Origin of the sequence: Microbacterium daqui, from assembly GCF_050408675.1 — a bacterium.
Lineage (GTDB): Bacteria > Actinomycetota > Actinomycetes > Actinomycetales > Microbacteriaceae > Microbacterium.
In genome coordinates, this window is the sequence record NZ_JBNTKF010000009.1 from 56,348 (window position 1) to 97,915 (window position 41,568).

Genomic DNA, 41,568 nt, shown 5'->3' on the forward strand with positions numbered 1-41,568 from the left:
TTCAGGGCCGCCGCTACGACTACGACGGCAGCGAGTTCTACTGGCAGTACCGTGTCTCCCCGTCAATGGGTATTCCGATCCCCTTCGCTCCCGCCGCTTTTGATGGTTCCGGCTATAAAGAAATGAACTCGGGCTGTTTCGAGGGCATGTTCATTCACCGCGACATCGTGCAGCAGATCGGTCTGCCCGACCCGCGCTTCTTCATCTACTGGGATGACACTGTGTACGGCTGGCTCGCGTCGCTGAAGACGACCGCCGTTATCGTTAATGACTTCGTGCTGCGCCGTACGCGTGAGATCAAGCAGTGGGACATGGGCCTGCGCCACCTCAACGCGTCGAGCGACGCGTACCGCTACTACATCATGCGCAACCGTGCGTTTATGCGTCACTACTACAAGCAGCACGGCACGTACCGGCCGGTGGCCTTTGCTTTCGGTTCTTTCCTGACGTTTGCGAAGGAGCTGATCCGCCTCACGGTTGTGGAGCGCAAGGTACGCGGAACCAGCAACCTGTGGCGCGGAGTTCGTGACGGTCGCAAGATTTCTCGCGACTCCAGCTGGACGCCGATGCCCCCGCTCGCCCCGCTCACCGCAGACGCTAAGTAAGGAGCCTCGTGTCACCTCGCGCAGGAAATTCTGGTCGCATCGGCCTGTTGGTCGCCATTGGCGTTATCGCGCTGCTGATCGCTAGCGGTGCGGTTGTGCTTGCCATGAACCCGCCCTTCCAGGGTGAGGGCAAGCCAGAACCCAACACGAGCGCGTCGGCCACCTCGACGGCGACCCCGTCGCCCTCCGCGACGCCAACGGCGATGGCTACGCCGAGCGCCACCCTTGAGCCCACCCCGACGGCTACGCCCACCGGTGACCCGGTACCGGATGACACTGACTTCCGTGCTGCGGTCTCCCCCTACCTGACTGACGCCGCGACGGGTCTCGACATCATCTCCGAGAGTGTCGCCGGTGGTTCGTTTGACGGCACGCAGGATGTCATCACGCAGCTGCAGCACGACGTGCAGCGCCTGTTCGACAACGCAAAGCCGAGCGACCCGGAGACGTGGAATGGCGCGGTACAGACGTACGCGGGCGCTATCGACAACCTGAGCCAGGCACTCGGTAACTCCGATCTTGACCGCACCACGACCGCGCTTGATTCGGCACGGCGCGACCTGGAGTCACTCGTCAGTCTTGCGAGCTAAGTGTACTGACCTCGACCGTTGTTGATTCGGTCGATGGGGGTCTTGCCTCCGATGCCGAGGTGGGCTCTGTCTAGGTTGTAGTAATCGAGCCAGGCTGGCAAGGCGGCTGCGCGGTCGTTGTTCGAGGCGAACGGGCGGGAGTAGGCCCATTCGGTAGCGAGGGTGCGGTTTAGTCTTTCGATCTTCCCGTTGGTCCAGGGGCAGTGCGGTTTGATGAACTTCTGCGAGATGCCGTGGTCGGTGAACACTTTCCGGAAGGCCGCTGATTTCCGGTATGCGAATGCGTTGTCGGTGATGACGCGCTCGACGCGGACGCCCAAGCCCGCGTAGAACGCGATTGCGCGCTCGAGGAATCCCGCGCATGTCGTTCCGCGTTCGTCCGCATGGATCTCCAGGAAGGCGACGCGGGAATGATCATCGATCGCGGCGTGCACATAGTCGTAGCCGATGCCGCGGCCACGAACCTTCTCGCTGCGGCCATGAGCGCGCCAGCCGCCGCCGTCAGGGACACGACCGAGCTTCTTGACGTCGACGTGGATCAGCGACCCGGGGTGGGCGTGCTCGTAGCGGTTCGCGGACCGACGCGATGCCTTGATCACCGCGCCGGTGACCGGGTCGAGATCCCGCAACAGCGGAACACAATGGCGACGTAACACCCGCCCGACCACGGACGCGTGCATCCCGAGACGGGCGCCAATGAAGACCGGGCCGCGGCGGGTCAGCTCCCGCATGATCCGCACCCTCGTCTCATTGCATGGGCCGGTGCGCTGCGGGTGCGCGTGAGCGACACTGGATCGGTCCTGCAGCCCCGCGACGCCCGATTCTCGGAACCGACGCCACCACCGCCATGCCGTTGTGCGCGAGATCCCCATCTCTGCGGCTACGTGCGCGACCGCACGCCCCGACTGGATGCGCTGGATCATGATCAACCTGCCGGCCGGAGCCAGCCGGGCATTAGCGTGGGACACGAGAGACCTCCGTGGACTCGAGCTGAAGAACTAGACAGCTCCAACTCGACTACGGAGGTCTCTCCTACGTCAACAACGATCCAGGTCAGTACAGCTAAGAGCGCCGCCTCCCACAACTAAGCGCACGGTTCCGCCTATGACCGGTGCTCTCCTGTGGAGAGCTTGCGTGGCGACTGGCGGGCGCGGTTTCAGGCCTTTGCTGTTCCCGCGTTGTGATCGGCGTTGTAGCGGTCGAGCACATCCCCGATCGGGGCATCGAGCACGAGTTTGCCTTTGTTGAGATACAACCCACGCGTGCAAAAGCGGCGCAAGTCTCGCTCGTTGTGGCTGACGAAAAACAGAGTACGCCCTTCGGAGAGCAGCTCGTCGATGCGCTTGTAGCACTTGTCTCGGAAGGCTTTGTCGCCGACCGCGAGCACCTCGTCAACGAGCAGGATCGGCTCATCGAGTTGCGAGACGACGGAGAACGCGAGACGCACCTTCATGCCACTGGAGAGGTGCTTGTACGGCGTCTCGAGGAAGTCACCGATTTCGGCAAACGCGATGATGTCATCGAAGCGCGCGTCGATTTCAGCGCGGCTCATGCCGTGGAGGCCGGCGATGAGGCGCACGTTTTCGCGCACCGTGAGGTCGGCGGCAAAACCGCCGGTGAGTTCGATGAGGGGTGCGACGCCGCCGTGGACTTCGACGGTGCCTTCGTCAGGCAGCAGAACGCCGGCGACGAGTTTCAGGAGCGTCGACTTTCCCTGCCCGTTGCGGCCCACGACGCCGATGGCTTCGCCATAGTTCACGGAAAACGACACATGGCGCAGGGGCCAGAACTGGCCCGGCTTGCTGCGACGCTTGGCGCCACCGAACAAGTCTTTCAGGCTCGGGCGGCCGCGCCGGTTGCGACGGAAGCTCACGCCAAGGTCGGTGATCGTCATCGCGGAGGTGGTGATGCTGGTGGGGTCGGTCATTACAGCTCCTTCAGCACGGTGCGCTCAAGGCCTCGGAATGTCACGATACCGACCACCAGCAGGGTGAGCGTGATGATCACGCTCACCACGACGCTGAACAGGTCGAATTCTTCCGGGAAGAACGCCATGCGGTACAGCGTGAAGATTCCGGCAAGCGGGTTGAATGCGGCAATCTGGTCGAAGGGCTGCGGCAGATCGTTGATGCCATAGATGACGGGTGACGCGTAGAAGAGGGCGCGCAACACGAGCTTTGTGGTGCGCTCCAGGTCGCTGTACAGCACACACAGCGGTGCGATCAGCAGGCCAAGGCCGAGGAGAAGAAGTGCCTGCAGAACAACGGCAAGAGGGAGGAGGAGAAGGCCCCATCCCACCGTCGCGCCGGCAAAGATCGCGAACAGTGCGAGCACCGGAAGCGCGAGCAGAAATTCAGTGCCTTTGCTCACGATGATGCGGGCGATCCAGATAGAGCGCGGAATGTTGGTGGAGCGCACCAGCTTCGCGTCTTTGCGGAACGCCCGGGTGAAGTCGCTGACGCAGAGATTGAACCAAACCCACGGCAACAGTCCTGCGACGAGGAAGACGATATATGGTTCCGCCCCCACGTTTTCACGCTGGAAAACCTGGGTGAAGATAAACCAGTAGATGACCGCCATCACGAGCGGGTCAAGAACACTCCAGAAGTACCCGAGCAAGCTCGTGGCGTACCGCACCTTAAGGTCACGGGCAGACAGCAACCGAAGTGCGTGGAGATATCGCCGCGCCGGCGTTCGGGAGCGATCGGATGGTGCGGTCACAATGTCGAGTCTAGGGGTGTCACGTTGGTACGGCCTGACAGGGCACGGTGGTTACTGGCGTTTGGATTCACCAACGGAATCCGCTCTCCTCAAGCGCCAAAGCGACCGGATTGACGAGCTGCTGCATGAAGGTCTTGGTGATGTGGTTGTCATCCATGTAGAGAATCACGTTGCCGATGACTGCGCGGCAGATACCCTCCGGGCAGAACTGATCTGTCATATCGATGATGTGGACGTTGTCTGCGGCAAGGTCTTCGAGTGGGTTTGAGTCTGCGAGTTTCTCGTCAAGCGGGGCAGCACAGGCCAACCCATCCGCGAGGTTCTGATGCACGCAATCAAAAATATTGTCGATATAGCGCGGGTTGTCACGGATGAGTATGATGTCGCCGACCGCGTCCTCAACCTGCACAAGCGTACGCTCAATGCCATCCAGCAGGCGGTCTTCGGCATCCGCCGCTTGCGCCCGGCTTCCGACCGAAACCAGCACATCTGGTTCCGTCTGCTGGATGTAATCAATGACTTGCAGGCGCCACCGGTCGCACTCTTCACTTCCGCCAGCCCACTCATCAAGAGCGAACGCGCATCCGCCACGGAGAAGGGCGACAATGTTGTAGCCGTTGGCTTCCGCCAACGGCGCAAAGACTGCCATCCACTGTTGCGCGTGGGAATCGCCGACGATAACGAGAGTGGGTGAGTCTGCGCTGATGATGGTTTGCGAGCATTGCTCGGCAGCGTCAGCCCCGGCGGGCCGATAGTCAGCCGTACAAGCCTCGTTGAGCGCAACCCATTCCTCGTTCATTTGCGAGCCAATTGGGAGCAGTGTGGCACTATCTAGTGCCCCTTCGCTCGCTCGCAGGTTCACTTGCGTTTCGGCCGCTGCTTGCTCTGCTGCCGCGACGATCGCATCGGCTCGCTGGCCTTCGAGGTTTTGCCATTGCAGCAGTGGAACCGCAACCATCGAGACCGTCGCTACGAGGGCAAGTGCACCGGCCCAGGCGTTGCGCCGTTCAAATCGAATCGCCTGCAACGGTTTATCCACGGAATATCGGATCATGATCGCGAGTGCGATGGAGATTCCAACGATGACCGCGCCTTGCAGAAGATCGGGCCGAGCTGTCTCGGTGGTAATCATGAAGAACACGAGTAGCGGCCAGTGCACTAGGTAAAGCGGGTAGGCAAAGGTTCCCAGCCAGCGCATGAAACGTGAGCCCAAGACCGAGCCAAACGTCGTGCCTGGCGTTGCTCCACCGACGATGACGGCGACCGCAGCGAGCACGGGCCACAGCGCGAGGTATCCCGGGAATCCACCAGAGACGTCAATAACCATTCCACACACGAGGAGCGCAGTAACGCCACCCCAGCCCAGGAGTTCAGCGATCGGACGTGGCAATGATCTGTGCAACGGGATCAGCGCGACGAGTGAACCAATCGCGAACTCCCACATACGTGCGGCGGTGCTGTAGTACGCCGTCGTTTGGTTCGTGGCTGTAAACCAGACCGAATAGGCAAAAGATGCGACGAAGACGACGGAGAAGACGACGAGAGCGACTGATCGTACGCGCCATTTCATGCGGCGTGCGATCCCCCAACAGGCGAGGAGCAGAAGTGGCCAGATGATGAAGATCTGGCCTTGTACTGACAATGACCAAAAGTGAAGCAACGGGCTGACTTCGTTGACGCCGCGGGCGTAGTAGTCGACCGCGTTTGATGCGAGTTCGACGTTCTGAAAATAGAACAGCGACGCCCAAGCCTGGTCCCAGATCGGCTGCCAAGTCGACGATGGTAACAACAGCAATGCGCCGACAAGCACACCGACAATTGTCAGCGCTGCCACGGGGACGAGACGCCAGAACCTGTTGACCCAGTACGCACCAAGTCCGATCTTGCCGCGTTCCGCCTTTCGAACGAGCGACCCCGTCATGAAAAACGCGGAAAGCAAAAGGAATACGTCGACGCCGCCGGAAACTCGACCTACCCAGACGTGGTATGCGACGACGAGAGCGATCGCAAACGCTCTCAGCCCGTCCAGATCGTATCGGTGTTTTTGGGAAGCATCAAGCACCGACTCAACAGCAGGTTGTTGTCGGTCTTGCCTCTTTTCAGTCGCCTGGTTCCTAATTTCAGTTCCCCCTAAACCACTGGGGTTCCCGCTTCAGCGTAGACCTGACGCCAGCTTTCTGGACTGGTGATGTCCGACAGCTGATCGCGGTAGTCATGCGAGAGTGCATGCCACTTTCGCCACATCCGCAAGTTGAGCTTGACGCTCGACCAGAGGTAGCCACGCATCTTTGATCGGTCTCGCTGGTACCAAGCCACGCCGAGCCCGTCGGGTGAGGTGACGAGCGCCGAGTCGATGTCGGCGAAGCGCCACCACGTAATGTCTTGCGCCGCAATAACGCGTTCAGGGTTTCGTTTCGAGCCCTTCGCTTCCTTGATGAGGAGTTGGCGAACGCCAACCCGACCGGCAAGAATCAGTGCGGCGATGGGGTTCGAGGGACGACTCACTCCGCCCAGGATGACGCGCGATGAACGCTTGACCGGCGGCAATGAGGCGAGGTCTTCGACGACGCGTGCGTCGACAAAGTTAGTGCGGAGCTCGCGAATCTCGCTCTGCTTCGTCGCGAGCACCTCCGGCAATGCGCGCGGACCCGCATACACGTCTTTCAGAGCCTGATGACGGAGCTCAACGGCGGAGTACTGGAGCATGAAGAGTAACTTCACGTCACCGAGGAACGAGTGCAACGGGAGATATCCGCCGCGCTTCACGTGCGAGTGCAGGAGTCCGGTCACCACACGGTTGCGGTGAATGAAGTATTCTTCCCACGTACGGGTGGGGTCTTTGTCGTGCCACGCCATGTGCCACACAGCAACGCCGGGCAGGCAAACCGTCGGATAGCCGTGGTCACGTGCGCGGAGCGAGAACTCGATGTCATCAAACTTCAAGAACACCGGTAGCGACAGACCGATCTCACGCAGAATCTGGGTTGGAATCAGACACATCCACCATCCGTTGAAGTCGGCACCGAGGAAGCGGTGAAGTTCCGGCGTCTCGCGCAGTGTGTCTTCTGCGTAGTCCTGGTCGTACTCGCTGGCGCCCGAGGGAAGCATCCAGCTCTTACGCTGATCCCATACTTCGCCCTGCGTGTACAGCACGGAGCGGTCGTCGAGGTGTAGCATGCCGCCACCTACGATTGTCGGCGTCACAGCAAAGTCGGCAAATCGCACGGCACGCACGATCGCCTCGGGCTCGCTGATGGCATCGTCATCGAGCAGAAGCACGTACTTGGATTCTGCCGACGACAGGGACTCGAGCATGGCCCGAGAGAATCCGCCTGAGCCACCGAGATTGGCTTGCTGAACGTAGTACAGCTTGTCGCCGAGGGCGGCCGAGACTTCCGCGAAGTCCGCCTCATCGGCGACGACATTCGTCCCCTGATCCACGACTACGAGGCGGTCAAGAACATCGGCGACATCCGGGTTCGCACCGACGGCGCGCACCTGATTAATCGCATAACGCTGGCGGTTGAACGTCGTGATACCAACGGTTACCTTGCCTGGCTCCCAAGAATCGCTGGCGAGGACGCTCCACTCAGCGTTGGACAGTTCAACCTCGCCCGCACCGGAGGCAATATCGAACCAATAGAAACCCCCATCGACAAAACTTGTAATGGGGAGTTCGAACTCGACAGTTTCCGAGTCAAAACGCTTTGATGCAACAGCCGAGGACCGTCCGCGCGCGCTGGACTTGTAAACCGAGACAAGTCCCTTGCCCTCGAGAGAAATCGACAACCGTACGTTGCGTACCGTCGTCCAGCGCTGCCAATAGGCCGCCGGGAACGCGTTGAAGTACGTCGACATCGAGATGCGCTTGTGTGGGTAGATCCGGATGGATCGACGCCCAACGATTTCGTAGTCAGCACCTGGCTGAGACCCGTCGCCGGTTCCGGTGTCTACGTACAATGCAGACACTTCGGCGACGCCTTCCGTCGGGAAGACGACGCGGTTTACAGGGACGTAGCGGGGGGTTTCCGCCATGAGACGTACTCCTTGAACGAGCTTAGTGTTCTTTAGGCGAGCTGGTTGTTCCACATGGACAAGGCGGAGCCGATTGCCATGTGCATGTCGAGGTACTGGTAGGTGCCGAGGCGGCCGCCGAAGTAGACGTCCTTTTCACCCTGGCCCAGGTCGCGGTAGGCGAGAACGCCCTCGCGGTCGGTGGGGGTGTTTACCGGGTAGTACGGCTCATCCTCGCGCGTCGCGAAGCGCGAGAACTCGCGGTGAATGACGGTCTTGTCCTGAGCGAAGATGTCTTTGCGCTCCGGGTGGAAGTGCTTGAACTCGTGAATGCGGGTGTACGGAACGTCAGCGTCGGGGTAGTTCATGACGCTCGTGCCCTGGAAGTCTTGAATGTCGAGGACTTCTTCTTCCAGGTCGATCGTGCGCCACGACAGCTCACCGGCTGCATAGTCGAAGTAACGGTCAACGGGGCCGGTGTACACGACCGGAACCTGCCCGACGACGGCCTTCTTGTGCAGCGGCTGCGACTCATCAAAGAAGTCGGTCGACAGAGCGACTTCAATGTTCTTGTGGTCTGCCATGCGCTCGAGCCACGCGGTGTAGCCGTCGACCGGCAGACCCTCATACGTGTCGTTGAAGTAGCGGTTGTCGTACGTGTATCGAACCGGAAGGCGGCTAATGATCGACGCGGGAAGCTCCTTCGCGTCAGTCTGCCATTGCTTCGCCGTGTAATCGCGGATGAACGCTTCAAACAGGGGGCGACCGATCAGGCCGATGCCACGCTCTTCCAGGTTCGTTGCCGAATGCGCGTCAAACTCGCCGGCCTGCTCGGCAATCAGTGCGCGTGCCTCTGCCGGCGTGTATGCCGAGTCGAAGAACTGGTTGATGGTTCCCAGGTTGATGGGAAGCGGGTACACGACGCCCTTGTGCGTCGAGTACACACGGTGCTGGTAGTTCGTGAACTTCGTGAAGCGGTTCACGTACTCCCACACCGTCTCGTTCGACGTGTGGAACAAGTGTGCACCGTATTGGTGCACCTCGATGCCTGTGGTCGCTTCGGCTTCGCTGTATGCGTTTCCGCCGAGGTGGTGGCGACGATCGATGATAGTAACCTTACGACCCGCTTCGGCTGCGCGCTCCGCGATCGTAAGTCCGAACAGGCCGGAGCCCACAACAAGAAGATCCATTAATCACGCCTCATTTAGACGGCAGCGGCGCGCTGCGCGGGACAACAACCTGCCAAGTCTATCCGACCGTATTTACTCAGCCTGTCAAAGCAGTGAGTGTCTAGGAGCCCATCCACAAACCGCCGCTACGGTGTGGACACCGACGCGATCTGATCGCGCAACGGTTCCACGAGCCTCATTCCGAACAGCCGGCTGACGTGGTCGTGGTCGAAGTAGACCGGTGTCCCACCTACGGCCGCGTAGCATGCGGACGCATCACAGAATTGGTTGGTGAGGTCCACGAATGTGACGCGGTCGCCCAGGGCGGTGACTGCTTGAACAATCGGGTCCTCGGGGAGCGCTTGGTCGATGGGGACGCCGCAATCCGTCGGCGCATCGCTGTTGAACGTGAGGCAGTCCGCAGAACGTACTTGAGCGTTGAGGGGCACGTCACGGATCGGCACGACCGTGATTCCTGCGTCTGCCCAGGAGCCCCACGTCGCAACCAGCCCCTCGGCCATGAGCTCGTTGCTCGACGAACCGGAACCATCGTCGACGACGGCCTGACGAGCCGCCATCGATGTGAAAACGATGTCGGGCGTGGTGCTCAGCAGTAGGTCACTGAGGCCGGTCGCCCAGTTGCGGCATCGCTCATAGTCAACGGGACCCCAGGCGTTACCAAAACCGATAAATGGCACTGAGGCCGCCGGACAACCGGCGAACGTGGAGATCGTGACCCGCCATCCGGATTCTCGGGCCAGCTCGAAAATAGGGGCCTGCCATTGCTCGGCGTGGGAATCTCCGACGAGCCATACATTCAGCGCGTCGTCTCTGCCGCCGGAGAAATCGCACTCGCGGGTCGTGTGACGATCATCCAACGCGAGGGTCGCGGTGTAGTCGCCGCATTCGGCGGCCAGAGCGTGATAGGCATCGCTCGGATCGGCCACAGGATTCGGAACCAGCGTGCTGGGATCGCATTCTGCCGTGCCACCAATAGCGACGCCGTCTGTGCACATGATTCCCGATGTGACCGTGTTTTCTTTGTCATGGGCGATCTGATCGATGCGCGCTTGGCCCGCTTGACCAATCCCCCACGCCATCGAGCACACCACCGCCATCATCGCGGCCATACCCACGAACGCACGCCACGGCGCCTTCCACACCCGCGCTCGTTGCGCGGGAACTTCAACGAGGCGACGTGTCGCCCACGCGACGACGAGCGCGAGCGCGAGGAGCGCGAGGCGGTCAAGGGGGCCGAGGTCGTCACCGATGATGAAGGGCGCGACGACGATCATCGGCCAGTGCCACAGATAGAGGGAGTAGGAGATGTCGCCGATCCACTGCACCGGGCGCAGGGACTCCAGGCCGCCAATGATTGGGATGGGCGAACGGGCGCCACTGCCCGCCCAGATGACGAAAGCGGTGGCGAGCGTGGGGACGAGCGCAGCCCAGCCCGGGTACGGTGTCGTCGGACCAAACGCGAGGGCGCTGAACGCGATGCCGCCGTACCCCAGAATCACCATCGCAGCGGCAATCTTGTTCGGCAGCACAACGCTCGACAGCAACGCAACGGCGGCGCCGACGCCGAACTGCCAGACGCGAGTAAACGTCACAAAATATGCCTGCTGCGGGTTCGACGCGGTGTAAACGATGTTCAGCACAAAGCTCAGCACCGCCACCACGCCGATGACGACGGCCAGCTTTTTCGCCAGCGATTGACGCGGCGCGATCTGGCCGAGCAGAAGTGCTCCGCCCACCAGCAGGAGCGGCCACACAAGGTAGAACTGTTCTTCGACTGAAAGTGACCAGTAATGCTGCACCGCACTGGCTGCAGAGTTGCTCGCCATGTAGTCGACGGCGAGGGCGGCCAGCACCCAGTTCTCGACATACGCCGCGCTTCCGGCGGCTTGAATGGCATTATCTGGCCAGCGGGTTGGCGGCAGGAACACCCATACGGCGATCAGCGTGACGATGAGCACGAGAATTGCCGCGGGCAGGAGCCTGCGAATACGACGCGCGTAAAAGGGGGCCAGGCCGACGCGACCGGTCGCTTCAATTTCCCGGGCGAGATGGCCGGTAATGAGGAAGCCAGAAATGACAAAGAAGATATCGACACCGACGAAGCCGCCACCCAGCCACTCGGGCCACAGATGGTTGACAACAACAGCGCCGATCGCGATCGCTCGGAGCGCTTGAATATCGGCGCGGAATATCGTCGGCGTCGTGGCGCGTAGCGCGCGCCGGGGGGATGCAGTCTGAGTCATTTGAGGAATTCCGCTGCAGAATCCATGCGCTAGTCATAACAAGTGAACGGGTGGGCGCAGCACCCACACCGTAGCTTTCGAGACCACCAACGTCTCGCTATGAAGTCGAAAGATAACCGGTGAGGAGTGTTTTCATGTCCCCCGTGACGAATCCGGTGCCCTCGATTTTGGCGAGGTTGAGGGTGGAGTTGTGTGGTCGGGGGGAGATTGGGGTGGTGGCGTTCTTGAAGTATTCCGTGGTGGTGATGCCGGTGACGCGGCTCGGGTCGTGGCCGGTGAGTTCGAAGACGGTTCGGGCGATGTCGGCCCAGGTTTGTGGTTCGCCCGTGCTGGTGAGGTTGTAGGTGCCGTAGGCAGCTCGTGTGGTGAGGAGGTGGTTGATGGCCGCTGCGATGTCGGTCGTGAACGTGAGGCGGCCGGTTTGGTCATTGACGACGTTGGGGTTGATGCCGCGGTCGGCGAGGGATGCCATCGTTTTCACGAAGTTGTTGCCGTCTCCGATGACCCACGAGGTGCGGAGGATGTAGTGGCGTGGCGCGGTGGCAGCGGCGATTTCGCCGGCGGCTTTTGTCTGCCCGTAGACGCCGAGCGGGCTGAACGGGGTGTTTTCGTCGTACGCTCCGGAGACTGTTCCGTCGAAGACATAATCGCTAGAGATGTGGACGAGGGTGAGGTTGTGTGCTGTGGCGATCGCGGCGAGCTCAGCTACGGCTGTCGCGTTGATCGCCCAGGCTGCAACGCGGCCCTCTGGTGTTTCCGCAGTGTCGACCGCGGTGTAGGCCGCGGCGTTGACGATGGTGTCATAGTCTTGCCAACGTCGCGCGTCGCGGAGGCTGCCTCCGGTGAGGTCGATCGCCTCACGACTCGCGAACTCAACATCCGTGCGGTCGGCCCAGAGGTCGCGCAGGGCCGTGCCAACTTGACCGTTCGCGCCGACCACGAGGGTCTTGCGGGCGGGGATCGGGGTAACGTCTGCGAGGCGCGGGTGGTTTCGGTCTTTATCGCTGATCTCGACCTGATCCAGCGGAATCGGCCACGCGATATTCACGGTTTCGTCGGCCAAGTTCAAGAACGAGTACTGCGCGTCGGGCGACCAGTGGTCGTTCACGAGGTACACGTATGCGGTGTTTTCCTCGAGCGTCTGGTACGAGTTCGCGACCCCGCGGGGCACGAAGATCGCGACCGAGGGGTCGAGCTCCGCGGTGAACACGGCACCAAACGTGGGACCCTCGCGAAGATCAACCCAGGCGCCGAAGATGCGGCCCGTCGCAACTGAAACGAACTTGTCCCATGGTTCCGCGTGAATGCCGCGCGTGGTTCCGACGGCGTCATTGAACGAAATGTTGTTCTGCACCGGTCCGAAATCGGGTAGCCCCGCGGCAACCATCTTCTCGCGCTGCCAGTTCTCCTTGAACCAGCCACGCGAATCCCCATGGACAGGTAACTGCATCAGCAGCAGCCCGGGGATCGTGGTTTCGGTCGTGGAAAGCGGCTGAGAAAACTGGATACTCACTGTCCCTGCTTCGCGTAAAACGCTTCGGTGGCGTCCTTCGACGGCGCCCACCAGGCCTCGTTGTCGCGGTACCACTGGATCGTGGCGCGCATGCCGGCCTCAAAATCATCAAACTGCGGCGCCCACCCCAGCTCCGCACGCAGCTTCGTCGAATCGATCGCGTACCGCAGGTCGTGGCCGGGACGGTCGACAACGTGGTCATACGCGTCGCGCGGCTGACCCATCTCTTCCAAGATCAGCTCGACAACATCTTTATTGTTGCGTTCGCCGTCAGCACCAATCAGATACGTCTCCCCCAACACGCCCTTCTCCAAAATCGTGAGAACGGCCGAGGAATGGTCATCGGCGTGAATCCAGTCACGCACATTCTGACCCGCACCGTACAGCTTCGGACGAATCCCCCGGATCACGTTCGTGATCTGACGCGGAATGAACTTCTCGACATGCTGGTACGGGCCGTAGTTGTTCGAACAATTCGAAATCGTCGCCCGCACACCAAACGACCGCACCCACGCACGCACCAGCAGATCGCTGCCCGCTTTCGTCGATGAATACGGTGACGACGGGTTATACGGCGTCGACTCCGTAAACCGCTGCGGGTCATCCAACTCAAGGTCCCCGTACACCTCGTCGGTCGAGATGTGGTGCAAGCGCGTGCCATGCTTCCGCGCCGCTTCCAGCAACGTATACGTGCCCACAATATTCGTGTCCAAGAACGGGCGCGGATCATTCAACGAGTTATCGTTGTGCGACTCCGCCGCGTAATGCACCACCGCATCCGCGTCGGCAAACAGCGAATCCACCAGCGCCGCATCCGCAACATCACCCTGCACAAACGTGAACCGCGACGCATCTAACCCAGCCAGCGAGTCCACGTTTCCGGCGTACGTCAGCTTGTCGAGCACGGTCACAGAATGATCCGTGTGCTCCAACACATGGTGCACAAAATTCGAACCAATGAAACCGGCACCGCCGGTCACCAGCAGACGACTCATCCCTGACCCCGCTCCAACAATTCCAACAGATACGTGCCATACCCGCTCTTCACAAGCTTCTCGGCACGCTCACGCAACTCATCATCCGTCAAGAATCCGCGCCGCCACGCGACTTCCTCCGGCACACCAATCTTCAACGCCGTACGACGCTCCATCGTACGAACGTAATCCGCTGCATCCGTCATCTGATCAAACGTTCCGGTATCCAACCACGCCGTCCCACGCGGCAACACCTCAACCTGCAACTTGCCCCGCCGCAAATACTCCAAGTTCACATCCGTGATCTCGTACTCACCCCGCGGACTCGGCCGCAAGTTCCGGGCGATCTCAATCACATCGTTGTCATAGAAGTACAACCCCGGAACCGCGTAATTACTCTTCGGAGAGGCCGGCTTCTCCTCCAACGAAATCGCATTCCCATCCGCGTCAAACTCCACCACACCGTACGCCTGTGGCTCCGACACCCAATACGCGAAAACAGCACCACCATCAATGTCAGCAAACCGCTGCAACTGGCTACCCAGTCCCGGGCCATACAACAGGTTGTCGCCCAACACCAGGGCAACCGAGTCATCACCAATAAAGTCAGCACCGATCGTGAACGCCTGCGCCAGGCCGTCCGGAGACTCCTGCTGAGCAAACGAAATGTTCACCCCAAACTGCGACCCGTCCCCCAACAACCGCTCAAAATGCATCGCATCATGCGGCGTCGTGATCACCAAAATGTCGCGCACACCCGCCAACATCAACGTCGACAACGGGTAATACACCATCGGCTTGTCATAAACCGGGATCAACTGCTTCGAAACACCCAACGTAATCGGATGCAACCGCGTACCCGAACCACCCGCAAGAATAATGCCCTTCACAGCACCAATCGTCCCACACTCGGCCAGCGCACGCTTGAACACACGCCCAATTGGCTCGGCCGACATCGCGAACGTGCGGGGTTTGCACTGCAACGATGATTATGATCGTCCCAGTCGCAAGTCCCCAGCGACCGCCAACGACAGGAGAACGGCTTTGACAGTTGCCGCCGTCATGACAACTTACAACCCGTCCCAAAAAACCGTCGCAAATGCAGCCCGGATTCGGCCCCAAGTTGACGCGTTGATCGTAGTTGATGATGCCGGCGATACCGGGGATGAAGTGCTGGCCACGCTAGAGGCGGCTGGCGCAATTGTGCTACGCCAACCGACCAATGGCGGTATCGGTGCGGCGCTGAACCGCGGAGTGAATCTCGCTCTAAGCATCGATGCGAAGTTCATATTGACGTTCGACCAAGATTCAACGATTGCTGACGACTACGTTGCCAGCCTCATCGATGCGTACGATGCAGGGCGCAAGCATGGCGCGATCGGCTTCGTAGCGCCGGAGTTTTTCGGATCGGTGCGCCAAGGTTTCGAGTCGAAGCAACATAGCGACCTGCTCGTTACACAAAATGTCATTCAATCTGGGATGCTAATCCCCGCCGAGACATTCCGGAGCGCGGGCCTCTTCGACGAGTCTCTCTTTATCGACCTTGTTGACTACGAGTATGAGCTCCGGATACGAGCGCTAAATCTGCTTGGGATCGCGGCACCCGGGATTACTTTCGTGCACGAACTCGGAACACTCTACGAACGGAGGCTGTTCGGCTTCCGTCTATCGCTTCCTGGCTTGGGTTCGACCACAACCTATAGCACGCCCTTCAGATACTACTACCGAGTGCGAAACCGGTTGGTCATCAATCGCCGCTACAAGCGACACGAGCGCTCGACGATTCGTCGTGACACTTCAATCGATTTCATCCACTTCTTATTCGCCCTTCAGACCGCCCGGCCACGGCGCACGCTATGGCGCGTAATGCGCGCTGGCTGGAAAGCGGCTCGGAAGAATGAGATGGGTCGGATGCCGGCAGCACTCATGAAGGAAGCGCAGACCACGCGTTGGAGCGCCCCTCGCGTTGTGAGTTCGACAGAATCGAGCCCGCAGACCTCACACTAGGACCTCGTAATCTGGGCCGCCTCTCCGTGTCGCGACGAAGTGAATCTTGCGAGCCGTGCAGAATAGGGTTGTGTCCCAGACCTCTGGCCCCCGTGCCCCCAGAAGCGCCAGGCGCACTCTCGTCGCTATGCTTCTCACCGCGTTGACGATGTCCTATTTCGCTTTGCCGGCCGCGGCTGAGCCTCACACTTCTGCGGCAGCGGTTGCAGGCTCCGCCGCCTCGAATCTCGGCGCAACCGTATCTCCAGCCGCGAACCTCGGCAACTTCCGGGCCGGGAACATCATTTCTGATCAGGTTTTTTTCGACTCGTCAACGATGTCTACATCACAGATCCAAAGCTTCTTTGAATCGAAGGTCAAAACTTGCCGTACCGGGTACACATGTCTCAAGGATTTCAAGCAAAATACGCCAAACCGCGCAGCTGACAGCTACTGCGATGGCTACACCGGCGCCTCGAATGAGTCGGCGTCGACGATCATCTACAAGGCAGCAATCTCGTGCGGCATCAACCCGCAAGTTCTCGTGGTCATGCTCGAAAAAGAACAGAGTTTGGTGAGCCACACCTGGCCAAGCGGTTGGCGTTACGACATGGCGCTAGGCCAAGGCTGTCCTGACACCGCACCATGCGACCCTGCATTCTCTGGGTTCTTCTACCAGATTTACGGCGCGGCCCGTCAGATGCAAATTTACGCAGAGGGCAAATGGTTTACCTGGTATGCGCCAGGAAAGACCTGGAACATTCTCTACAATCCCAATACCGCTTGCGGATCGTCGCCCGTGTACATCGAGAACAAAGCAACGGCAGCGTTGTATTACTACACGCCCTACCAGCCCAATGCCGCCGCGATACGCGCAGGGTACGGCACAGGCGACTCCTGTTCCGCATACGGAAATCGCAACTTTTACAACTTCTTTGAAGACTGGTTCGGTTCTACCCAGGCACCCAGCAAGATCACCGCGAATTTGGCTCAGTCGCCTTCGGGTGCGATCTACTTGGTGACCAACGGAACCAAGCACCATATCGCCGATTGGGATCTCTACATTTTGTATCGCAATCGCCTCGGCAACCCTGTCGCCGCGACCGACGCAGCGCTGAACGCGCTGAGCACGGGGGTCAACGCCAGTCGGTACGTTCATGACGCGAGAACCGGAACGCTTTACCTCCTGGAGGCGGACGGAACAAAGCACCGGTTCCCAACCGCGGACGCCGTGACGCGGTTTGGCTACGCGTTCGCCGACTACATAAACCTTACTGCTAATCAATCTGACGCATTCCGCACCACCAGCGCCGTGAACGACTACTTCGTTGAATACGGCAAGGGTGACATCTACAGGTACGAGAACGGTACAAAGCGCCATGTCGCTAACCCCCTGGCCTGGCAGAGTATCGGGGGCGATTCAATCGGGTACGTCGCTTCAATGAATTCGAGCGGCTTCACCAACATTCCAACCGGGGCGCCTATCCTCGCGCCGTCTACATTGGTAACTTCGTCGGCGACAACCGAAGTCTTGGTCACCGGCACAGGAGCGGAAATCGCTTACCTCACGTCCTTCGGCCTTGCCCACGACGCCGGGATCTTCGCTATCAGCAGCGTCGCGCCATCGACATTCTCACAGCTAACAAAAACCAGTTCCGCATTCTCCTCGGTTATGACGTGCAAGAACGAAACATACGTGGTTGGCGGCGGCAAGCTCAATAGGACAGACAACCCACAGCCCGGCGCGGCAGCCCTGGCCGACTCCATATGCGCATCGCTCGCACCGAAGGCCGCCCAAACCACAGGCATGATTCTGATCCAGGTCGCAGGCTCGCCAAACATCTATCTGTTGGAGAACGCACGCGTGCGCCATGTGCGCACACTCGAGCGCTTGCGTGAAATCACGGCCAGCGGTGCATCGGTCATGCTTGCTTGGTCTCAAGACACACTCAAGGGAACTCCCGTCGGGCCCCCGCTGCTCGGGGATGGCTCTTTCGTATCTTTCAGTGGCCCCGAGGTCTATTGGGTATCGGCCGGAGAATTGCGTCATGTGACGACCCCGCAACTGCTCACCTCTCTAAATAACGGGGCTTGGCCACGCATCGAGAATCTGCCCGCCGAATTCTTGAAGAGCTATTCAGTCGCTGACCCTGTCCGATAGATCGTATTGCCAGACGAGGCGACCGTAGGATGAGTAAATGATTTCGTTGGATCGCATTCTGGTGATCGTGCCTGCATGGAATGAGGAGCCGAACATCGCTCCGACAATTTCGGAGATTCGCCGCGCGCTTCCTCATACGGAAATCCTTGTCGTGGACGACGGTTCGAATGACGCGACGGCGACTGTCGCGCGAGACGCTGGTGCGGACGTGCTCGCGCTCCCCTTCAACATGGGAGTCGGCGGTGCGATGCGTGCCGGTTACGTCTACGCATTACGTCACAACTTCCTCGCCGCGATCCAGGTGGACGCGGACGGGCAACATAACCCATTGGATGTGCCGAAGATCATTGCGAAACTCGATGAGGCGGATATTGTCATCGGAGCGCGGTTTGCTGCGGAAGGCGACTACAAGGCACGGGGCCCCCGCTGGTGGGCGATGCAATTTCTCGCCTCCGTGATCTCGCGGGTAGCGAACGAACCTTTGACTGATGTCACGAGTGGCTTCCGGGCCGCAAACCAAAAGGCGATTGCTCAGTACACGCGTTATTACCCTGCGGAGTACCTGGGCGATACAATTGACAGCCTCGTCGCGGCAATACACTCCAACCTGAAGGTGACCCAAGTTCCGGTGGCGATGCGCGCTCGCGTACACGGCACTCCGTCACAGGGGTTTATTGGATCGGCCATCTACCTTTTCCGTTCAATCATGGCCCTCGGGCTCGCCGTGATTCGACGGCCCCGACGACGTAATCAGGAGAGCGCGTAATGGTGATCGGAGCGATCGTACTTTCAGCGGTGCTACTCAGCGGAGTGTTCATTCTCCTATTACGGCGACAGCTCCGGGAGAAGTATGCGATCCTGTGGATCATCATCGGTCTTGCAGCACTAGTTCTAGGGCTCGTCCCTGGCTTGCTTGGAGCGATTACCGAAGCATTTGGGTTTCAGGTTCCGGCCAACCTGCTGTTCACGCTCGCGATCGTGCTCCTGCTGGGGGTGAGCCTTCATCTCAGCTGGGAGTTAACACGCTCGGAAGAAAAAGTTCGTCGCTTGGCCGAAGAGGCGGGAATCGCCGGCCTCGAGCGGGACAAGATTCTCGATCGCCTTATAACGCTGGAGCAGCGCGCCGAAAACGATGGCTCCGGTCAAACGCGCGGTTTCCATGAGTGAGGGTACGCTGAGCGACACCGTGAGCGTCTGCGTCGCAACTTACAACGGCGGGAAGTATGTCAAGCACCAGCTCACTTCGATCTTGGATCAGCTGGGGCCGGATGACGAGATCATCATCGTAGACGATGCGAGCACCGATGACACGGTAGCCATTATCGAGCGCATGGGTGAGCCAAGAATCTCCGTCACTCGCAACGTGTCCAACCTCGGCTACGTTCGAACTTTCGAAAGGGCAGTTTCGCTCGCGCGAGGTGACATTGTCTTCCTGTCCGACCAAGACGACGAGTGGATGTCTGGACGGGTCGGGGCCATGTGCGCGGCACACCAGCGAGGGGCCGTCGTAGCGGGTAATTTGGTGCTTCTCGGCAATGATGCTCCGCTACCTCACCCCATCACTCGCAGGCCGTGGTACCTGACGCGACCGTCTTCCCGGCACACGGTACGCAACCGGATCAAGGTTCTGGGCGGAGTTGCGCCTTACTTTGGGTGCGCAATGAGCATACGTCGTGAGTTTCTCGATGTCATATTACCTTTCCCCGAGCGACTTACGGAGTCGCATGACCTGTGGATCGCCATCGCTGCCAATACAGCGGGTGAAATGGTGCACTTGGGTACTCCAGTTATTCGTCGCCGGCTACACGACAGCAACGCATCGCCGTCACGGCCACGCGGCCCTGCCGCGGTACTTCGCGCACGGCTAATGCTTGTGGGCATATGCATGGACGCCATCGTCCGAGTGAGGCGTATACGCCGCCGCTAGTACTTGAGAATGTGGGCCCAGACTGCGCGACGTCCGGCTCTTGTTCCGCGAAGGAGCACGGTGGGCAGTAGTGTGACCGCGTGTGCTCGTGAGAACCATCGCGCCCGCGCAATCCGTGCGGTTTTCTCATACCCCACCCCGCGCGCCAAGTCAGCGGCCAAGGCAAAGTATTCTCGCTCCTGCATGAGCCTAGTTCCGTTCAACAACGTTGCCTGCGACGCACTCTCGTTGTGACGCCGATACTCGAACGCAACGGAGGTGTCGTACACGAGCATTCCGCCGTCGAACGCAACGTCCATCAATAACGCGAGATCTTGAATAACTAGGAGCTCATCGCGAAAGTCGATTCGTCGAGCGGTCTCGACCCGTAGCGCTAGGGAGGGCCAGTACAACCAATTGCCACGGATCAAGCTGTTGGCCATCGCTTGTCCGACGAGCTTGTGACGCCCTTCTGACCGTGGCGCCAGAATAGATTGCTTCACCCGATCCACAAGCGGCATGGATCGCTCGCCGGCTGCATCAATCACATCGATACCGGTCTCAATGACATCGGCATTCGGGAAGGCATCGATGGCAGAGAGCACGGTGCGTACATAATTTGGCTTGAGCCGATCGTCGGACCCAAGCACGGTCACGTGAGATGCGGTCGCCCCAGCGATCGAGCGGCGAAAGTTCTCCGTAATTCCCACGTTCTTGTCGTTGCGCCGGTACGTCACACGCGGGTCTACGATCCGTGCGAAGTATGGTGCCACCATGTCAGAGGGATAACAGTCGTCAATTACCGTCAACCGCCAACGATCGTCATCCTGGTTCAGCACGCTTTCGACGGCCTCAAACAGGAAGGACTCGTCTCCCCAATACGGGATAAATATATCGAGGTACTGTGAGTCAGTCACAACCAACCACCTCGTACAGGCGTGCATCGCCTTCCTCGTCGACGAGTTCGACGGCGTCCGAGTCACCGAGGCTATCGAACCCTTCGAACGGGTGAGAACCTCCGTTAACTTCTTGTGTGCCGAAGTCGAGCACGTAGCCAACGTTCTCGCGCCCCACTGCCTCGCAGACGGCGCTTCCTGGCGTCGCCTCGTCGAGACTGTCGAGGATTGCGTCAATGTCCTCGGTGTAATCCATAAGGGTGTGGGGCATCAACACCGGCCTGTCGGCCAACGCATAAACTAGTCCGGCTCCCGTCCACGAGCTGCCTGCAACACGAACATCCTCATCAACGAGGTCTGGAATCCGTTCAATGAGCGCCAACTCATCGGCGGTTAATAGCGGTGAATGCACTGCGAAACGGTAGTTCGCTTGGGCCGCAGCCAACGACTCGCGAATATTGATGACCTGCGGCAGCGCGACAGTGACGACCGCGAGGATGGATGCGACCGCGACGATTACGCTCGAGCTGGCCCGACGCGTGTCGAGCCTAGCTCTCAACCAAGTCCACAGCGAGTCTCCGCCGATCGCCGCAAGCGGCACCCACGCGATGGGAAGAAGCGCTGCCAGGCGTGGCGCATTGTTGTACCAAGCCCCGGTCAGAATGTCGCGTATCGTCCAATACGGCAAGCCGCTGACCACGATGTAGAGGCCAGCCGCACTGATGAAGAGTGCGATCGCAAGATCGCCGGTCAGCGAACGCCGCCGCAAAGCGGTCACGAGCCCCGCGATGGACAGCACCAGAATCACAATGTTCACAGACTGAGACCACGGCGAACCGGCGAGCACTTCGCCAAGAGCCTGCCCCATACTTTCCGTTTGGCCCCACGTTCGAGCAGCTGCCGGCGGTCGAAGCACATACCAGGCGGCAACCGCCACGCCCGCGTACAGCACCGCGCCGATCAGCGCGATGTTTCGCTGACGCTTCAGAGGGCTCGCGCGAAGGAAGCGAACGAACGCGAATAACAAAACAACGGAGCCGAATACCAGCAGAGCAACGAATGCCCCGGGGTGGGCGATCGCGATTCCGGGAATACTGCCCACCACGGCGACGATTCCTGTTCCCATCCCCGCCTCACGCGAACCCGTAGTGATCGCGGCCAGCGTCGCCAGCACGGCCGGCAGGAGTGCGAGGCCAGCCAGATAGGGGTAAAGCACGCCATAATCTGCCATCAACAAGGGGAAGGCTGGTGCCCCGACGGCGACCGCCACCGCAGTGACCGCTCCAGCCGTTCGCCCCCCTGCCAACACTCGTGCTAGAAGTAAGATGCCAGATGGCCAGGAGAGGGTCGCGAAAAAGAGCAGAATGGCATTGGATGCCACAGGAATTGACACCCCCGTCAACTGCACTACCAGCGCACCCAACGCATGCCACAGAGATGGGTAGAACGGTACGCCGCCGGTTGGCGCGCTGGTCATGGTTCCCACCCATAACGGGGACGCATTCGCGGTGTCAAGGATGTATCGAACCGCATTGAGATGGAAAACGTTGTCGAATGTCTGGGAGATGTTGGTGGGCGAGCCAATGAGAATGATGAATTGCGCGGACAGAATGACGGCGGCAACGACGACCGCAATCGCGTACGGCGAACGCGCACCGTTGGAGGGTGCAATCGCCCGGGGCGGCTGCCCAAGCAGGAACCGGCGGATGCCCGCGCACACGAGAATGACGGCGAGGAATGTGACAGCGACGGGGATGATCGACCAACGCATCCCCACGAGTCCGGCAATCAAGGTACTCAGGCCGACCACAGAAGCTCCCGCGGGAAAAGCGAGCGCCCAGCGCCATGCGCCATGCAGGCCAAGTACTGCCGCGATCAATAAGCCAGGGGCTAAAATGACCAGCGCGACAACCGAAGTTGCCGTCGCGAGTGCAATCCAGTCGCTCATGCTAGCGTCCTATCCGTGATCAGTTCCCATGCGTGACGGGTTGCATGATGAAATCAACACCGTGTTGCCGCGCGGATTCTCCATTTCGGGAAGCGCCACGCGGCGACCTCAGTCTATCGATGTCGCCTGCGCGGTCCGTGAGCGCGAAGCGCAGAAAATGGAGTATGCATGACTGTTCGCCTGCGATCCGGCGCCTCCATGGTGACCAAGCTCGGCGGCTTCACGCTTCCCGTCATGCTCAGCGCGGCCATCGGAGTTGTCACTGTTCCGATGTTGCTGGCTTCGCTCGGTGCAGATGCGTGGGGGCAGGTTTACCTTGCGCAAGCCGCTGGGCAAATCGCCGGGGTACTTGTCTCATTCGGCTGGGGCGTCACAGGTGCCGCGATGATCGCCGGCACCAGCGTGAGCAAACGCAGAGCAATGCTCTTCCAATCGTTGCGGATCCGTCTAGCGTTGTTCGCGACTATCGCACCATTCGTCGTCCTCGGGCTACTGCTACTGACGCGCGGGGACATCGTGATCTCTGTTCTCGGGGGGCTGACGTACCTCGTACCATGGCTCGGCGCTAGTTGGTATTTCATCGGCGAGGGAAGCCCGTTGCGCCTCCTCGTTTTTGACACGATACCCAATGTGCTGGGCACGGTCATCGGCGTCATCCTCGCCGCCTTGACCGGGAACACCGCACTGTTTCTCATCTTCCAGGCAATTGGATACCTGGCCGGAGCAATTGGCGGGACGGCAATTGCTCTTCGCGGCCAGCCGCGTGCGGAGTGGGACACTTCCGGCGTAAAGCACTGGCGCCGAACTCTCGTTGATCAGCGTTCAAGCGTCATCACGAGCGCAACCACGACGTTGTACACCAATGTTCCCTTGCTCGCTGTTCAGCTGTTTGTTCGCGAACTTCAGCCCGTGTTCGCGCTCGCGCACATGATGTACAAGTACTCAATCGTGGTATTTACGCCGATTCAGCAATACTTTCAGAGTTGGGTCCCTCAAGATAACAAGCTGCTCCAATCGCGCGCACGCTTCGCAGCAATCTCAGCCACCTCCATCGCGGTCATGGGCGGTGCACTACTGGCGATTCTCGGCCCAGCCCTCGCCCAGTTGCTTGCACCAGACGCAGTCGTCCCGCTCTCCTTCTCACTCACGCTGCCCTTCGGCGTCGCGGTTGCCGCCGTCGCCGCGAACTCGGTGATCGGGCTCGCGTGTCTCGTCGCGTTCCGGAAGATAGATGCCATCGCAAGGGCGACAGTCCTAGGAGCGGCCGTCGGTGTTCCATCCGCCATTGTCGCCGCGGCATTTCAGTCGCTCGCAGCTGTGGCTTGGACATTTGCCGCCGCCGAAGTTCTCGTCTTCATTCTGTACGTCACGACGTTGAGCCGCACTCTCACGCACGAAAGGAGCGTCTCAGACACCAACTCACTATGATGAAAGGACGTTCTGACCCGAAGAACGTTCGGAGGTGAAGGACAGGCTGTGCCCGATGCAACTGTGAGTGATACCAAATTGGTGTCCCCAGGCGGCCAATCAGGTTTGATCGACGTCTTCAAACGCCGTTACCTGCTCAGCCTGATCATTAAGAAAGAAGTGGGGCTGCGCTACCGCGGTTCGCTCTTCGGCTGGCTGTGGTCGTACGTCAAACCACTCATTCAGTTCCTTGTCTTCTTCTTTGCCCTCGGCGTGTTCATGGGAATGAACAGGGCGATCGAGTTCTACCCGATCTACCTGCTCGCGGGCATTACCGTCACCACCTTCTTCAATGAAGCGTTCATGAACGGTACGCGCTCACTCATCGACAACGCCGCGCTGATCAAGAAGATCTACTTCCCGCGCCAGATGTTCCCGATCGCGTCGACACTCGTCGCCCTCGTGAACACCATCCCGCAGATCATCGTGGTCGCGATCATTGCCGTGTTCTTCGGCTGGACACCGTCGTTTGCCCACATCGCCGCGCTCTTCATCGGCCTCATCATCATCATCCTGTTGGCTACCGGCCTCGGCATGCTGTTCGGAGCGATCAATGTGACGTTCCGCGATGCCCAGAGCTTCGTGGAAATCATCACCATGATTTCGGTGTGGGCTTCCCCCGTCATGTACAAGTGGACGATGGTGTCGTCGGAAGTGCCGAACTGGCTCTTCCAGATTTATCTCCTGAACCCCATCACCGTTGCTGTTGAGCTGTTCCACTACGGTCTCTGGATTCCGCTCGGCCCGACGACCAACGGCGTGCCCGACACCACAATCCCCGAGCTTGGCATGCACGCCCTCATCGCTTTTATCGTCTCGCTGGTCATCGTTATTTGCGGCGAACTCGTCTTCCGCCGTCTGGAGGGTCGTTTTGCCCAAGACCTCTAAGTCCACGCTCCCCCGCATCGTGGTCGATGACGTTCACAAGTCGTTCCGCCTACGCCACACGCACTCGATTAAAGAGACCGCGATGGCGGCGATCAAACGCAAGAAACTGTCAAGCGACTTTCACGCCCTCAATGGCGTCTCGTTTGAGATCGGCGAAGGCGAAGCCGTTGCGCTCATGGGCTTCAACGGGTCTGGCAAATCCACGATGCTGAAGATGATCTCCGGTGTCATCTCACCCGACACCGGCAAGGTACAGACCCGTGGTCGCGTCGCCGGCCTCATCGAGGTTGGCGCGGGCTTTCACCCCGACCTCTCCGGCCGCGAAAATATCTTCCTCAACGCCGCCATCCTCGGCATGAGCAAAAAAGAGACCGAGGACGCCTACGACTCAATTGTTGAGTTCAGCGAGATCGAGCAGTTCATTGACACCGAGGTCAAGCACTACTCGTCGGGTATGTTCTTGCGGCTCGCGTTCTCTGTCGCGATTCACACTGAGCAAGACGTGCTGCTGATCGACGAAATCTTGTCGGTCGGTGACGAACCTTTCCAGCGCAAGTGCATCGCGCGTATTCGTGAGATGAACGCCGCTGGTAAGACCCTCGTTGTGGTCTCACACGACCTCAATATGGTCGCGGACCTCTGCGAGCGCGGCATCGTGCTGCGCGACGGCAAGGTACGCTTCGACGGCGACTCTCATGAGGCCGTCGCTGTGATGCGCGACCAATAAGGGCTGCGGAACCATCACAAGCACCGCATTGACGTGCGGCTCGTGACGCCTAAAGCTCGGCGTGCAACTGCCAAACTTGCTCGGCGGCGCTTTGCCAGGAGTACGCCCGCCCACGGTCACTCGACATCACGCGCAAGCGCTCAGCTTCTTCGTCAACAGCACGCCGCACGGCGTCTTTCAGATCGGCCGCTGCCACCAGAAGACCACCGTCTGACACCACTTCGCGGTGCAAATTGCTGTCTGTCGCAACGACCGGCAACCCCAAGCGCAACGCTTCAACTAGGCGCCACGGCCACGCCACCCGTGACCCGGCAAAGACCGCAACGTCAGCCTGCGACATCACCGCGGCACGGTCTGCCGCATCGAGCGCGCCACGCACGTGCACGTGACGCTCCGGAATACCAGCCGCAGCCGCCATATCGGCGATCTGTGGTTCCGTGCCCTCCGCGGCACCCAAAACAACAACGTCACGGTCGCTCGTGACGGCGCCAGATGCACCCACAAGCGCCGTTTCAACATCATCACGGGAGGCACCGTCAATCGGAACCACGGCGAAAGCGGCGGGAATCTGCAGGTCGCGCAAGCGGGCTGCGCCGTCGCTCGGAACCACGAAGTGTGATGGTGCGGCACCCGCGATCACGCGAATGCGCTCACCAAAGTGATGCAAATCGTGAAGCTTTTCGGCGAGTGCGAAGGTCGGAACCACGATGGCGTCCGCGTGCTTGGCCGCACGCTTGAGCATCGCGCGCGTCCACATCCGCTGGGTTTTCGACATCGATGACTTCGATTCCCACGCGTCGTAGGTCCACAGCGTGACAACCGTCTGGTCACCGCGGTTGGCGCGGTCGTGACGCACAAGCGGCGCCATGAGCGACGGCGAGTGGATGAGCCCACCACCCACGGTGCCGGCGATACCCATTTGCCATGCAGCAGCGAGTTCGCGACGTGCAAGCCCGACCGACTGCGCTTCACGCAGACCGGAGAACGAAGAGGCGAGATGTTCGTCACCGCTCGGCACAATGGCCGCGACGTCACAACCGCGTGGTGGTGCGGCGATGAGGGCATGCAAGAGGTCGCCGCTGGCCTGCTGGAGGTCAGTGTCAGTCGGTGCGACCAATTGGTCGGCAACGAAGCGAAGCGTTACACCCATACCGCTTATGCTGGCGCACGCGCCTAGCCTTCACCACCCTCTTCTTCTGGCACGACGGGGTGCAGGGTGTCGTGAATGAGCTGTTGGATCGCCGCGTAGTCCGGGTAGTCCGGGTCAACGAGCGGCGGCACCAGTTCGATCGACGTCATTCCCAGTTGCTGCGACTTCTCGGCGATGCCGGCAAGCTTCGCGAGCAGGCCCTTCGGAATGTCCGTGCTGACCAGGTCGCTACCGGCCTTGGCAATGTCTTGGAAGCGCAACAGCACCGTCTGCGGGTCGAACTGCGCGAGAATCGCGGCCTGCAGCTCACGCTGACGCTCCATGCGGTCCCAGTCGCTCGTCGTATAGCGCGAACGCGCGTACCACTGCGCAGTATCGCCATCCATGCGCTGCTGGCCGACCTCAATCCAGCCGATCGCCCACTCATCGGCGCTCTGGCCCTCGTATGCCGGGCCACCACCCTTTGGCAGCCGCTCTGTCACGTTGATCTCAACGCCGCCGAGGGCGTCGATGAGGTTCGCGAAGTGGCTCATATCGATGAACGCGTAGTACGGAATCTCAATGCCAAGCACACCCTCAGCGGCGTCCTTGGTTGCTTCAATTCCCGGGGTGGAACCATTGGCTTCCGCATCGGGGTAGAAATCAGCACCATTGCGGCACAGCGTGAGCTCCGTATTGAGCTGGTTGATCTTGCCTTCCCAACCACACTCTGCGTCAGCGTGGCCCTCGTAACCGTTCGGGTACATGTCGGCCATCGGGCCCGGCGCAAACGGCACGTTCGGCATATCACGCGGAATACCGGTGATCGTCACCTGACCGGTCTCGGCGTTGACTGACACCACCGAGATGCTGTCGAATCGCATCGAATCGCGGCCCTCGCCGCTGTCGGCGCCGAGCAGCAGGATGTTGTAATACCCATCAACGGGATCGGCAACCGGCCCATCCTGGAAGACGTCGTCCAGGGTCTCACCGGTGACACCCACGATGTTGGCGGCGTACAGCGCCCCGCCCGTGCCGGCAGCCATCAGCACAACCGCCAGTCCGGCGATGCCAAACCGCGCTCCGCTACGAGCGCGCACAAACTTCACGAGGCGCAACGTATCGATCGCCAAAACGAGCCACAAAATCGCGTACGCGATCATGATCACGCGCGCGACGTACAGCAGCCATGTCTGTTCCAGCACGATAAACAGCCAGTCACGCGCAAAGAAGAAAATACCCAGGCCCGCAAGCGCGAAGAACCACAGCGTCAGCGTCGCCGCGAGGGCGACGCGGCCGAGCTTGCGGTTGCCTGCCAACACCTGCGCCGAGCCCGGAATCAAGAAGCCGAGCAGTACGAGCCACCAGCCGCGCCGCGTCATAACGGCTTCGCTGGTGGCGTCGGGGTAACGCATCGGCTTCGTCGAGCGTGCGACGTTTTGGCCGCCGCGGGCAGCCATCATAGGGATGCCTTGAGCCGCGCGTTTTTCTCTTCGACCTGAGCCTCAAGTTCGCGGGCGTATGCTTCGATGCGGTCACCGATCGCCGGGTCGCTGGCGCCGAGAATACGGGCAGCAAGAAGCCCGGCATTCTTTGCACCACCGATTGAGACGGTCGCGACCGGAATTCCTGCGGGCATCTGCACGATCGACAACAGCGAGTCCATACCGTCGAGAAGAGCGAGCGGAACCGGCACGCCGATGACAGGAAGTGCGGTTACCGAGGCGAGCATGCCGGGAAGGTGTGCCGCGCCGCCAGCGCCGGCGATGATGACCTTGAGGCCACGTGCGCGTGCCTGCGTGCCGTATTCGTGGAGCTTCGCGGGCGTGCGGTGTGCCGACACGACCTCGACCTCGTGTGCAATGCCGAACTCGGTGAGGGCAACGGAGGCATCAGCCATCACGCGCCAATCCGAGTCGGAGCCCATGACGACTCCAACGAGCGGCGATTCAGACGAGTGCAAGGGTTCAGTCACCACTCCAGGCTATTCGGCTGGCCTGGAAATTTGCCCGTGCGCCGCGCGCCTTTTCCAGCGAATGGGCCGAAAAATTACCGTCAGGCGAAGAAAGTCTTCGCCGCGCGCGCGGCCGCGAGGATCGCATCAGCATCAGCGCCGGCGGCGTTGACGTGACCGACCTTGCGACCCGGGCGGGGCTCCTTGCCGTAGGTGTGAATTTTCACACCGGGTTGCGCGGCCATCGCGGCGCCAAAGCGAGACTCGAGGGTCTCCCCCAGCGGCCCACCCAAAATGTTCAGCATGACGGCGTTACCGGCCGTCACCGTGGTTCCGCCCAGGGGTAGGTCCAGCACGGCACGCAGGTGCTGTTCAAACTGGCTCGTGACCGCACCGTCTTGCGTCCAGTGACCGCTGTTGTGCGGGCGCATCGCGAGCTCGTTGACCAGAATGCGGCCGTCACGAGTTTCGAAAAGTTCAACGGCGAGCATGCCGGTCACGCCAATACCTTCGGCGATAGCCACGCCAAGCGCTTCGGCCTGCGCGAGCAACTCGGCGCTGGCACCAGGTGCTGGTGCGAGAACTTCCGAACAGACGCCGCCTTCTTGAATCGTCTCGACGAGCGGATAGGCAACGACCTGACCGGAGGGGCGACGCGCCACCTGCTGTGCCAGCTCACGCGTGAAATCAACGAGTTCTTCGACGAGGAGTGCGCCACCGCGAGCATCTTCCGCGAGCGCCGCGAACCAATCATCGGCGCCGTTCGCGTTGTCAACGACGCGAACGCCCTTGCCGTCGTAACCGCCGCGGGCGGTCTTCACAACGGCGCGGCCACCGTGCGCATCAAGAAAGGCGCCGAGTTCGGCAGCGTTCGTGACGGCCGCCCAGTCGGGCTGCGGAGCGCCGAGCTCGGTCAACCGCTGACGCATATCGAGTTTGTCTTGAGCGAACCGTAGCGCGTCGGCTCCGGGGTGTACGGCAATGCCTTCTGCGGCCATCGCTCGCAGCACCTCTTGCGGCACGTGTTCGTGGTCAAACGTGATGACGTCAACGTCGCGGGCAAAGGCGAGCACGGTGTCAATGTCGCGGTAGTCGCCGACGGCCGTCGCAGCGAGCGCCGCAGACATGCCCTCTTGTTCGGCAAGAACCCGAATCTCAACGCCCAGCTCAACGGCTGGGGCGATCATCATTCGAGCCAGTTGTCCGCCGCCAATGACACCTACACGCATGTACTCTCCTTCGCTCCCCTCTATTGTTCCGTATGAACGGCACGGTGTTTCACCGTGAGGTAGCGACTAGACGGCGTACGGGAGTGCCTGCGCGTCGCGGTGCGCCAGAATCTGGTTGATCTCGACCTGGTCGACGAGCACCTCGTGAATGAGTCGTACGTTCGGCACGTTGCGCAGCAGCATGGGTGCTTCTGCCCCGTTGGAGAGCGAAATGTTGCCCGCTCCCCACAGCCGCTGTAGCGGGCCGCGCGTCACCGTCATGGTGTAACCGCGAGCGTGGGTGAGTTCGGTGCGGCGATGCATGATCAGCCCGGTCGTCGTGATGACGCGTCGGGTCGTGATCGTGTATCTGCGACTCAGCCACACCAGAAACGGAACAATCACGAGCAGCAGCACAATGGTTCCGGCTGCCGCCCACAGCATGATGTTCGTGAATGGCTCCGGCATGTTGTCGGTGAAGAACCCGGTGGCCCCCGCCACGGCGATGAGAATCAGGGCGCTCAGAAACAGTCGCCGAATCTGCCCGCGAAAGCGCGCGATCAGGTGCTCCTGCGAGGGAGTACCGGGGGGTGGCATCGATGGCCGCCCGCCAATCGTGCTGGGCTGGGTCACGCTCCCATTGTGGAGGAGGTGTGCGACATTGGTCTTCGCCTCGCCGCAAGGTTCAGCGATCTATCAGCGCACGTGCACGACGTCACCGGCGGATACGATGCGCAACTCACCGTCTGCGACAACCTGCAGGCGCCCATCATCGTCGATTCCGGTGGCGTCGCCCGTGTACTTATCTCCGCCCGGCAGGTGAATGGTGACCACTTTGCCAATGGTGGAGCACACGGCGACAAATCGATCACGCAGGCCCGAAGCAACCGCGTCACCGTCATGGTCGCGCAGGGCCTGGAGCTCTGCCGCAATGCGCCCGATGTAGTGCGACACCAGCAGATCGAGGTGGGCAGGTTTGCCCTGCATCGCAAAGCTCGTCGCTGTCTCGACCGGCGCTTGCTCTTCGGTCATCGCCGTGTTCACGCCGCTGCCCACGACGATTGCTCCAGCGTTCGGACTCATTTCGGCGAGGATGCCGCAAATCTTCTTGTCGCCTACGAGCACGTCATTCGGCCACTTTGCTGACACCGCCGTGCCGAGCTGCGCGGCGATCGATTCGGTCATCGCGAGTCCGGCGATCAGGGGCACCCAGCTTCGAGCGGCGGGCGGAACCTCGGCAGCGCGCAGCAGCACGGAGAGCGCCAGCGAAGTTCCCGCGGGGGCTTGCCATGACCGGTCAAGTCGTCCGCGGCCGGCACGCTGATCATCGGTCAGGAGGATGGACAGATGGGGCCAGGCGCTCGCGTCGGCGCTGTGTGCGAGCAGGTCGGCGTTTGTCGATCCGGTGCTCTCCACCACCGCAATATGCGGTGTGTGGGCCGCCGTGAGGAGGAAATCTGTCGCGCTGATAGCCATGCGCTCACCCTACGCCGAACGCCAACTCCGGAGAGGGTGAACTAACGATTCGTGAAGTCGTTGTCGATTGTCTCTAACGAATGCGGTGAGCCCGCCGGTAGGGTTGAGTCCGTGACGGACACGAACGACCTTTTCACGACAGCTGGCAAGCTCGCAGATTTGCGCGCTCGATACAACGAGGCAATCGTTGAACCCGAGAAGTTGGCGCAGGAGAAGCAGCACGCCAAGGGCAAGTTCTCTGCGCGTGAGCGCATTGAGATGCTGCTTGACCAGGGCAGTTTCGTCGAACTCGACGAATACGTTCGTCACCGCACCACCGCCTTCGGCATGGACAAGTCGCGCCCCTACGGTGACTCAGTCGTCACTGGTGTCGGCACCATTCACGGCCGCACCGTTGCCGTGTACTCGCAAGACTTCACGACATTCGGCGGCTCGCTGGGCGAGGTCACCGGCGACAAGATCATCAAGGTGATGGACTTCGCCCTGCGCAGCGGAATCCCGATCGTCGGCATTCTCGACTCCGGCGGCGCGCGCATTCAGGAGGGCGTGCTCGCGCTCAGCAAGTACGGCGAGATCTTCCGCAAGAACACCGCGGCTTCGGGTGTCATTCCGCAGATTTCGATCATCATGGGTCCCGCCGCCGGTGGCGCTGTCTACGGCCCCGCGCTCACCGACTTCGTGATCATGGTCGACAAGACCAGCCAGATGTTCGTCACCGGCCCCGACGTTATCAAGACCGTCACCGGCGAAGACGTGGGCATGGAAGAGCTCGGCGGCGCTTACACGCACAACACCCGCTCGGGCGTTGCACACTACCTCGCCTCGGACGAAGACGATGCGATTGACTACGCTCGCACCCTGCTGTCGTTCTTGCCTGACAACAACCTGTCGGAGGCACCGACCTACGCGTCGGAGTTCACGTGGGAAACGACCGACGAAGACCGTCTGCTGAACGCGATCATCCCCGACCAGCCGAACCAGCCGTACGACATGCACGAAGTCATCGGCCGCATCGTCGACGATGGCGACTTTATCGAAGTGCAGCCGCTGTTCGCCCCGAACATCGTGATCGGCTTCGGCCGCCTCGAGGGTCGCACGGTCGGCATCATCGCCAACCAGCCGTCACAGATGGCCGGCACGCTCAACATTGAGGCGGGCGAAAAGGCTGCCCGCTTCGTGCGTTTCTGCGACTCGTTCTCGATTCCGATCGTCACGCTCGTCGATGTTCCCGGTTACCTTCCGGGCACCGACCAGGAGTGGACCGGCGTTATCCGCCGTGGCGCAAAGCTCATCTACGCGTATGCCGAAGCCACGGTTCCGATGGTCACGGTCATCCTCCGCAAGGCCTACGGCGGCGCGTACATCGTGATGGGCTCGAAGCAGCTCGGTGCTGACGTCAACCTGGCATGGCCCACGGCCGAAATCGCCGTCATGGGCGGCCAGGGTGCGGTCAACATCCTGTACCGCAACGATCTGCGCAAGGCTGAAGAAGCCGGCGAAGACGTCAACGCTGTGCGCACGCGCCTCGCAAACGAATACACGTACAACGTGACGTCGCCTTTCCTCGCCGCTGAGCGTGGCGAGATTGACGGCATCATCGAGCCGGCGCAGACTCGAGTCATGATTGCAAAGGCTGTGCGTGCCCTGCGCGGCAAGCGCGTCGAAGGCCCGCAGAAGAAGCACGGAAACATTCCGCTGTGAGTGACGAGCCTGCCCTGTCAATCGCGGTAACCCGCGGCACACCGACGCCAGAAGAACTGGCGGCGGTGATCGCGGTGATCTCCGAAACGTACGCCGCTGAGGTTGAAGACGCGAAGAGCGAAGACAAGCCGGAACCATCGGATTGGATGCGCACGCGCCGCCAGATGCGTCGTGCCCCCGATCGCAACGTCGGTTTCGGCTCCTGGGCCCGGTAAGCCTCACCGAAAAGCGCTTCGACGCGCCCGAGAAACGCCAAAACCGGCCGTTTTGTCCCCCAAAGTACCTACAGACAAACCCTGCCAGGGCGTCGCATACTGAAAAGGCAAACGCAATGCGTTAGCCGGACTGCACGTCCCAGGGTAGACGTGCCAGCTTTACCCGGCTTTTGCGGGATTGTTTTCGGGTAACGATCTCGCACCCCGGCGGGGGTGGTGTTCAGACACCATCCCCGCCCCATCTTTTTCTCCGCGCCTATTCGCGGCGGCGCGTGCCGGTTCCGCTCGCCGTTGGCTGGTGCGGCTCACACGCTGGCAGTGCGGGTAATTTCTTGCCACAGCTCGACCGTGTCGTCAGCGGCGATCCCGTCGCCGGTCGCCGAACGCCCCACGACGGTCACCGCGATCTCAGCGTGACGCGAACTGCGCACGATGATGCGCGCCGACTGGGCGTCAGAAATGGCGTCGGCGATTTCACCGCGGATGCGACCGAGTTCATCGTCGTTCAGCCCGTCGAGCCCGCCTTCGTCGAGCAGAGTCACGGTACTCCCCTGGCGCCGCGCCCGCTCAATAGCGATGCGCACGCGCGTGTCGAGCAGGTGCGGGGCGCGCAATTCATCGCGCAATGTGCCCTCGGCGACGCGGGCTTCGGCACGTTCCTCATCGGTCAGCGCACCGCCCTGACCGATCATGCGCGTCAGCAGCGGCCCGGCAACCTGCAGCGCAAACTGCACCCGCACGCGGCGCTCACGCCGGCGCACCGACTGCGCTGCCTGCCACGCGGCGGCGGCGCGCTGCAGTTCGAGGAGGCGCATCGTGTCGCGTGATGCTCGGTCGAGCGAGTGCATGATGATTTGGGCAACGCTGACCCACATGATCGCGCCGACGAGGCCGAAGGAGAAAGCGCCGAGCGGCCCGAGCCACGCGACAGAGCCGATCACCAGCAGGCCGACACCGATCCACGCACACATCACGCGGCGTCGAATCATGACGACCGTCAGGAGGAGTCCGACGCCACCGATGTAACCGGTGGCGTACGGCGCGTCGACGTGCTCGCGCCCCACGCCAATAGCCACGGCGGTCGGCGTGAGAGCGGCGGTGACCATCGCCAGCACGCCTGCCCACATCGGGAGCACGCCGGGGCCGTTGCCTCCGGCGGTCAGCGCGACATCAGACGGAACCACGGGGTTGCGAGATTCGGCAAAGAGGCCGATGAGCGTGACGAGAGCGACAATGCACACCGTGATGATGATGAGCACCGGGTGCACCACGGGCCCCGTCCAAAACAGGGTGCGTGCGGCGTGGTAGGCGGTGAAAACAATGCCGACGAGAAGCAGCGCGGTGCGCGTTGTGATATTCATCGATGCCACCTCATGTCGATGACCGTGCCTCCCCGCCCAGACGCAATCTCCGTGGTTCCGCCGACGGCCGCCATGCGCGCATAGATCGATGCCCGAATGCCGAGGCGATCGGCGGGAATCGCGGCAAAATTGATGCCGCCACCGGTATCGCTCACCCGCACCCGGCAGGAATCACGCGTTGCTGACACTGCCACGGCAAGACCCTGCCCGTCGGCGTGCTGAATCGCGTTCGCAATCGCCTGCGTTGCCGCGAGCGTGAGGGCACGCGCAACGTGGCCGGGCACCTCTTCGTCAGTCGGCGGAGCAATGTCAATGACGACGCCGAAGTCTCGTGCCGCGTTCGTGAGGTCGGCGGCGATGACGCGGGCGCTGATCGGACGCCCCAGCGCAATGCGTTCGTCAGATTCGGCATCGGCAAGGCCCGTCAACGCTTCCTGGGCCATCACGACCGTCAACGCCCGCTCGCGCTCGGTGGTAGCGCGGGTTGCGGAGATGAGCGCCGCCATCACGCTGTCGTGCATCAGCGCGGCCATGGAGATGCGTTCCGACTCGGCGGCCTCGGCAGCCGCGGCCTGCGTGTATTCCGCCAGCGCGGTTCCGCGAGCCTCATCAACCTCACGACCGCTCGCGCGCATGGTGCGCACCAAAATCAACAGGATCGCGCCGAGGCACAGGCCGAACGAGAGGTCGAAAGCGTTTGATGCCCAATGGTCGTTTGCGAAACCCACCTGGAACATGCGCGCCCCGAAGAAGAGCACCGGCAGGCCGATTGTGAACGTGATCTGCCACGGCATCGACATCACGAGCACGGCGGCGATCGTGGCGATGTTGGTGACGTACCAGATCCACGGCTGCGCGTAGCCGGGGTTGCTGGCGTGATCGGTTACCCAGGGCCAGGCGACAACGACAAGCGTGTAGAGGGTAACGAAGGTGATCGCCGTGACGCGCAGGGCACGACCGGTGAAGCACGAAGCTAAGAACGCGAGCAGGCTCGTGAAGATCGCGATCATGAACGGAATGTGCCAGACGCCCGCATCGGTGCTCCCGAGGGCCGCGATGAAGGCTTGCGTGCCGACAATGAGCGAACCGACACCGGCAGCGATCTGAACGATGCGTTCAATCCGCTTGCTGGTGAAAGAACCGGCAGCAAAAACCTCTTGCCGCCCGGGCATCGCCTCAGCGACTACCACCGTTGTCTCCGTGCTCGTCGTTCGGGTCATCGATGATGCCGTCTTCCATGGCGCGCATCAGCAGATCGACCTTCGTGGGGGCCGGGCGGCCCACATCAACGTATTTAAATCGGATGCGGGAGATGTTCTCTTTTGCCGTCGAATACGCGATGCCGAGGCGATCGGCGACCATTTTGAGAGGTAGCCCCGCGGCGTACAGGCGCAGCACTTCGCGCTCACGTACCGACAGCTGGGCGTTGGCGAAGACAACGTCGCCCTCGACGGCCGACGCCCACTCAAGGTTGTCCAGTGGAAGACCCTCCGCGACGGTGTTGATCGCTGAAACCACATCGTCGATGGGGCTGGACTTACTGATGACACCGGCAGCGCCAGCCGCGAGCGCTTCGCGCACGGCGGCGGGACGGTCAGCAACGCTGTGGATGATGACGCTGGAACCATCGTGCACGACGCGAGACACGTTATCTGTCACCGTGGTTTCGTCGCCCAGCGACAGGTCGAGCACCACGACATCGACGGGAGCCTCGCCGGTATTGACGCGCCATTGCAGGTACTCGCTGACGCTCGGGCCGCTGAAAGCGACCGTGCGTCCGGCACGCAAGCACGCCGCTTCGAGGCCGAGCCGAACGGACTCGTGGTCATCAATGAGGGCGATGCGCTTCACAGCGCCAGCCTAGTTGGTTATCCGAAGCGGGTAACGCGCAGGTTAAGCCTGCTGCAACAGTGCGACCGTCTCAAGGTGGTGCGAGTGCGGGAACAGGTCGAACGCCTCGATGCCAGCGAGCTGGTAGCCGCGCTCAGCGAACGTGCCGAGGTCACGGGCCAGGGCGACCGGGTCACACGCCACATAAACGATCGCACGCGGTGCGAGGTTTGCGAGGTCGGAGACAACGTTCTTGCCGGCACCGGCGCGGGGCGGGTCAATCACGACAACGCCATCACGCAGGCGGGCACGTTCGCGCTCGGAGGCCGTCTGGAGCAGCGAGCGGGTGTAGCGGTCAACGCGCGCGGTTTCGGCACGGGCACCGATCCACTCGGAGAGGTTCTCGCCGGCGTGCTCGGTGGCGCGGGCGTTCGCCTCGACGCTCGTGACACGGGTGCCGCCCAGTTCGGCGACGGTCGCAGCAAACAGGCCGACACCGCCGTAGAGGTCAAGGTGCCAGGCGTTCGGGTCGATCTCAACGTCGCGCAGTGCACGACGCACGGCGGCGTCGAGCGTCGTAGCGGCATCGTGGTGAACCTGCCAGAAGCCGTCAGCGTCAACACGGAACTCGCGCTCGCCGACGCGCTCGATGAGCACTTCGCGCTTGCTGGACTGGCGTTCGACGGGCTGACCCTTGTCGTCGAGGGTGCGGTTGAGCACGCGCACGTGGCCGTCGGCTGCCTGGATCAGGTCGATACGGTCGGCGTTATCGCCGTACAACTTGTCTGCGGCACGCTCAACGGCGGCGGTCGCGAGTGGCAGGTCGTGGACCTCGATGACGTTGTGGCTACGCGCAGCGTACGGGCCGATACGGCCAGCGCCGTCAACGTGCAGGCTCACCCGGGTGCGCCAGCGGGTGCCATCGGCTTGGCCGCCAACACCCTGCACCGTCGCGTCTGACTCGATCTTCGCGAAGCGGGCCAGGGAGTCACGCAGCACCTTGGTCTTCAGCTCACGCTGGTGGGCGAGGTTGATGTGGCCGAACTCGGCACCACCGGGGCGAAGCGCGGGCGACACGGAGACATCGGCGGCCGACCACACGTGTGCCTGGCGGTGGGGCGAAGCTTCGAGCACCTCGACGGTCTCGGCGCGCCAGAATGACGGCTTCGAGTCATCGCTCACGCGAGCGCGAACGGTCTCACCCGGAATCGCGTCGGAGACGAAGATGACTCGACCCTCGTGGCGGGCAACAAAGATGCCGCCGTGGGCGACGTCAGAGATGGTCAAGTCAAGTTCTTGGGGCGCGTGCATCCTTACAGAATCTCATGCCCGGCTGAATGACACCTCATCGGCGTCTCTCATGAGCGTTACTGCAGCGTGAAAATGTCGCGGAGGTCGCCGTCGTCCCACGGCCGCGTCCAGCCCGATGCCTCGAACAGGTGGTCGATCACGAGGGCAGTGAAGCCCCACACTGTCGCGCCGCCAATATCGAATGCGGGGCCGCGAAAGTCACCACGCTCGTGCCGGAACACCGAGGTGAAACGGTTCTCGGGGTTGAGCAGGTCGTCAACAGACGTCAACCGCACCTCATGGGTTTCGCCATGATCCATCACGCAGACCGGGAGCGTGCGCGTGCGCCATCCGACAACCGGAGTCACCACGAAGTTATTGGCAAGCAGCGGGAGGTCAGGCAACGCACCCAAAATCTCAACGCCGGTGCGATCGAGCCCCGTCTCCTCCTCCGCTTCACGCAACGCTGTGTCGACGGCGTCGATGTCTTCGGGGTCGACGGAACCACCGGGAAAGGAAACTTCGCCGGGGTGCGATCGCAGGGTGTCGGCTCGCACTTCCAGCAGCAGGTCGAGATCGGCTGCAGTGACGCTGGCCGGCGCCAGATGCATGCGGTCAGGGCGCTGACCAAACAGCACGAGCACGGCGGATCGTCGAGCTTGTGCCTCCACAACCGGCGGCAAATCGCGCAATGCGCGTCGGTCTTGCAGCCCGCGGATGAGTTGTTCGCGGGCGCCGAGGAGGAGGGAGGTATCAGTCATTGCGCCACCGAGTCTAGGGCGGTTCACCCGCAACCAGGCGATTCGCCCACAGAGACCCACACCTTGCTAGCGTTGAAGCCATGCAGGTTTGTCTCGCGTCTACATCTCCCGCCCGACTCATGCTGCTTCGTCAGGCCGGCATTGAACCACTCACGATTGCCAGTGACGTCGACGAAGATGCGGCTATCGTTGCGGCTGAAGAAGAGGCTGGCAGGCCGCTCACCCCCGAAGAGCACGTGTTGTTGCTCGCGCAGGCAAAGGCCGCTGCGGTTGCCGAGGGGCTCGCGATCACGCACCCCGATTTCACGGGCATCGTCATCGGCGGCGACTCGATGTTTGAGCTCGACGGACAGATCTTCGGCAAGCCGCACACCCCCGAAGCGGCCACCGAGCGCTGGCTACACATGCGTGGCCAGGCAGGTGTGCTGCACTCCGGTCACAGCGTGCTGCTCGTGCAACAGGGTGCTGTTGTCGATGCGGCTGACGATATCGCCGAGGCCACCGTGCATTTCGTCGCCGACATTTCAGACGAAGAGATCGCGGCGTACGTCGCGACGGGTGAGCCGCTCGAAGTCGCCGGAGCCTTCACGGTCGATAGCCTGGGTGGTGCATTCATCGATCGCGTCGAGGGTGACCCATCAACGGTCGTCGGCATGTCGCTGTCGACCGTGCGTGTGCTTGCCGCGCGCCTCGGAATCTCCTGGCCGTCCCTCTGGAATCGCCTGTAGGTTCCGCTCAACGAATTTCCGATTACTTTATCGAGAGTGGTCAAAAACGACGGCCATTTGCTCGGTAGGCTGGCTGTCATGCCTCAAATCTCGAAGGTTCTCATCGCGAACCGCGGCGAGATTGCCGTACGAATCATCCGCGCCGCGCGTGACAGCGCCATCGCATCCGTAGCGGTCTACGCCGACCAGGATCGCGATGCTATGCACACCCGCCTGGCTGACGAAGCCTACGCGCTTGACGGCCAGACCAGCGCCGACACGTACCTCGTGATTGACAAGATTCTGTCGATCGCTCGCCGCTCCGGAGCCGACGCCATTCACCCTGGCTACGGCTTCCTCGCTGAAAACGCAGACTTTGCCCGCGCCGTGATTGCCGCTGGCATCACGTGGATCGGTCCGTCTCCCGAGGCGATCGACGCCCTCGGCGACAAGGTCACCGCGCGCCACGTCGCTGAGAAGGTGGGCGCTCCGCTCGCCCCCGGCACGCCGGGCCCGGTCGAGACCGCCGACGAGGTCATTGCCTTCGCCAAGGAGGCCGGTCTGCCGATCGCGATCAAGGCTGCCTACGGCGGCGGCGGTCGTGGCCTCAAGGTCGCACGTGAGTTCGACGAGATCCCTGAAATGTTTGAGTCGGCAACGCGCGAAGCGATCGCGGCGTTCGGCCGTGGCGAGTGCTTCGTGGAGAAGTACCTCGACAAGCCGCGCCACGTTGAGACGCAGTGCCTGGCCGACGCCGAAGGCAACGTTGTTGTTATCTCGACGCGCGACTGCTCGCTGCAGCGTCGCCACCAGAAGCTCGTCGAAGAGGCGCCCGCGCCGTTCTTGACCGACGAGCAGAACGCGATTCTCTACGACGCATCGAAGAAGATCCTCAAGGAGGTCGGCTACGTTGGCGCCGGCACCTGCGAGTTCTTGATCGGTGCTGACGGAACCATCTCCTTCCTCGAGGTCAACACCCGTCTGCAGGTGGAACACCCGGTTTCTGAAGAGGTCACCGGCATCGACCTGGTGCGTGAGCAGTTCCGTCTTGCCGCGGGCGAAACGCTCGGCTACGACGACCCGACCCCGGTGGGCCACTCGTTCGAGTTCCGTATTAACGGTGAAGACCCGGGCCGTGGCTTCCTGCCGCAGCCGGGCCCCATCAAGACCTTCAAGACGTTCGGTGGCCCCGGTATTCGCCTGGACTCCGGCGTCACGCAGGGTGACTCCATCTCGGGCGCGTTCGACTCGCTGCTCGCGAAGATCATCGTCACTGGCCGCGACCGCAACGAGGCTCTCGCCCGTGCCCGCCGCGCGCTCGACGAGTTCGAAGTGACCGGTATGCCGACCGTGCTCCCGTTCCACCGCCAGGTGGTCACTGAGCCCGCGTTCACCGCAGAAGACGGCACCTTCGGCATCTTCACGCGCTGGATCGAAACCGAGTTCGTTAACGAGATTCCGGCGTGGGACGGCGAAATGGATGCCCCCGAGGCAGCCCCCGGCCGCCACACGGTTGTCGTTGAGGTCGGTGGCAAGCGCCTTGAGGTCAGCCTGCCCGACCACATCGTTGCCACACAGTCGGTGGGTCGCCCCGCCGCCGCTCCCCCGGCCCGCCGCTCGCATGCAGCCAGCACCACTGGTTCCGGTGCTTCCGGCGACGCCGTGAAGAGCCCCATGCAGGCAACCGTCATCAAGATTGCCGTCGAAGAGGGCCAGCAGGTCGTCAAGGGCGACCTCGTTGTCGTGCTCGAGGCGATGAAGATGGAGCAGCCCATTCAGGCCCACAAGGATGGCGTCATCGGCGCCATCAACGCCGGGCCCGGTGCGACGGTTTCGGCCGGCCACCAGCTGCTCACCATCAGCTAATACGGGTTCGTTCAGCGCCGTTCTTCTCTGGAAGGACGGCGCTGACGTGTTTTCCGGCGCTGCGTGACCGTGCGACCGTGATGTCGCACCCGTGTGCCCGTCGAACGACCGTTACGGGCTCTTCACGAACGAGGGTGTAGTGGGTTGAGCGCGTCGCTGGCTGGGTAGGGGTCGAGGTCTCCCGGAGGATGGAAGTTCTTCACGCTCACCATCCCGAAAGACCTCGACGTGCTCCACCCTA

General features: G+C 61.5%; 37 protein-coding genes (1 of these 37 running past the window's edge). 14 read left to right on the forward strand and 23 right to left on the reverse strand.

Annotated elements, in window-relative coordinates:
* Together ACQUSY_RS07635 and ACQUSY_RS07640 are read left to right on the forward strand one after the other, a co-directional pair.
* Positions 1–605, forward strand: partial view of a glycosyltransferase family 2 protein gene (locus ACQUSY_RS07635; protein WP_428903890.1) — the 3' portion only. 367 nt of this gene lie to the left of the window's left edge; only the last 605 of its 972 coding nucleotides appear in the window; the start codon falls outside the window, past its left edge; its stop codon occupies positions 603–605.
* Between the two features lie 8 nt (positions 606–613).
* Complete coding sequence (locus ACQUSY_RS07640) at positions 614–1,195, forward strand: hypothetical protein (RefSeq protein WP_428903891.1); 582 nt, start codon at positions 614–616, stop codon at positions 1,193–1,195.
* Here the strand turns inward: ACQUSY_RS07640 and ACQUSY_RS07645 are convergent.
* The 10 genes from ACQUSY_RS07645 to rfbA all read right to left on the reverse strand — a co-directional run bounded on the left by ACQUSY_RS07645 (position 1,192) and on the right by rfbA (position 14,740).
* A complete protein-coding gene (locus ACQUSY_RS07645; RefSeq protein WP_428903892.1) occupies positions 1,192–2,163 on the reverse strand; it encodes an IS481 family transposase in 972 nt (323 codons plus the stop codon). The two genes, ACQUSY_RS07640 and ACQUSY_RS07645, sit on opposite strands and share 4 nt — an antisense overlap.
* A 188-nt stretch (positions 2,164–2,351) precedes the next feature.
* Positions 2,352–3,122: an ABC transporter ATP-binding protein gene (locus ACQUSY_RS07650; RefSeq protein ID WP_428903893.1), complete on the reverse strand. Its 771-nt coding sequence runs from the start codon at positions 3,120–3,122 to the stop codon at positions 2,352–2,354.
* Positions 3,122–3,919 carry an ABC transporter permease gene (locus ACQUSY_RS07655; RefSeq protein WP_428903928.1) on the reverse strand — a complete coding sequence of 266 codons (798 nt, stop codon included), beginning with the start codon at positions 3,917–3,919 and terminating at the stop codon, positions 3,122–3,124. Before ACQUSY_RS07655 ends, ACQUSY_RS07650 begins: the two co-directional genes overlap by 1 nt.
* Before the next feature lie 64 nt (positions 3,920–3,983).
* A complete protein-coding gene (locus tag ACQUSY_RS07660; protein ID WP_428903894.1) occupies positions 3,984–5,978 on the reverse strand; it encodes an acyltransferase family protein in 1,995 nt (664 codons plus the stop codon).
* Positions 5,979–6,046: 68 nt separating this feature from the next.
* A complete protein-coding gene (locus ACQUSY_RS07665) occupies positions 6,047–7,951 on the reverse strand; it encodes a glycosyltransferase (protein ID WP_428903895.1) in 1,905 nt (634 codons plus the stop codon).
* A gap of 32 nt (positions 7,952–7,983) precedes the next feature.
* Complete coding sequence (gene glf, locus ACQUSY_RS07670; protein WP_428903896.1) at positions 7,984–9,120, reverse strand: UDP-galactopyranose mutase; 1,137 nt, start codon at positions 9,118–9,120, stop codon at positions 7,984–7,986.
* A 125-nt stretch (positions 9,121–9,245) separates the two neighbouring features.
* On the reverse strand, positions 9,246–11,363 hold the full coding sequence (locus tag ACQUSY_RS07675) for an acyltransferase family protein (RefSeq protein ID WP_428903897.1): 2,118 nt from the start codon (positions 11,361–11,363) through the stop codon (positions 9,246–9,248).
* 97 nt (positions 11,364–11,460) lie between these two features.
* On the reverse strand, positions 11,461–12,876 hold the full coding sequence (locus tag ACQUSY_RS07680; protein ID WP_428903898.1) for a sugar nucleotide-binding protein: 1,416 nt from the start codon (positions 12,874–12,876) through the stop codon (positions 11,461–11,463).
* A complete protein-coding gene (gene rfbB / locus ACQUSY_RS07685; protein ID WP_428903899.1) occupies positions 12,873–13,871 on the reverse strand; it encodes a dTDP-glucose 4,6-dehydratase in 999 nt (332 codons plus the stop codon). Before rfbB ends, ACQUSY_RS07680 begins: the two co-directional genes overlap by 4 nt.
* The gene (gene rfbA / locus ACQUSY_RS07690) at positions 13,868–14,740 is read right to left on the reverse strand and encodes a glucose-1-phosphate thymidylyltransferase RfbA (RefSeq protein ID WP_428903900.1); all 873 of its coding nucleotides are present in this window, start codon (positions 14,738–14,740) and stop codon (positions 13,868–13,870) included. The genes rfbB and rfbA overlap by 4 nt, the downstream gene beginning before the upstream one ends.
* Positions 14,741–14,894: 154 nt before the next feature.
* Here rfbA and ACQUSY_RS07695 point away from each other — a divergent pair, with 154 nt between their 5' ends.
* The 5 genes from ACQUSY_RS07695 (at position 14,895) to ACQUSY_RS07715 (ending at position 19,924) form a co-directional block, all read left to right on the forward strand.
* Entirely contained in the window at positions 14,895–15,857 is a 963-nt protein-coding gene (locus tag ACQUSY_RS07695) for a glycosyltransferase (protein WP_428903901.1), read from the forward strand.
* A 127-nt stretch (positions 15,858–15,984) separates the two neighbouring features.
* On the forward strand, positions 15,985–17,997 hold the full coding sequence (locus tag ACQUSY_RS07700; RefSeq protein ID WP_428903902.1) for a hypothetical protein: 2,013 nt from the start codon (positions 15,985–15,987) through the stop codon (positions 17,995–17,997).
* Positions 17,998–18,034: 37 nt separating this feature from the next.
* Entirely contained in the window at positions 18,035–18,763 is a 729-nt protein-coding gene (locus tag ACQUSY_RS07705; RefSeq protein ID WP_428903903.1) for a glycosyltransferase family 2 protein, read from the forward strand.
* On the forward strand, positions 18,763–19,164 hold the full coding sequence (locus ACQUSY_RS07710; protein ID WP_428903904.1) for a DUF2304 domain-containing protein: 402 nt from the start codon (positions 18,763–18,765) through the stop codon (positions 19,162–19,164). The genes ACQUSY_RS07705 and ACQUSY_RS07710 overlap by 1 nt, the downstream gene beginning before the upstream one ends.
* Complete coding sequence (locus ACQUSY_RS07715) at positions 19,157–19,924, forward strand: glycosyltransferase (RefSeq protein ID WP_428903905.1); 768 nt, start codon at positions 19,157–19,159, stop codon at positions 19,922–19,924. Before ACQUSY_RS07710 ends, ACQUSY_RS07715 begins: the two co-directional genes overlap by 8 nt.
* Here the strand turns inward: ACQUSY_RS07715 and ACQUSY_RS07720 are convergent.
* Complete coding sequence (locus ACQUSY_RS07720; protein ID WP_428903906.1) at positions 19,921–20,820, reverse strand: glycosyltransferase; 900 nt, start codon at positions 20,818–20,820, stop codon at positions 19,921–19,923. The two genes, ACQUSY_RS07715 and ACQUSY_RS07720, sit on opposite strands and share 4 nt — an antisense overlap.
* A complete protein-coding gene (locus tag ACQUSY_RS07725) occupies positions 20,813–22,747 on the reverse strand; it encodes a DUF6541 family protein (protein WP_428903907.1) in 1,935 nt (644 codons plus the stop codon). The genes ACQUSY_RS07720 and ACQUSY_RS07725 overlap by 8 nt, the downstream gene beginning before the upstream one ends.
* Before the next feature lie 168 nt (positions 22,748–22,915).
* Between ACQUSY_RS07725 and ACQUSY_RS07730 the strand changes: the two genes are divergently transcribed.
* The 3 genes from ACQUSY_RS07730 (at position 22,916) to ACQUSY_RS07740 (ending at position 25,829) form a co-directional block, all read left to right on the forward strand.
* Positions 22,916–24,175 carry a polysaccharide biosynthesis protein gene (locus ACQUSY_RS07730; RefSeq protein ID WP_428903908.1) on the forward strand — a complete coding sequence of 420 codons (1,260 nt, stop codon included), beginning with the start codon at positions 22,916–22,918 and terminating at the stop codon, positions 24,173–24,175.
* Positions 24,176–24,238: 63 nt separating this feature from the next.
* A complete protein-coding gene (locus ACQUSY_RS07735; RefSeq protein ID WP_428903909.1) occupies positions 24,239–25,102 on the forward strand; it encodes an ABC transporter permease in 864 nt (287 codons plus the stop codon).
* Positions 25,086–25,829 (forward strand): ABC transporter ATP-binding protein, encoded by a 744-nt coding sequence (locus ACQUSY_RS07740; protein ID WP_428903910.1) that lies wholly within the window; start codon positions 25,086–25,088, stop codon positions 25,827–25,829. The genes ACQUSY_RS07735 and ACQUSY_RS07740 overlap by 17 nt, the downstream gene beginning before the upstream one ends.
* 49 nt (positions 25,830–25,878) lie before the next feature.
* On the opposite strand, the gene ACQUSY_RS07745 is transcribed toward ACQUSY_RS07740, so the two are convergent.
* From ACQUSY_RS07745 to ACQUSY_RS07770, 6 genes are all read right to left on the reverse strand, one after another.
* Complete coding sequence (locus ACQUSY_RS07745; protein WP_428903911.1) at positions 25,879–26,979, reverse strand: glycosyltransferase; 1,101 nt, start codon at positions 26,977–26,979, stop codon at positions 25,879–25,881.
* Positions 26,980–27,002: 23 nt separating this feature from the next.
* Entirely contained in the window at positions 27,003–28,421 is a 1,419-nt protein-coding gene (locus ACQUSY_RS07750) for an LCP family protein (RefSeq protein WP_428903912.1), read from the reverse strand.
* Positions 28,418–28,885: a 5-(carboxyamino)imidazole ribonucleotide mutase gene (gene purE, locus ACQUSY_RS07755; protein ID WP_428903929.1), complete on the reverse strand. Its 468-nt coding sequence runs from the start codon at positions 28,883–28,885 to the stop codon at positions 28,418–28,420. Before purE ends, ACQUSY_RS07750 begins: the two co-directional genes overlap by 4 nt.
* A 128-nt stretch (positions 28,886–29,013) precedes the next feature.
* On the reverse strand, positions 29,014–30,141 hold the full coding sequence (locus tag ACQUSY_RS07760; RefSeq protein ID WP_428903913.1) for a 5-(carboxyamino)imidazole ribonucleotide synthase: 1,128 nt from the start codon (positions 30,139–30,141) through the stop codon (positions 29,014–29,016).
* A gap of 66 nt (positions 30,142–30,207) precedes the next feature.
* Complete coding sequence (locus tag ACQUSY_RS07765; protein ID WP_428903914.1) at positions 30,208–30,753, reverse strand: PH domain-containing protein; 546 nt, start codon at positions 30,751–30,753, stop codon at positions 30,208–30,210.
* Positions 30,754–30,816: 63 nt separating this feature from the next.
* Complete coding sequence (locus ACQUSY_RS07770; protein WP_428903915.1) at positions 30,817–31,596, reverse strand: biotin--[acetyl-CoA-carboxylase] ligase; 780 nt, start codon at positions 31,594–31,596, stop codon at positions 30,817–30,819.
* A 111-nt stretch (positions 31,597–31,707) separates the two neighbouring features.
* Here ACQUSY_RS07770 and ACQUSY_RS07775 point away from each other — a divergent pair, with 111 nt between their 5' ends.
* Positions 31,708–33,297 carry an acyl-CoA carboxylase subunit beta gene (locus ACQUSY_RS07775; RefSeq protein ID WP_428903916.1) on the forward strand — a complete coding sequence of 530 codons (1,590 nt, stop codon included), beginning with the start codon at positions 31,708–31,710 and terminating at the stop codon, positions 33,295–33,297.
* Complete coding sequence (locus ACQUSY_RS07780; protein WP_428903917.1) at positions 33,294–33,512, forward strand: acyl-CoA carboxylase subunit epsilon; 219 nt, start codon at positions 33,294–33,296, stop codon at positions 33,510–33,512. Before ACQUSY_RS07775 ends, ACQUSY_RS07780 begins: the two co-directional genes overlap by 4 nt.
* Positions 33,513–33,817: 305 nt before the next feature.
* Here ACQUSY_RS07780 and ACQUSY_RS07785 read toward each other — a convergent pair whose 3' ends face one another.
* From ACQUSY_RS07785 to ACQUSY_RS07805, 5 genes are read right to left on the reverse strand one after another with little or no spacing between them, the layout of a single operon-like run.
* Positions 33,818–34,873: a hypothetical protein gene (locus tag ACQUSY_RS07785; protein WP_428903918.1), complete on the reverse strand. Its 1,056-nt coding sequence runs from the start codon at positions 34,871–34,873 to the stop codon at positions 33,818–33,820.
* Positions 34,870–36,063, reverse strand: coding sequence for a sensor histidine kinase (locus ACQUSY_RS07790; RefSeq protein ID WP_428903919.1), 1,194 nt, complete (start codon positions 36,061–36,063; stop codon positions 34,870–34,872). The genes ACQUSY_RS07785 and ACQUSY_RS07790 overlap by 4 nt, the downstream gene beginning before the upstream one ends.
* Positions 36,050–36,724, reverse strand: coding sequence for a response regulator (locus tag ACQUSY_RS07795; protein WP_428903920.1), 675 nt, complete (start codon positions 36,722–36,724; stop codon positions 36,050–36,052). The genes ACQUSY_RS07790 and ACQUSY_RS07795 overlap by 14 nt, the downstream gene beginning before the upstream one ends.
* A gap of 42 nt (positions 36,725–36,766) precedes the next feature.
* Entirely contained in the window at positions 36,767–38,014 is a 1,248-nt protein-coding gene (locus ACQUSY_RS07800) for a class I SAM-dependent RNA methyltransferase (RefSeq protein ID WP_428903921.1), read from the reverse strand.
* A gap of 56 nt (positions 38,015–38,070) precedes the next feature.
* Positions 38,071–38,754 (reverse strand): NUDIX hydrolase, encoded by a 684-nt coding sequence (locus tag ACQUSY_RS07805; RefSeq protein ID WP_428903922.1) that lies wholly within the window; start codon positions 38,752–38,754, stop codon positions 38,071–38,073.
* A gap of 80 nt (positions 38,755–38,834) precedes the next feature.
* Between ACQUSY_RS07805 and ACQUSY_RS07810 the strand changes: the two genes are divergently transcribed.
* Positions 38,835–39,482, forward strand: coding sequence for a Maf family protein (locus ACQUSY_RS07810; RefSeq protein ID WP_428903923.1), 648 nt, complete (start codon positions 38,835–38,837; stop codon positions 39,480–39,482).
* A gap of 78 nt (positions 39,483–39,560) precedes the next feature.
* Positions 39,561–41,327: an acetyl/propionyl/methylcrotonyl-CoA carboxylase subunit alpha gene (locus ACQUSY_RS07815; RefSeq protein WP_428903924.1), complete on the forward strand. Its 1,767-nt coding sequence runs from the start codon at positions 39,561–39,563 to the stop codon at positions 41,325–41,327.
* Positions 41,328–41,568: the final 241 nt, after the last annotated feature.

What these genes read in the sequence shown, in the direction of transcription:
- rfbB (WP_428903899.1), bottom strand. Translation starts at nt 13,871, where the DNA reads ATGAGTCGTCTGCTGGTGACCGGCGGTGCCGGTTTCATTGGTTCGAAT.
- ACQUSY_RS07810 (WP_428903923.1), top strand. Translation starts at nt 38,835, where the DNA reads ATGCAGGTTTGTCTCGCGTCTACATCTCCCGCCCGACTCATGCTGCTT.
- ACQUSY_RS07800 (WP_428903921.1), bottom strand. Translation starts at nt 38,014, where the DNA reads ATGCACGCGCCCCAAGAACTTGACTTGACCATCTCTGACGTCGCCCAC.
- ACQUSY_RS07805 (WP_428903922.1), bottom strand. Translation starts at nt 38,754, where the DNA reads ATGACTGATACCTCCCTCCTCCTCGGCGCCCGCGAACAACTCATCCGC.
- ACQUSY_RS07705 (WP_428903903.1), top strand. Translation starts at nt 18,035, where the DNA reads ATGATTTCGTTGGATCGCATTCTGGTGATCGTGCCTGCATGGAATGAG.
- ACQUSY_RS07710 (WP_428903904.1), top strand. Translation starts at nt 18,763, where the DNA reads ATGGTGATCGGAGCGATCGTACTTTCAGCGGTGCTACTCAGCGGAGTG.
- ACQUSY_RS07715 (WP_428903905.1), top strand. Translation starts at nt 19,157, where the DNA reads ATGAGTGAGGGTACGCTGAGCGACACCGTGAGCGTCTGCGTCGCAACT.
- ACQUSY_RS07745 (WP_428903911.1), bottom strand. Translation starts at nt 26,979, where the DNA reads ATGGGTGTAACGCTTCGCTTCGTTGCCGACCAATTGGTCGCACCGACT.
- ACQUSY_RS07750 (WP_428903912.1), bottom strand. Translation starts at nt 28,421, where the DNA reads ATGATGGCTGCCCGCGGCGGCCAAAACGTCGCACGCTCGACGAAGCCG.
- ACQUSY_RS07700 (WP_428903902.1), top strand. Translation starts at nt 15,985, where the DNA reads ATGCTTCTCACCGCGTTGACGATGTCCTATTTCGCTTTGCCGGCCGCG.
- purE (WP_428903929.1), bottom strand. Translation starts at nt 28,885, where the DNA reads ATGGGCTCCGACTCGGATTGGCGCGTGATGGCTGATGCCTCCGTTGCC.
- ACQUSY_RS07665 (WP_428903895.1), bottom strand. Translation starts at nt 7,951, where the DNA reads ATGGCGGAAACCCCCCGCTACGTCCCTGTAAACCGCGTCGTCTTCCCG.
- ACQUSY_RS07675 (WP_428903897.1), bottom strand. Translation starts at nt 11,363, where the DNA reads ATGACTCAGACTGCATCCCCCCGGCGCGCGCTACGCGCCACGACGCCG.
- ACQUSY_RS07815 (WP_428903924.1), top strand. Translation starts at nt 39,561, where the DNA reads ATGCCTCAAATCTCGAAGGTTCTCATCGCGAACCGCGGCGAGATTGCC.
- ACQUSY_RS07785 (WP_428903918.1), bottom strand. Translation starts at nt 34,873, where the DNA reads ATGAATATCACAACGCGCACCGCGCTGCTTCTCGTCGGCATTGTTTTC.
- ACQUSY_RS07650 (WP_428903893.1), bottom strand. Translation starts at nt 3,122, where the DNA reads ATGACCGACCCCACCAGCATCACCACCTCCGCGATGACGATCACCGAC.
- ACQUSY_RS07770 (WP_428903915.1), bottom strand. Translation starts at nt 31,596, where the DNA reads ATGGCTATCAGCGCGACAGATTTCCTCCTCACGGCGGCCCACACACCG.
- ACQUSY_RS07730 (WP_428903908.1), top strand. Translation starts at nt 22,916, where the DNA reads ATGACTGTTCGCCTGCGATCCGGCGCCTCCATGGTGACCAAGCTCGGC.
- ACQUSY_RS07725 (WP_428903907.1), bottom strand. Translation starts at nt 22,747, where the DNA reads ATGAGCGACTGGATTGCACTCGCGACGGCAACTTCGGTTGTCGCGCTG.
- glf (WP_428903896.1), bottom strand. Translation starts at nt 9,120, where the DNA reads ATGGATCTTCTTGTTGTGGGCTCCGGCCTGTTCGGACTTACGATCGCG.
- ACQUSY_RS07760 (WP_428903913.1), bottom strand. Translation starts at nt 30,141, where the DNA reads ATGCGTGTAGGTGTCATTGGCGGCGGACAACTGGCTCGAATGATGATC.